Consider the following 57,457-nt stretch of genomic DNA (forward strand, 5'->3'; position numbering starts at 1 on the left):
CGACTTCGGCGTCGTCGGCGACCTGCACAAGGTCCTCCCAACCGCCACCGAAGAAATCACCAAACGCAAGTCCTGACCGCTCCAAACACCACGGTTGCGCGCCACCTTCGCTACCCCAGCCACACCGCACAGGAGACCGCGATCGCCGGCTACCCCCGCTGGAAGAACGAGCGGTCCGATCAAGTGGAGGTGGACTCCGGTAACGAATGACGTCCCACTGGGAAAGAAGCTGCCATGGGCCCAATCAACGGGCCGAGTTCGGCCGAAGGCGCTGTGGAACTTGCCCAGAACAGCGACCGGAAGCACAGCCGAGAGGAATGGCAGACTGCCGATCGAATGGCCGGCACGGAGCGCACTAGGAGTCGGCAGGGTCTCCTCGACCGCAATCGCACCGTAGACGGCCTCGGTACGGCTGGTGAGCCCTCGTAGGACCTCTGTCGCCCAGCCAGCCAACCTGTCCGCCGCCTTCCGGTCCTTCGACTTCCGAATCTCATCCGGCAAACCAAGCGCACCCGCGGACAACGAGATTGCCACCGGATGCGTCTCCCCCGCGGTCCCGAACAGGTGCTCCACGATCACCGTGCCGAGCCCCTTCGCGCGATATCCAGCCTTCAACGAGCGCGACACCGGGTCCCCGCCATGGACCACGGACTCGAAGTCCTCACGACGGAGTCGCACGATCGACCGCTCCTCCAAATCCTGGAGCATCCCGAACCGCAGTCCCCGCGGCGCAACCTCAACCACGCCCGACGGCACACACCCGACCTCACCCACTACATCACAGGCGCGTCCGAAGGCCAGCTCTTCGTCCTCGGCCACCCACACCGCAATCGTCAGATGCGGCGGCTCCGGGTAGAGGTCAATCACTTTCGAGATGGAGTTCGGTGCAAGGCTGCGTCGAGCAGTGTTCGCCGAGGTGATGGACGGCAGCCAGGAGCGCACGCTCCTGATCGTCGGTGGTGAGCTTCCGCTCCGTCTCCACCTCGTCGAGGAACTGGGGCATTTCCGCTGCGGTCAGGATCAGGTCGTCGTACGGATCGACCCGGCGCAGCATCGGGAGCTTGCTACGTTCGCAGATTCTGGCCAACACATCATCGGTGTCCGGCACAATATCCAGCTGAGCCAGCCGACGGCGCCTCGAACTCGTCCCTGGCCGGCTCACCTGTTTCAGCACGACATCTACGCCCATGATGACAACACCCTACCGAAGCTGCTCACGGTGCACCCGATGGGAACGTCGTGCGCGATCAGGTTCGCGAGCTAGGAAACCCTGCACACCTACGGCACACATCATCCCCATCACGAACGTCAGTTAGCCGAGGCGTTTGCGTACGGCGACGGCGTCGGGGTGTTGCAGGGCTTCGAGCTTGTGTACTGCGTGGATCCAGTTGTTTCTTGCTCGTTCCCGGTCGCCGTTCGAGGCGTAGGCATCGCCGACCTTGGCGATCCCCATCGCGGTGTAATACTGGTCGCCTTCGGCCTGATACAGGTCAGCAGCCCGTTGATAACAGGAGATCGCCCTCGGCGCGTCGCTCATTCGGAGATGAATGAAGCCGAGACTGTCCCAGACCGCAGCGATCTCCATCTGATCCCAAGCGCCTGCCTCCATGCGTTCGAGCGCGTAGCGGCAATGCTGTAAGGCCTCGTCGTACTGACCGAGCAGCGCATACTGGTAGCCGAGTTCGTGCGTCGCGACAACTTCGCCGAACTCGTCACCGACGAGCCGATACAGCTCAAGAGCACGCAAGCTGTAGGACTCCGCGAGGTCCTGACGGTCCCAGCTCGATGCAGCGTTGCCCAGGGTCTGACACGCAGATGCCTCGAGGTGATGATCGTTCAACTCGTGGCAGATGGCGATACACGCATTGCCGAGCTCGATGGACTTCTCGTAGTTGGTCAGGCGCCCGTGCGCACGCGCGCCGACCAGCAGCGCATTCGCCTCTGCCTCTCGGTCGTTCAGTCGTTGAGCTGCGCCAACAGCTACCGCTTGGATGTGCACCCAGTCGTGCCAGTGTTGCCATCGCCCACTACGGTTCAACGGGGTACGCAGGGCCGCGATCAGTTCCAGCGCACGGCGGTCGTGACCGGTCGCGACGGTCAGATCGACGATGCGCACCAGGACACGATGATTCTCCGCGAACCAATCGAGCGCGCGCTGCTTCTCGGTCAGAACAAGGACACGAACTCCCGCCGCTGCAGGCTCGGACAGTTCCAGAACCCGCTGCGGATTGATCACCAACGCGGCCGCGGTGCTGGTGTGTAGATGGTGGTCGACCAGTCGGACGATGGCGTCCTGTTTCTCCGCAACGGGCGTGACCTCCGCGGCGTACGCGCGGAGCAGATCATGCATGAAGAAGTGCCCAGGCCGCGAGCCCTCGATCAGGTGCGCTTCCTCGAGTTGCCGCAGAATGAGCCGGGCCCGTTGCACATCGGTGCCCAGAAGGCTCGCGGCGACGCCATGGCCGAACTCGGGGCCGGGATGCAGTGCGAGCAACCGGAACATCTTCGCAACCTCGTCAGGCATCGCACGGTACGACCACGAGAGCACCGCCCGCATGTCCGTGGCCGAGTCCGAGCCGGACAACACATCAAGTGCATGGCCGTCGTCGCGCAGCTCATCAGCAATGAGTTGCAGTCCGTACGGCGCCGATGCCGCCGCTCGGGCGGCGACAACAGCAAGCGCTAGCGGGAGCCCCGCCGTCGCCTCTGTGAGAGCCGGGACGACATCGCGCGAATCCCCGACGATGGCGTCTCCGAGGCGGCTCTCGAGGAGTTCCACCGACTGCGTCCGGGACAACCGGCTGACTACGACCGGACCGGCGCCCGCGACGATCAACGGCGTCAGCCGATCCCGGCTCGTGACGAGCGCGAACGAGTCGGTCGACCCGGGCAGCAGCGGCCGGACTTGCTGCGCGTCCCGAGCGTTGTCGAGGACGACCAGGACCTTCCGCTCCGAAAGCAGCGTTCGCAGGAGTGCCGATTGTGCCGGGACGCCGGCCGGCATCGACTGCGGTTCCACTCCGAGCGCGTCCAGCATCCATCGTGCGGCCTCGTCCGTTCCGACCGGCTCGGCGTTGGGCTCGAAACCGCGGAGGTTGACGAACATCTGTCCGCCAGGGAAGCGCGCCGCGACGCGTCGGGCCCAGGACACCGCCAGCGTTGTCTTGCCGACGCCTGCGGTGCCTGTGATCACCGCGGCACCGGTACTCGCATCCGCCAGCAGACGGTCGAGGTTCGCCAGTTCGCTCTCGCGTCCCACCACGATGCCGTGGTAGCCCGGCAACTGCTGTGGTACCGGGTGCCGCGCCCGATCTGTGTAGGTCTCCGCGCCGAGCAGGCGTTGGTAGCGCGACTGCAGTTCTGGCCCCGGGTCGACTCCGAGCTCATCGCTCAGGACAAGGCGCGCCCGCTCGTACTGTACGAGCGCCTCGGCCGGTCGGCCCGCTTCGGCCAACACATCGATCAAGCGACACCACAAGGTCTCCCGCAACGGAAAATCGCTGACGAGCCGCACCAGGGTCGGCAACTGCTGCGCACCGCGTCCCTGCTCCAGCGCAAGCTCAGTACGCAACTCGACAGCGTCGAGGTAGAGAGTGGTCAACCGTGGAGCCTCGTTGTTCCGCAGCCACTTCGAGTCCAGGTCAGCGAACGGCTCCCCTCGCCACAAGGCGAGCGCTGCATCGAGCTTGCCAGGCGCCTCGGCACGAGCTTCCAGTGCTTCGTGGGTCAGGCGCTCGAACCGGAGCGCATCAACAGCATCGAAGCCGACGGCAAGGCGATAGCCGCCAGGCTCGGTCAGCACGATCCCCTCGCCCACCCGGCTTCGCAGCCGCGACACGATGGTCTGCAGCGTCGCCAAAGGGCGCTCGGGGAGATCCCCGTCCCAGAGCGCGAACATCAACCTGTCCGTCGAGACGGTCGCACCCCCGGCCAGCGCGAGCACACACAGGACGACTCGGAGCCGTCCTGCGGGCAAGAACACCGGATGCCCCGCTGACGACATCATCATCGGACCAAGACATCCAATGGCAACCTGGCCGACCGCTGTCGCGCGTTCCTTGTCCAGAACGACCCCCTTCGACGCACCATGCGCGCCCGAAATCGAGTGATCGGCCATGCTAACTCGAACAATGCTGTCCGAGAAGCTCCTGAGTAGACCCACGGCGCCCGGTTTGAGACAGCAGTGTGAATGCGGAGTGAAAGCGCGCCTTGTGATCCTGCGGTTGTTCCTCGCCGAACCGCTCCAGCGCGACATCACCCTCGTGGAGGTCAGATGAACCTCGCAGCTCAGTTCACATTCCGCGTACTAGGGCCGCTCGAGGTACGGAATCACGCGCATCCGGTCGAGGTTGGTTCCGGGAAGCTCAGGCAACTGCTTGCGCTGTTGCTGATCGAGCCGAACCGGCCTCGTCGCCGTGATCTGCTGGTCGACCAGCTGTGGAGCGGCGCACCGCCGGCCTCGGCTGTAGCGACTCTGCAGTCATATATCTATCGGCTGCGCGGATTGCTGACGTCCGACGGCCGTTCACCGGTGGAGTCGCTGGCGGGCGGTTATCAGCTGGTAGTTCCTGCGCACAGCTTCGATCTGGCGCACTTCGAAGAGCTCGTTCGTACGGGCCGGAAAGCCCGCGAATCCGGCGCCACAGAGCGGGCGGCGGACACGTTGCGCCAGGCCCTCGATGTCTGGGCCGGCGAAGCGTTCGCCGGGGTCGACCTGGAAGTCGTCCAATCGCATGCCGCCGGCCTACAGAGCCGGCGCCTGCAGATCGTCGAGGAGTGTGTCACGGCCGAGCTGGTTTTGGGCCGGCAGAGTGACGTGATTCCTGAGCTCGAGAACCTGACCGGCGAACATCCGCTCCGAGAGAGCCTGTGGGCTCTTCTCCTACAGGCCCTGGCACGCAATGGCCGAGCAGCCGAAGCGCTGAGGCGCTACCGTGACTTGGAGCGGGTGCTCGACGACGAACTCGGGGTACGACCGGGGCCCCTGGTCAGCGGTGTTCGCGACCGCATCGTCGAAGGGGCCCCGGCGAGTGGAGATCTGCGCGAGCGACTCCGCTACCACCGATGTACACGACCTCATGAACGCCGATGATCAGCCGGCTCTGAGGAACTGCTTCGCAGTACGCACGCTCGAACTCAACGCTTCGCGATGCTGTCGCAACGCCGGACCATGATCGATCACCAGTTGGTGTTGCCGGGCGATTGTCACGGCAACCCACGTCTGCAGGAAACCCGACGTTCGTTTGCATCGGACGTCGACGAGTGCGGCGGCAACCTCGGCACGGCTGGGCTTGATGCCGGACTTCTTCTCCGCCGGCGACACAGCCTTCCGACCGAGCAGCCTCTGCTCTCCCCAATAGGCGTAAGGAGCCTCCACGGCGTTCTGATATCGGTAGCCCGCAGCATTCATGCAACGCTGCCACAACGACTCAGCCCGTTGAACCCGGGCGTCCGCTCTGGCGTTCTTCCAGGCCTCGCTGTCGAGCCTGGCTACCAGATCGTCGCCCAATGACGTGCGATCCTGCGCCAAGGCTCGACGTGCCGACCCGCCGCAACCGCCGGCCGGCAGCCCTTGCTCCTTCGCCGGCCGCCCGTCGGCAGTGGATCCGGTGACGATTGAGTGCAACCGGTTCCCCGGTGCGATCGGCGCCAGCCAGGCCGGGGCCAGCACCGATGGCTTGTCCAGGGAGTACGCCCAGGTCCGCGCCTCGACCGGGTCGGAGAGCCCGTACCGATCTCGGCGCGTCTTGTCGATCGCCTTCCCCAGCGGAGGCAGATCGAGGCCGAAGCGCAGCGTGCATCGGCGTACCAAACCATAGGTTGCTTGCTCCATCAAGCGCTGCTCCGCCGCGGTGAGGCGGTAACGATCGAGCGGGTAGGCGACCTGCCCGATATCGGCCGGTAACTGCCGCATTGTGATCGAGGGCCCGGCAGCCGCCTCCAGAGCTCGATCAGTTGACCCGGCCTCAGTCGCCGTGCAGGCAGCAGTTGCGCCGGCAAGCAGCATGACCGCAACGGCGGCCGGCCATCGATTCTCCAACCATCGCGACCTCATTCGTCTCCTTCCTGATCAGACAGCAGGCCGCAGATTTCTGCGGCCGGCCGCTGTGCTCTCCCCAGTCAGCAGACGCGGACCCACCAGGCCTTGTCATTTCCGTTCACGAGATTCACCGTGTGATGTTTGTTCTTCGTGTCGAACACCGGAGTGTTGTCGTTGTACCCCACGAGGTACGCCCCACCTGTCTGTTCATCCCAGTACGAGCTCACACCGTTGTTGTTCGGATTTCCGGGATCAAGCCACGAAGGGATGTCCGCGGGTCCGCACTTGGCGTAGTGAGCGCTCCATCCGACCGCGTTGTGGTGGGCGTAGAGACACACAGTGCCCGTTGGCGGGTTGATGTTGCAGTACCTGCCAGGCGGGGATTCCAGAACACCCGCGTCCAGGTTCGCCGGCTGATGTTGCGCCTGCTGTTCCGCCGACCGGGATTGCGTCTGCTGTCCCGCGGAAGTCGAGGTCTGTTCAGGTCCGCCGGCGTTGGCTGTGACGGGCAGTACCGTCGTAGCGGCCAGCGCGGCGAGACCGACCATCAATCTGACGAGTCGCATGTAATTCCTCCGAGTGATGCGAGTGGTTTGCGTAGACGACTCTGCAACCACGCACTGGAGAAATTCTGGCGAGACACTGGAACATTCTTGGAACGGTGGCCGCAGGCAAGGTCCCCGCCCCAGCCAGCAACTGGTAAGGCTATTTCAGCTCGGCTGACGTCTTGCCCAGTAGGCGGCGGGCGACGATTAGTTGTTGGATTTGTTGGGTGCCTTCGAAGATGTCGAGGATTTTGGTGTCTCGGGACCATTTTTCCAGGAGGTGGTGTTCGGAGTAGCCGAGGGAGCTGGTTAGTTCTACGCAGGTGAGGGTGATGGTGTTGGCGGTGCGGCCGGCTTTGGCTTTGGCGATTGAGGCTTGGAGGGAGTTGGGGTGGCCGTTGTCGGCGAGCCAGGCGGCCTGGAGGGTTAGGAGGTAGGCGGCTTCCCAGTCGGCTTCCAGGGTTTGGTACGTGGCGGCGGCTGCGGGTTGGTGGTGGAGGGGGCGGTCGTAATCGATTTCGATGCCGGCCTCGGAGAGCAGGTCGCGGGTTAGTTCGAGGGCGGCTCGGGCGCAGCCGACTGCCATTGCGGCTACCAGAGGGCGGGTGTTGTCGAAGGTTTGCATGACCCCCGCGAAGCCCATTTCGGTGTTGATTTCCGCGGAGCCGAGGAGGTTTTCGGTGGGGACTCGGCAGTTTTCCAGGCGGATGGTTGCCGTGTCGGAGGCCCGGATTCCCAGTTTGTGTTCCAGGCGTTCTACCGTCAGGCCGGGAGTGTCTTTGAGAACTACGAAGGACTTGATGGCGGCGCGGCCGAGGGTTTTGTCCAGGGTTGCCCAGACGACCACCGCGTCGGCGCGGTCGCCGGCCGTGACGAAGATCTTTTCGCCGTTCAGGACGTAGGCGTCGCCGTCGAGGCGGGCGGTGGTGCGGATGCTCGCGGAATCAGAGCCGCACTCGGGTTCGGTGATCGCCATCGCGGCCCACAGACCGTCGAAGCGGCGGAGTTGTTCGTCGGATGCGACGGACGCGATCGCCGAGTTGCCCAGGCCCTGCCGCGGCATCGACAGCAGCAGGCCGACGTCGCCCCAGCACATTTCCATGATCGACAGCACCGACGACAGGTTCGACCCGTTGACCACGCCGGCCTCGGCGGCGGCAGCACGGCGTACGCCCGAGGCCCCGGCGCCGGAACCGTTGCCGGAGGCACCCAATCCGTCGACCATCGCGGCCAGCATGTCGAGCTCGATCGGGTACTCGTGTTCGGCCAGGTCGTACCGGCGGGAGTTCGGTCGCAGCATCTCCGCCGCGACCTGATGCGCCTGGTTCACGAAAGCACGGAACTTCCGTGGAGTTTCGAGGTTGATCATCAGACCAGCACCGCGCCTTCCATCACACCGATCGCGCGCAGGTCGCGGTACCAGCGTTCGACCGGATGCTCCTTCACGAAACCGTGGCCGCCAAGGAGTTGTACGCCATCCGTACCGATCTGCATGCCCTTGTCGGTGCACAACCGTCGCGCCAGCGCCACCTCGCGCGCGAACTGCAATCCTTGGGAAGCACGCGATCCGGCCCGGTACGTGACCAGCTTCATGCCCTCGAGCTCGATCCCGATGTTCGCGACCATGAACGCCACGGATTGCCGATGACTGATCGGTTCGCCGAACGCGTGCCGCGAGTTCACGTACGGCGTCACGTAATCGAGCACCGCCCGCGACGTACCAAGTGCGAGCGCGCACCACCCGAGGCGCGACAGCCGCACGCACTCGGCATAGTCCTCGACCATACCGAGCGGTGCCGCCGGTACGTCGGTCAGAATCACCCGGCTCAGCGAAGCCGCGCGCAGCCCCATCGACGGCTCAGCCTCGATCGTCACGCCCGGATGGTCGGCCTCTATCAGGAACAGCGCCGGCCCGGCGTCGGTCTGCGCGCCGATCACGAACAGCTCCGCCTCGGCGCCACGCGGGACCAGCGACTTCACGCCGTTGAGCAGCCCGCCGGTGTAGCGCGTCTTCAGTTCGTACGGATCGAACACCGCTCGTGGTTCCACCAACGCGAGCGCGGCCGCTGGTACGGACTCGCCGGTGAACGCCGGCAGGTACGTCGCCTGCTGTGTCTCATCGCCCCACAAGGAGATCGCCGTACTGACCGCGGACGGTGCGAGACATGCGACCGCCTGGCCCATGTCGCCGTACGCAAGCGCCTCCGCAACGAGTACGCCTGTCATCGCGGACCGCTCCGTGACGATGCCGCCGAGCTCTTCTGGTACCTCCAGCAGGCTCAACCCGAGCTCGGCGGACGAATCCAGCACGGTGCGCTCGGTCGCGCAGGCCGTATCCGCGGCTGAGGCGGCCGGGCGCAGCACCTCGGTCGCGAACTCGCGGACGACGCCGACCATCAGCTCCTGGTCCTCGGTCGGGGTCAGGTCGAAGTGCCCGCTCCCCCGCGCAGCCGGCAGGCGGGACGGCGCGGCCTGTTTCGATACCGCGGTGAACCGCCGCGAAAGCGCTCCCGCCGTCCGGAATCCGGTCTTGGTCGCCTCGAAAACCATCCGTTCGGCCGGTTTTCGCAGTCCGAACCGGTCGATCGTCCGCGATCGCGCCAGCTTGTTCAGCCAGGCGACGCCGAAGCCGATCGCGTCCCGGCGGGTGCGCTGCTGAAGGCTCATACCGGCAACTGTAAACCGAAGTTACAACTCAGGTCACGCTTAGCCGTGGAAAACCCACCTGCCCCGGCGAGACGGCACAGCGGCTCAGTCCGCGATCGCGGCCGCCTTCGCCTGCAGGTAGCGCTGCTCCGGGAGGCTGGTCGTCCGGCGGGCAGCCGCGAGATAGTGCTCATGCGCCTTGGTCAGCTCGCCCGCCCGCTCGTACAGGTGCGCGCGGACGGCGTCCAGGCGGTGCGTCTCGGTGATCAACTTGTCGTCCTCGAGCGTCGCCAGCAGGTCCAGCCCGGCCTGCGGCCCCTCGACCTGCGCGAGCGCGATCGCCCGGTTCAGCGTCACCATCGGGTTCGGCGCGAGCTTGTCCAGGACCAGGTACAAGGACAGGATCTGCCGCCAGTCCGTCTCGTCCGCGCTCGGCGCCTCGGCATGTACGGCGGCGATCGCGGCCTGCAGTTGGTACGACCCGACGGTGCCTTTTTGCAGCGTACGCAGAATCAGGTCGGCGCCCTCGGTGATCTGCGCGCGATCCCACAACGATCGGTCCTGCTCATCGATCGGCACCAGCCCGCCATCCGCGGTCGTCCGCGCGGCGCGCCGCGAATCGGTCAGCAACATCAACGCCAGCAGGCCCGCGACCTCGCCGTCGTCGGGCAGCGCCGCCCGCAGCATCCGCGCCAGCCGGATCGCCTCCGCCGTCAGCTCGACCCGCTGCAACGCCTCCCCCGAGCTCGCCGTGTACCCCTCGTTGAAGATCAAATACAGCACCTGCAGTACGACCCGCAACCGCTCCGCGCGCTCGGGCTCCGGCGGCATCACGAACCGGCTTCCGGCCGCCTTGATGCTCTTCTTCGCCCGGCTGATCCGTGGCGCCATCGTTGCCTCCGGCACCATGAACGCCCGCGCGATCTCGGCCGTGGTGAGACCGCCGACTGCCCGTAACGTCAACGCCACTTGAGAGGCCGGGGTCACCGCGGGATGGCAACACAGGAAGAGCAAAGTCAACGTATCGTCCGCATCCGGCGGCTCGTCGGCATCGGCGCCCGGGGCAACCAACTCCTCCGGGCCCGCCATTGCCGCGACCGAATCCTCCCGCCGCCGGCGCGCGCTGTCGCTCCGGAACGCATCGGTCAGCCGCCGCGTCGCCACCGTGATCAGCCAGCCCCGCGGATTCGCCGGCACGCCGTCGATCGGCCACTGCGTCGCCGCCGCCAGCAGAGCCTCCTGCACGGCGTCCTCGCACAGATCGAACTGCCCGTACCGCCGCGTCAAGAATCCCAGCACCTGCGGCGCCAGTTCGCGCATCAACTCATCGACCTGCGTCACGTGACCTCCCCCTGGTACGCCCATCCCGACCACCGGTCAGCCCGGATCACAATCACCGGACCACGCGGCGGATCTGCCTCGTACTGCGGGTACTTCGCGCTCAACAACTCGATCGCCGCCGCGTCGTACGGCACCACCCGCGCGACACCGTCGACGCGTACCCACCACAGATGAGTCCAGTCCTCGTCGTACTCGTCGACCAGCACCGCGACCTGGTCGTGCGCCGAAATGTTCCGCAGCCGCTGCAGCGCGGTCGTCGTCTTCGGCTTCTGATCGATCGCGATGAACAGTTCGTCGCCGTGCACCGCGTACGTGACCGGGACGAGATGCGGGCGCAGGTCGGCGGCAACGGTCGCCAACCGCCCAACCCGGGCCGCCGCCACCCGCGCCCGGCACTCGGCCTCGTCGAGTCTCACCCTCCGACCCTAGCCGCCCGGTCCCTAAGGACAGGTAGTAGTAGCACTCCGGTGCCGCGGCTGAGCGTGGCGCCGGTCTCCCGAACGGTGTTCCGGGAGACCACCTCCTGTTCTTAGCGCGCCGATCAGCGTTGGAGGTGGCGGAGGGCCGCGGTGGGGAAGGTGCGGGTGAGCGGGCCGAGGACGGACGCGTCGCGGAGGGCGGTGCGGGCGGCGAGATGGCCGCAGGCGCCGTGGACGCCGCCGCCGGGGTGGATCGCGGAGCTGCCCAAGTACAGGCCGTTGACGAAAGTACGCGCGCTGCCGAGGCCGATCGTCGGGCGGAAGACCAGCTGCTGGTGGAGTTGCATCGTGCCACCACCGAGCGCGCCGAAGCCCAGCGCGGCGTTGCCGGACTCCAGCGCGGACGGGCGCTGCAGGTCGCGGGCGATGATCAGGTCGCCGAAGCCCGGGGCGAATCGTTCAATGGTGCGTTCCATCCGGCCGGCCAGCTTCTCCGCGGACGCGTCATCGGCGATCCCGCGCGGCAGGTGCGCGTACGCCCAGACCGCCTCGGTGCCTTCCGGCGAGCGGGACGGGTCCGACTTGGTGGTCTGGCCGATCAGCAGGAACGGCTGGGACGGTACGCGGCCGGTGTCGAGATCGGCGGAGAGGTGGACGAGGTCGTCGGCCGTTCCGCCCAGGTGTACGACGCCTGCCGAGCGTGCTTCTTCCGAAATCCACGGGATCGGGCCGCTGAGCCGGAAGTTCAGCTTGACCGTTGGATAGTCCCACTCGAAGCGCTCGTCCAGATCTCGCCGCAGGCCCGCCGGAACAAGGGCCTCGGGCAACAATTCGCCGTACAAGGCCGGTGCGGAGGTGTCGGCGATGACGGCTCGCTCGACCGCGACGGTCTCCCCCGAGGCGGTACGAACCGCCGTCGCCCGGCCGGCTGACACCTCGATGCCCGTGACCGGCATGCCCGGCACCATCAGCGCACCCGCACGTTCGGCACGGCGTACGAGCGCGCCGGAGAATGCGGACGATCCGCCGGCGGCGACCGGGTACCCGACGTCCTGGGCGAGCATCGCGAGCAGCCAGCCCATCGTGCCGCTGACACTGCCCGAGAGCGGCGCGTCGGCGTGCAGCGCGTTCCCGGCCAGGATCGCCGGTCCGTGGCGCCCGTCGAACAGCTCCAGGCCCATCCGGTGCATCGGCATCGCCATGAAGCGCGCGAACCGCAGCAGTTCACCCGCCGAGCCGAGCTTCCGCGCGAGTCGTACGCCGGGTGCGATCGGTGGCCAGGTGGTGAGCAGTGCCTTCAGCAAGGGCTCGCGGATCGACACGTACTGCTGATACAGCCGCAACCACGCTTCGCCGTCGCCGGGGTGCTCAGCGCCGAGTGACTTCGCGGTGTCCTCTGGGTCCGGGTGGATCGCGGCGGATGCGCCGTTCTCGTCCAGGAGGTGTACGAGTGGGAGTGGCGCGTTCGCCCATTTCAGCCCGAACTTCTCCAGCTCGAGCGCACGGATCACCGGTGAGGCGACCCCGAGCGGGTAGTTCGAACTGAAACGATCGCTGATCCAGCCACCGTCCTCGGTCGACCGGACCGCACCGCCGAAATCGTCGGCGGCCTCCAGAACCAGGACGTCCCAGCCGGCGTCGGCGAGCGTGCTCGCACTCACCAGCCCGTTCGGCCCGGCCCCGATCACAACGGCATCAACACTGCGCGGCAGCATGCCTACGACCTTAGCTCCGCCCCACCCGAGCACCACCCCGGCACCCCGTCAACCACCATCATTTCGGAGGTCAACCCCGCCGTTACCCGTTCACCCACCCTACGCGCGCGCCAGGCCCGACCCCGACCGCACTTTGGGAGGCCACCACCCGTCCTGAGCGCCAATTTCTACACGGTGGCTACCCAGAGCACCGTGCGAAGGGACAAGCGCAGAGGCAAACCCCAGAACTGACCGCTCCCGCGGGGCGGTGGGACGGCCGAGCCGGCGGCCGGCGGGCCATAGGCGGTACGCGGCAGGCGGCGCGCAGCGGGCAGCGCTCGGTAGGCGATGCGCGGTAGGTCGTGCACGGCGGGAGATGGGCCGTGGGCGGTGGGTGATGCGGCGGCGGGTGGGCAGCGGGCCGCGGGTAGTGCGGCGGCAGGTGTCGGGTGGTGCGGCGGCGGGCCGCCGGTGGTAGGCGGTGGGCGGTGGGTGGCGAGCGGTGGGTGGCGGGGCGACGGGCCGCGGGTGACGGGTGGTGCGGCGGCACGTGGTTGGGCTGCCCGGTGGCGGGGCGGCAGGCGGTGGGGTGACGGGCACCGGGTGGTGCGGCGGCGGGTGCTGGGCTGCAGGTGGTGGGGCCGCGGGTGGTGGCGCGGTGGGGGGTCAGTGGGGGCGGGGGGTGGTTTGGTGGTGGAGGGTGGTTATTTCTTGGGCTCGGCCGAGCATGGCGGGGTCTATCATTCGGCCGTTGGGGAGGACTATGACGCCGCCGGTGGTGACGCCGGCCTGTTCGGCGGCGGCGAGGAGGGCCTTGGCTTCGGCTGTTTCGGTGGCGGTGGGGGTGAACGCTTCGACGATGGTGCTCAGCTGGCGCGGGTGGATCGCGGTGCGGCCGACGAAACCGAGCCGGCGACCCTCGAGCGACGTACGAAGCAACCCGGGCTGATCGTCGACATGTGGGTACACCGACATCATCGGTGCACCCAGCCCGGCCGCCCGCGAAGCCGAAACCAGCCGTCCGCGCGACCACGCCAGCCCCTCCGCCCCGTCAACACCCAGCGCGCTGGACAGATCCGCCTCGCCGAGCGCGATCGCCTCCACTCGCGGATCGGCGGTCGCGATCTCGTACGCCCGCTCCACGCCCAGCGGCGACTCGAGCAGCGCGGTGATCCTTGCCGACGGCACCTTGTCCAGTACGGCCTGGACATCGGCCGCGCTTTCCACCTTCGGCACCCGGATCCGCACCGAAGGCACGGATGAGATCGCCGCCAGATCGTCCTCGATCCACGGCGAGCTCAGCGCGTTCACCCGGATCTGCACCGGACCGTGCGCGTTCGCCGCGATCCAGGCCACCGCCCAGCCGCGCGCCTCGGCCTTGTCGGCGACCGGGACCGCGTCCTCCAGGTCGAACACCACCAGATCCGGGCCCGCGGCAACAGCTTTCGCGAACCGGTCCGGCCGGTTGGCCGGAACGTACAGTGCGGTCAGCACTCACACCACCCCTTAGACGACTCCGGCAGCCCGCAGCGCCGCGAGCTGGTCCGGCGTCACGCCGATCTCGGCCAGCACCTCAGCTGTGTTCGCGCCGTGCGGCCGGCCGGCCCACTTGATCGAACCCGGCGACTCGGACAGCCGGAACAACACGTTCTGCATCTCGACCGGTCCGCCGAGCTCGTCGTCGTCCACGCTGACGATCGTCCCGAGCGCCGCGTACTGCGGATCGCTGACGATGCCGCGGATGTCATGCACCGGACCGACCGCCGCCTCGGCTTTCTCGAACTCGGCCATCACGTCGGCCAGCGGGCGCAAAGCGATCCACGAACCGACGGCCTCGTCCAGCTCGTCGGCGTGCTCGGCCCGCTCCCGCCCGGTCGCGAACCACGGCTGCGCGACCAGATCCGCCCGGCCGACCAGCGTCACCACCCGCTCGGCGATGCTCTGCGAACTCGTCGACACAGCCACCCAGCGGCCGTCCAGCGTCTTGTACACGTTCCGCGGGGCGTTGTTCGACGACCGGTTCCCGAGCCGCGGCTGCACGTACCCGGTCTGCTGGTACGCCGTGATGCCACCGCCCAGCATCATCAGGATCGGCTCGATGATCGCCATGTCGATCACCTGGCCTTCGCCGGACCGATCCCGCTCGCGCAACGCGACCAGCACGGCGTACGCGGTGGCGAGCGCGGTGATGCCATCGGCCAGCCCGAACGGAGGCAGCGTCGGCGGACCGTCCGGCTCACCGGTGACGGCTGCGAACCCGCTCATCGCCTCCGCCAGCGATCCGAACCCGGGCCGCCGCGACCACGGACCGACCTGGCCGAACGCGGTCACCCGCGCGATCACCAACCGCGGATTGGCCGCCAGCAGCACGTCCGGCCCGAGTCCCCACCGCTCCAACGTGCCCGGCCGGAAGTTCTCGACCAGCACATCGTTTTCGCGGACCAGCGAGAGGAACACGTCCCGCCCGCGAGACAGGTCCAGCGTGGCGAGCCGCTTGTTCCGGCCGAGGGTCTTGAACCACAGCCCGACGCCGTCCTTGGACGCGCCATGTGTACGCGCGGCGTCCGGACGGGACGGGTGCTCGATCTTCGTGACGTCGGCACCGAAGTCGCCGAGGAAGGTGGCTGCCAGCGGTCCCGCGAACAGCGTCGCCGCCTCCAGCACCTTCACACCGTCAAGCGCGGCAGGTCTCATCCCGCGCACCTGAAGCCGATGTTCTCCGACCGGTCCAGTCCGCCACCGGTCAGTACCAGCTTGAAGCTGACCTCCGGCTCTTGCGGTCCGCCGTCGGCGTACCAGTCGGAACCCTGTGCGACGTAGTGCGAGCCGCCCTTCAGGATGCAGAACCGGCTGCGACCGTCACGGTGCTCGCTCTCGGTCAGGTTCCACACCAGGGGTTCGAGCCGGCCGAAGCCGTCCACTCCGGCCGCGACCTGCCACTCGTCCTCGGTCGGCAGCCGCCCACCACGCCACTCCGCGTACGCACGGGCGTCCGCCAGGTCGACGTACGTCACCGGCTGATCCTCGGTCCCGGGCACCGGAGCGCCGTCGACCCAGTGCTTCAGGAACCGGTTCGCCACCAGCGGCTGGTACCCGGTCGCGCTCAGGAACTCCGCGTACTCCGCGTTGGTCACCTCCGCGACCGCCACCGAGATCGCGGGCAACGAAACCTCGCGCGTCAGCGTCTGGAGGTCGTGCAGCCGAGGCGGCAGCGGCTTCCATTCCTCCACGTACGGCGCGGTGTCGTACAGCCCGGTCTCGCGCCGCCGATGGCGAACTGTCAGCGTCCGCTCCCCCGCCGGTACGTCGACTGTCCGGCCCAGCTCAGCCGCGCCGGAAAGCGCAGGCACGGTCACCCGCTCGGCCGGCCGCATCGGGAACGCGGAATCGGCAACATGCGGCCGCGGCAGCGTGCCCAACCGGCGCGCCGTCGCCCGGCAAGACTCACCGGCCGTCGCGCCGACCCGGACGATCCCAGCCACACCACGGCCGGGCACGACCAGGTGTACGCCGTCGTCGTCCGCTGTGATCGGAACACCGGACGTCACGTCGTACCAGTCGCCGACCTGATCTTCCGAGCGCAGCACGATGCCGTCGAAATCCTCGTCCGCACGGTTCACCAGCGTCCAGAAGGTGATGTCCGCCAAGTCGAACCGGGAGGCGTACACACCGTGCTCGCGCGCCTTCTCCGGGATCTCCGGCGTCAGCTGAATCCAGTCGCCGTTGATCAGCACCGGCGCGAACGCACGTTGCGCGGTCACCATCCGGCGCAGCGTCGCGCGGTCGCGGGCGTTCCAGCCGACCCACGCCGAGAACACCGACTCCCAGACCAGCAGGCCGACGCCGTTCACCCACGCGGACTGCAGCTCGTCGCTGTGGTCGCGGTTCCAGCGGCGGGTGTGGTGCATCATGTGCCGGCGCTCGAACAGGTGCGCGCGCAGCACACCGGGCGCGCGGGTGTCGGCGAACCACTGCGCCCAGGACAGCGCGTGATCGCTGATCCTTGCCATCGGCAACCGTGATTCGCCCTCCAGCGCGATCGCCGGATTCGCCTGCCGGATCGCCCGGGTGAGTGCCGGGTCGCCCTCCTTCAGGGTGTCCAGGAACACGCCGTCGACCGCGTAGTCACTGACCAGCGCGGCGAACTCCTCGGGGTCCGAACCGGCCGCGCGACGAGTCCCGACGTCCCACGGGTTGTAGTCGAAGAACACCTTCAGGCCGAGCCGGTGCAGGTCGTCGACCAGCTCCCGCAGCCCGGGCACGTCCCGGTAGAAGTCGAACTGGTTCCGGTCGTCGATCCCGATCACCGGGTACGCGTGCCAGAGCACGATCGCGTCATGCCCACCGAACTCGGCGACACCGTGCCGGACGAACTTCTCCGGCGTGAACTTCCCGGTCTCGACGTCGTACAGCAGGTCGTCCCAGAGCCAGACCAGCGCCACCGAGTACGCGGTCTGGGTCCATTCGCGGCCCGGTTCGTCGTAGTGCGAGCCGTCGTACCGGGTCCGTTCGAAGGCGCCGTACCGCCACTCGGCGAGCCGGGCCCGCCAGCGCGGCAGCTCGGCCGGGTCCTCCGGTGCACCGAGGATCTTGGCGTCGTCCAGGACGGACAGATCTGCCCCGGGCCCAAGGTCGACCGTCGCCGGAAGGTCGATGGGCCGGGGTTCGAGCGGATTCACAGGTATACCTCCGCATAACGCGCGTCGACTGCATCCCCGTGCGGCACCGAGGGAATCGCCCCCGCCACCTGAACACTCAATGAAGCAGCAACGTTAGCGCGTCGGACCGCGTTCGTCAGGTCGGCTGCCGTGATCGAGTCGTTAGCTGACGCGTTAGCCAGAGCACCGGCCAGTGTCGCCGCCAGCACCCCGCAGAACGTATCGCCCGCAGCCGTCGTGTCGACGACGTCGACCGGCACTCCGGGCACCGCGATCTCGGCCGCGTCCCGGGTCAGGATCACCGCGCCGGCCCCGCCGAGGGTGACGACCGCGGCCGGCACCTTCGCCAGCAGCGCGGACCGGTCCGGACCAGCGATCGCCTCGGCCTCGGTCTCGTTCACCACCAGCAGATCGACCTCGGCCAGCAACTCGTCCGCGAGCTCGGCCGCCGGCGCCGCGTTCAGGATGAAGTACGTGGACGCCGCGGCCGCCGCCTGCACAACCGGGAACGGGATCTCCAACTGGGAAAGGACGACTTTCGCCGCGCCGATCGCGGTCAGCGACTCCGGCGACAACGTCAGCTCACCGTTCGCCCCGGGCGCCACGACGATCGAGTTCTCACCGCTTTCCTCGACCGTGATGATCGCCGTACCGGTCGGGGTCTTGCTCTTGGTCGCCAGCGAGAGATCGACTCCCGAACCACCAAGGGCCTCCCGCAACAAGTCGCCGCCCTCGTCGGCACCGAGCGCGACGACCATCGCCGTCCGCGCCCCGGCCCGTGCCGCCGCGACCGCCTGGTTCGCGCCCTTGCCACCCGGACCACGGCTCAGCTCCCCGGCCAGCACGGTCTCCCCCGGCCGCGGAATACGCTGCACCGGCAGCACCAGATCCACATTCGCGCTGCCGACCACCACAACCTCGATATCAGGCTCCACCCCGGGCCACCTCCACAGTCCTGCGCGCCAGCTCGTCGATCGCGATCTGGTCCATTCCCGGCAGGCTCGTGGCCATCCGGTTGTCCAGCGGTGCGGACCACTCTGCCGGAACCCCACGGGTGGCACCAAACACCGCCCCGACGGTCGCACCGGCCGAGTCCGTGTCCCAGCCGCCCATCACCGCACGGCCGACCGCACCGGCAAAATCAGGAGCAGTCAGCGCGTACGCGGTCAGTGCGCTGTTGTTCACGGAGTGCACCCAATGGAGATCGCCGTACTCGGCGTGCAACGCGTCCAGCGCCTCGTCAAGGCCGGCGTCCGCGAGGGTCAGACCGAAACGCACCGCCCGCGCGATCGCTCCTTGCGGATCGATCACGTCCAGACCGGCAATTGCGGCCTTGACCGGATCGTCGACGACCAGCGCGGCAGCGGACATCGCGGCCACCCAGAGTGCACCGTCGACACCGGCACCGGTGTGACTCAAGCGCGCGTCGACCAGCGCGATCCGCGCCGCGGCGGTGCGGTCGCCCGGATGCGCCCAGCCGTACGCATCGGTCCTGATCTGCGCGCCGATCCACTCCCGGAACGGGTTCCCGACGACCGCGGCCCGGGCCGGCTCGACGCCTTCGAGAAGGTTGCGGTAGGCAACACGCTCGGCGGTGAACACGCGCCCGGCCGGCAGATCGTTCAGCCAGGTCTGCGCCACATCCTCGGTGCTGAGCTCCGGCCCGAACCGCTCCATCATCACCAGCGCGAGGATCGCGAAGTTGAGATCGTCGTCCTCGGGCATCCCGTCGATGACCTCACGCAAGCTGGTCGGTTTCGACCGCCGGTTCCACGGCCAGCGCTGCTGCACCTCGTCCGGTACGCCGACCGCGGTGATGTACTGCGCCAACGGCCACTGCCCGGAACTGGTCAGGATCTCGCGAATGCCGGCGCGCGGAATCTTCTCCACCGGCTTGCCGAGCAAGTTGCCCGCGGCGCGACCGAGCCACGCGTTCAGCGTCCGCTGCTCTAGCTCGACGGGCGCACCGAGCGACGGCAGCTCGGGGATCTCCGGCGCATGCCACTCCGCGGTGCGTGCGTCGAGTACGTCGAGCAGCTCTCGGGCAAGTGCCCGCAACGCCGGTGCGGCCGGCTCACTGGAGGCGCCGGACACCGGAGCGTCCGTCGTACCCCCTGCCGCCAGCCAGCGAGCCTGGACGTCGGTGACGTCCACACCCTCGGACCGGGCCTGGACCAGTTGGTGCGGGAGGAGGTCCTCCGGTTGCACCCAGGTCATTCTCATCGCTGCTCTTCCTTCCCTTGTTGCGCCAGGCGAAACGCGTGCCTGGTTCGTTCTGTCAGCGCGGACCGATACTCACACTCATGGTCAACCGCCGCAGTTTTCTGACCGCAACCGGCGCCGCCGCCGCGCTCGCTCTCACCGGAAACCTCCCCGACCTCGCCAATGCAGTAGGAATACCGCATCGCACCGACAAAAGGCCGTTGTTCACTCTCGGGGTCGCATCCGGCGACCCGCTGCCGGACGCCGTGGTGATCTGGACCCGGCTCGTACCAGGTCCGCTCGAACCGTTCGGCGGCATGGACGACCGCGCTGTCGCCGTGCAGTGGGAGGTCGCAGAAGACGAGACGTTTCGCCGCGTCGTCCGTCGCGGCACCGCGCAGGCGCGCCCCGAGTACGCGCACACCGTGCACGTCGACGTCCGCGGGCTTCAACCGTGGCGGCACTACTTCTACCGTTTCCGCGCGGCCGGGCAGATCAGTCCGGTCGGGCGTACGCGCACCGCGCCGGCACTGTCCGACGAACCCGCGATGACGATGGCCGTAGCGTCTTGCCAGGCCTTCTACGACGGGTTCTACACCGCGTACCAGGATGTGGCTCGGCGCGATCACGACGTGGTGCTCTTTCTCGGCGACTACATCTACGAGGTCGGTGTCGGCCCGGCCGCGGGCGTACGCAACCAGCAGGTGCCGGTCGACTTCGCGGGCGAGATCTTCACGCTCGACGAGTACCGGGCGCGGTACGCGTTGCACAAGACCGATCCCGATTTGCAGGCAGCGCATGCGGCCGCGCCGTGGATCGTGACGCTCGACGACCATGAAGTGGAAGGCAACTGGGCCGGGTACGTGTCCGAGGACGGGCTGCCCTACGACGAGTTCCTGGTCCGCCGCGCCAACGGCTTCCGCGCGTACTGGGAGCACATGCCGCTGCGTCTCGATCAGCGCCCCGACGGTCCGTCGATCCGGTTGCATCGGCATCTCCGGTACGGGCGTACGGCTGATCTGAGCATTCTGGATACGCGACAGTTCCGCGACGATCAGACCAGTACGGGCGGGTGGTTGCCGCCGGATGAGGTATCCGCCGATCCGGCTCGCACTATCACGGGCGACGCACAGGAGCGGTGGTTGCTGGACACGCTGGGCCGGTCGACCAGTCGGTGGAACGTTGTCGCGCAACAGGTCGCGATGGCGCAACTCGATCGAAAGACCGGGCCGGAGCTCGAACTCCCGATGGACACCTGGAACGGGTATACCGCGTCCCGGGACCGGGTTTTGTCGGGCGTACGCGATCGGGGCGTACGGAACTTTGTCGTACTGACTGGTGATTTGCATCGCAGCGTGGCGTCGGATTTGCGGGTGAACTTCGCCGATCCGAGTACGCCGGTGATCGGAAGCGAGTTTGTCACCACGTCGATTTCGTCCGGGAAGGACGGGGTCAACGTCGACAGCACCGGGCGGGCCTTGCTGGCGGAGAATCCGCATGTCAAGTTCCAGAACGTGCAGCGCGGGTATTTGAGCTGCCGGCTGGATCGGACCCAGTGGACGTCGCAGTTCCGCATCGTCGACCGCGTCACCACACCCGGCGGTACGGCGTCCACGCGCGCCACCTTGGTCGTCGAGAACAACCGCCCCGGCATCGTCTGACCCCATCGCGACGTCGCTCGCCCCGATCTCATCAGAACGGATCCGATCATGCTCCGACGCTCGGCTGCTCTCCTCGCGGTGCCGCTCGCTCTCGTCGTGCCGGCTGTTTCTGTTGCCAGCAGCAACAACCAGATCGAGCTCAGCGCCACCCCACAACCCGTCGAGGTCGTCCCACTCCCCTGCTTCCCGTCCGGCAAGCTCTCCCTCGGCATGACCAACACCGGCCGCAAATCCACGGTCGCAGACATGCGCATAGCCGCCGACCCGGCCCTCACCATCTCCCGTCACCAGTTCTCCAGCTACCTCCCGGTCAACCAGCTGGTGAAGGCGCCGCTCGAGATCACCGTCCCCCGCGGCACCGCACCGGCCACTCACACGGTAACTCTGAGCGCCGACAAGAAGCAGCTGAAGGTTCCGGTCATCGTCAAACCGGTGCCGGCGCGCGACAACCTGCTCCTCGGCGAGCAGGCCGTCGCGTCCTCGACCAACGGCAACATGCGGCTCTGTGGCGGCGTCGACGGCAACGCCGATTCCGCTCAGTGGGGCGCGAGCGGCTGGCACGACAACACGAAGGGCGTGTTCCCCGACACGTACGGCGTCGGCTTCGTCCAGCCGACCACCGTCGGCCGGGTCGTCCTGCAAACCCTCGACTCGGCCAAGTATCCGGCTGCAGTGATGGGCATCCGCGACTTCGACGTTCAGGTCCGCACCGGTGCCCAACGGACGACGGTCGGCGAGGTCCGCGGCAACGAAACCGGCCGCGTGACCGTCACCTTCACGCCGGTCGCGGTGGACGCGATCCAGCTCGTCATCCACGACTCCAACGATCACGGGTACTCCCGGATCGTCGAAGTCGAGGCGTGGCACAACTGACATTCAGACCAGTGCATCCAGGGCGGCCGTACGCTCCGCCCAGCGCGCAGCGTCGGCCGTACGGATGTCCTTGGCCACCGACGCCATCACCCGGCCCGGCTGTTCCAGGTCGGTCTTGCTGGCGTCGGCGATCTCACCGGCCCACTCGTCCGGTACGCCGGCCCGGCCGCTCAACGCACCGGTGATCGCGCCGGCCATCGACGCGATCGAGTCCGCGTCGCGCCCGTAGTTCGTACCTCCCAGCACGGCCCGCCGGACATCTCCCTCGGCGACCAGTACGAACCCGAGCGCGACCGGAAGTTCCTCGATCGCCTTGGTACGGCTCGGCCGGCGCGCGTCCATGGACAGCTCCCGGTAGTTCGGGCCGACCGTGTCGTACGGCTCGATCGCCTTCCGGAGTACCGGAATGGCCTGCTCCCAGTCGGTCACGCCCTGGGCCGCTTCGGCCACCGCCTCGACGGCCCTCCGAGTGCCGTCCTTGGCCAGGCCGAGGGCCGCGCCGACCGCGGACGCGGGGGTCGCGCCCGGGATCATCGCGGCGGCGACGGCGGCCGCGAACACGCCGGCCGCCTCCCGCCCGTAGCTCGACTGGTGCGCGCCGGCGACGTCCAGCGCCTCGGCGTACGCCCCTTCGGGATCGCCCGCGTTGGCGATCCCGACCGGCGCCATGTACATCGCCGCACCGCAGTTGACGATGTTGCCGACGCCCGCCTCACGCGGATCGACGTGGCCGTAGTGCAGCCGCGCGACGAGCCACTTCTCGGCCAGGAACACCCGCTGCAGCAGCAGGGCGTCGGCCTCGAGTTCGGGCACCCAGCGAGGACCGTTCAGCATCTTCGGGACCAGCGATTCGGCCACCGCGTACGCATCCAGGTGCGCGCGCCGCTCGTCGTACACCTCGACGAGCGCGTGCGTCATCAAGGTGTCGTCGGTGATGTGGCCGTCGCCCTTGTGGTACGGCGCGATCGGGCGCGCCGTCCGCCAGTTCTCGTACCACGGGCCGACGATGCCGGTCACCCAGCCGCCGTGCCGTTCCCGGATCGCCTCCGGGGTCCAGCCCTCGACGGCCCCACCGATCGCGTCACCGACCGCGGAGCCGACGAGGACGCCGGTCGCCTTCTCTTCGAGCAAGGACGTCACTGGTTGACCTGACCCCATCCGTCGCTCAGTTTCTTGCCCAGGGCCGCGAGGTCGGTCTTGTTCGCCAGGAACTCCTGGAACGCCGGCGTCGCGATCTGGTCCTTCCACTTCGGGTAGTTCTGCACGCTCTGGAACGGCGCCTTCGTCAACTCCGTGCCGGAGGCAAGCGTCTGCTGCCAGCCGTTCTTGCCACCGGTGGCCTTCTGGATCGCGTCGCGGGCGCCCTGCGTGGTCGGGATCAGCCAGTCACCCTGCCCGACCGCGGCCAGGTTCTCGGCCTTCATGAAGTAGTCGATGAACTTCGCCGACTGCTCGATGTGCTTGCCCTCGGCCGGTACCGACAGGGTCTGCGGGTTCGCGGCCTGCTTGGTGCTGGTGCCCTTCAGCGGCGGCAGCACCTCCCACTGGAAGCCCTTCGGCGCCTCTTCGGCGATCTGCTGCGCGACATAGTTGCCGGCCACGATCATTCCGTACTTGCCCGCGTAGAACCCGGGCAGGACGTCCGAGCCGCTCTGCGTCAGCGAGGTCGGGTCGATCGACTTGTCCGTGTACGCCATCGCGTGGATGCGCTTCGGTACCTCGAGCTCGGCGTCGCCGATGACCGCCTTCGCGTCCTGACCGGTGCCGTCGAAGAACTTCGCGTCGTAGTTCAGGCCCAGGTTCAGCATCGTCGCGGTCGGGCTCTTCAGGCCCCAGCCGAGACCGTACTTGCCGCCCGCGGTCAGCTTCTTGGCGTCCGCGGCCAGGTCGTCCCAGCTGAGCGAGTCACCGGTCGCGGTGATCCCGGCCTGCTTGAGCAGGTTCGAGTTCGCGAACACCACGTACGACTGGAGCAGGGTCGGCGCGGCGTACACCTTGCCGTCCTTGGAGACCGTGTCCCAGACGCCCTGCGAGACGGCGTCCTTGGTCTCCTGGCTCAGGTACTTCGAGATGTCCGCGAGGTACCCCTGGTTGATGAACCCGGTGATGTCGGCGGACTCGTCGTGGATGATGTCCGGCGCGGTACCGCCCTGGAACTGCGTGACCAGCTGGTCGTGCACCGAGTCCCAGCTGCCCTGCACGTACTCGACCTGGATGTTCGGGTTCGCCGCGTTCCAGTCGGCGACGATCTTCTTGGTCGCCGCGACCGTGGTCTTCTGGAAGGCCAGGCTCTGGAACTTGAGCGTCACCTTCTCGTTCGACCCGGAACCCGAGCCGCTGTCGTTGCTGTTGCCCCCGCACGCCGCGAGCGTCACCAGGGCGCCCGCCGCGAGCAACGCGGTCAATACCTTCTTCATTACCTCTCCTAACCTTTGACTGCGCCACTCAGCAGACCGGACGTCAGCCGGCGCTGGAGGAAGGCGAAGAACACGAGACTGGGCACGGTCGCCAGGACTGAGGCGGCGGCGAGCGGGCCGAACTGCACTTGGCCTTCGGCACCGACGAAGCGGGCGAGGACCAACGGGAGTGTTTTGAGCTCTGGGTCCTGAAGCAGGACCAGGGCGAAGAAGAACTCGTTCCACGCCGAGATGAAGGTGAACATCGCGGTCGCGATCAGGCCGGGCCTGAGCAGCGGCATCACGATCGAGACGATGGTCCGCAACCGGCTCGCGCCATCGACCGCGGCGGCTTCTTCCAGTTCACGCGGTACGGCGGCGACGTACCCCTGCAGCATCCAGAGCGCGAACGGGAGTGACCAGACCATGTACACGATCACCACGCCGGGGATCGTGTTCGTCAGGTGCAGCGGGCGCAGGATCATGAACAGTGGGATCACGATCAGGATCACCGGAAACACCTGGCTGACCAGGATCCAGCCGTTCGTCAACGGGCGGAGCTTGCTGCGGAAGCGCGCCAACGCGTACGAGACCGGGAGCGCCACGATCAGTACCAGAATCGTGCTGTAGATGGAGATCTGCAGGCTGTTGCCGAGACCGCGGACCAGGCCCTGCTCGCTCAGCGCGTCGGTGTAGTTGGAGAAGCTGGCGTGCTTCGGGAGCAGGCTCGGCGTGATGCTGGCGAACTCCTGCGGCGACTTCAATGAGCTGGAGATCAGCCAGAGCAACGGGAAGCCGAGGAAGATCAGGTACACCACGACGGCGGCGTACTGCAGGGCGCGGGTGGCCGGACGGGTTCTCATGCTTCGCTCCGCAGGCGGTTCCGCAGGTAGAAGAACAGGAACAAGATGATGATGACCACCATCACGTCACCCATCGCGGCGGCCATCCCGAAGTTGCCGTAGCGGAAGGCCTCGTTGTACGCGAACAGCATCGGCAGCATGGTCTTTCCGCCTGGGCCGCCGGCTGTCAGCACGTACACGAGTCCGAATGAATTGAAGTTCCAGATCATGTCGAGGCTGGTGATCGCGACGATCACGGTCTTGAGCTGCGGCAGGGTGATGTTCCAGAACTGGCTCCACGCGCCGGCGCCGTCGACCGCGGCCGCTTCGTACAGGCTGCGGTCGATGCTTTGCAGTCCGGCCAGCAGGGTCACGGTGGTCATCGGCATGCCGACCCAGATTCCGACCACGATCACGGCCGGCAAGGCCGTACTGAAATCGCCGAGGAAGTTGATCGGCTGGTCGGTCAAGTGCAGCTTGAGCAGGATCTCGTTGACCGGGCCGTTCGTCGGGTGCAGCAGCAGGCGCCACATGATCGCGACGACGACCGGAGGCATCGCCCAGGGGATCAGCGCGAGCGTACGAGCGACGCCGCGGAACTTGAGGTCGGCGTTCAGCAGCAGGGCCAGACCGAGGGCGGCGACGAACTGCAGGATCGTCACCGAAAGGGTCCAGATGACGCCGATCCGGAACGAGTCCCAGAACAGGTTGTTGTGCAGCAGCTTGGAGAAGTTCTCGAAGCCGATGAAGTTGGTTTGGACGTTCAGGCCGGCGCGGGCGTCGGTGAAGCCGAGCGCGATGCCGCGGATCAGCGGGTAGACGCTGAGGATCAGCACCGGGAGCAGCGCGGGCAGGAAGAGCAGGATCGCTTCCCGGTTCTGCCTCGGTTTTCCTGAGTTGTTCCGGGAGTTCTTCGCCTTCGCCGCGGCGGTGATCGAGGCCATCATGGGGTCGATCCCCTCAGGCTCAGGGACGGCTGGACGACGATCCGCCGAGGCGTCCGGTCGTTGTCCTCAATCCTTGCCAACAGCAACTCCGCGGCCCGCCGGCCACGCTCCGCGGACCCCAGATTCACACTCGTCAACGGCGGAAAACTCTGCTCAGCCAACTCACTGTCATCCATCCCAACCACAGCAACATCATCCGGAACCCTCAACCCCACAGCCGCCAACTCATGCATCAACCCGACCGCCAACAAATCATTCGCACAAACCACCGCGTCGAACCCAACGCCCTGAGTGCGGGAAGCGTGGGTACCCCGCCCGACGCGGGTGGCGATGACGCCCCCGCCGGTGGAAGAGGCGGCGGCGTCCCCACCGGTGCGGGAGGCGGTGGCGTCCCCGCTGGTGCGGGAGGTGGTGGCGTCCCCGCCGGTGCGGGAGGTGGCGTCCCCATCGGTGCGGGAGGTGGTGCCGCCGCCGTCAGTGCGAGAGGTGGTGGCGCCCGCGTTGGTTCCGGGGGTGGGGGTTGGCTGGGCGCCACCTCGCCGCCGGGAGGACTGGCTGGAAGCCAGCCTGCCGGCGGTCAGTAGTTCGGCGGCAGCTGCACGTCCTGCACTGAAAGTGAAGTCGCTTGCTTCGGCGAGTGCGACGGGCTGGAGGTTGTGGACTTTGAGAGCCTCGGCGAAGCCTTTGGCGCGGGCGGCGCCGGGGACTGTGTCGGCGGGGCCGTTCAGGAAGGCGATGCGCTTTCGGCCGCAGTACGCCAGGTGGTCGACGGCGAGCAGCATGCCCTTCGGGGAGTTCGCGCGGACTGTGTCGACGCCGGCCTTGGCCGGGACGCTACCGGCGACAACGACCGGCACCTCGCACTCACGGATCGACTTCACCAGATCCTCGTCGACCCGGATCGGGCTGATCAGCAGCCCATCGGCGTACCCGCGCGCCATCCCCCGTACCAGCGCGACCTCGTCCACCACCTCCGGACCGGTCGTCGTGACCACCAACCGGTACCCGGCAGCGGAAACGACTTCCTCGACCGCCCGCATCATCGTCACGTACACGGGGTTACCGACATCAGCGACCGCCAGCGTCAACTGAAAGGTCCGCCCGACCTTCAAGGAGCGTGCCCGCGAGTCCGGTACGTACCCGAGCTCGGACACCGCCCGCTGCACCCGCTCGATCATCTCCTCGGTCGCCGGCAGCCCGTTCAGCACCCGCGACACCGACGCCACCGAGACCCCCGCCGCCCGGGCCACCCCAGCGATCGTCGGACGACTCACCCGCGACCTCCTGTAATCGTTCTTGTAATCGTTTACAAGCCAGACAGTAGAACCTCTCGCCGATCAGGTCAAGGCATCAGTCAGGCAGCGACGCTACGCAGCACCCAGGACGGAAGACCGAGCCACCACCTCAGCGCGGGTACGAGCGGGCGCGGTACATCCTGCGACCGCGCGATCGCATGCAACAGGTCCAGCCTGCCGGAGACCCCCGCGCTGTAGCTGAGGCCGGCCAGCACCGCCGCCGAATGCGCCGAACGGGTCGTCCGCCACTGGACGGCATGTTTTGTCACGGCCTTCCGCAGTGCGTTCACATCGGCCGACGGCGCGATGTGGCCGATCGAGTATGCGGCCGAGACCTCGACGGCAGGCGCGGCACCGCCGTACAGCACGACCTGCTCCAGGAGGCGCCGTTCCTGGTGCCGTCCGACGAGACGAAGAGCAGAGAGTAGTGACAACGCCCAGTCGAGCCGCTCCAGCAACGCCCGGGCCGACTTGAACTCCTCAGCGAGCGCTCTCGCCGCCCCGTCACGGTAAGGCGAGGCGGCGATGAAACTGGCCGCCGCGAGCCGCACGTCCCAAGCAGCGGCGTACAACATCTCTTCCACCAGCGTCGGCAGCACGGAGTCGTGGAACGATTCGTACTCCGGCCGTGTCCAGGCATTGACGATGCTCACGACGCGACCCACGACCAGTTCTCGCTCCACCGAGGAGCCGGTCAGAACCGGCCGTCGCCAGCCCGATGCCGGAGCGGAGCGCGCAACCTGTGCCGCCAAAGCGAGTAACTGATCCGCGGTCACCTTGGTCGCGCCACCCGCGGAGTCGCGGCTCAGCTCCAGCAGGACCTGAATCAGTACTCTCCGTTCGGACTCGGCGAAATGGCGAAACTGCAGCTTTCGGAAACACGCGAGCAATGCGCCTAGCTGCGCCTGACCGCTGCTCGGCTCACGCAACTCCCGAATGACTGCGGAGTTCGCGTCCCGGTGCGAGCTGAAATCAAGCGCACTGACCGTCTCGACCACGACCTGATTGGAGCGGTCCGATCCCAGCGACGTACAGGCCGCTATCGCCGCGAACTGACCGACCGGATGACCCAGCAGCCGATTGAACGCCTCATACCGCTGATGCCATCTGACGCCGTCCGAGATGATCATCTCCACGAGCAGACGCTCGGTCAGGTCGACCCAGAATCTGCTGGGTAAGAGCACGTGATCGGTGACCAGGTGCCGAGTGAGCTCGTCCCATCGCGGACCGGACATCACACCTTCGGACAGCGCCCGGTCCAACAGGCCCTGGATCCTGACCTCGTCGACCGGCGTGGGGCGATGTCCCGCGGTCCAGTTCGGCAGCGGCGTACCGCGAGCGTATCGATACATGGTTTCGATGACCGCGACCAGCTGTCCCGAGGGCAATCCGAGCAACTGCTCGTAGCGTTCCGCTCCCCACCGCGGGACTGGGGCCCTTCCCGACTCCCAGCGCGAAATGGTTCCCGGTGTCACCAACTGATGTGACTCATCGGGAAAGGCCCGCGCCAATTGCGTCTGCGAAACATGGACGTCACCGGCCGCAAACAATCGACTGACCCGCAACAACCATGCGGTACGGGCTTGCGGACTGAGCTCTCGAACCGACTGGTGCCGCGTTGTACCGGTCTCTCGCACATCCCCTCGATCCCCCACGCCGTATAGCACGGCTCCCCTGACTGCGGCAAGGAAAATTGCATCCGACTTGGCGCAGTGAATTGATGGTAGATCCACGGCGGCGGAGTGCGCATTGTTCAGGTGATGTCAATCTGAGAACGTTCGAAGGGCAATTCCATGTCTCAGTCAGCTCCGGTACCGCGGGCCGGCCGGCGGCCTATGCTCGACCTCACCGCCGTCCGGAAGGGATCTGGAGCCGTGGTCGAGCATCCTCGGTATGTGCGGTCCTCTACGGAGGACGCGATCTCGACCTGTTTGCGGCTCCGACCGAGCGTGCTGATTCTCGACGCCGAGCCCTTGCTGATCGACTGGTCGGCTCCGGATGGAGCCTGGAACTCCCGCTGGCACGAAGTACTGAGCCGCTCCGTGGATCAGGGCGTCGGCGTCGTCGTCGTGGTGACGAACTCGCGACGTGACCTGTCCGGCCTGATTCAGCCGTCCCCGGACCACGGGATGTCGGTCCGGCTCGTACGCCGCGCCAGGAAACCCTGGACCACCCGGCGCGCGCTCGGCCTGCCCGCAGTGGCCGGGCGCGGCGTGGTTTGCGGTGATGTGTCACTGACGGACGGCCTGCTCGCCACCCGCCTGGGTTTCACCTTCGTCCACGTGCAAGCCGAAGACCCGCCCCCACTGGCCAGACTTCAGAACAGCTGCGGCCGCCTGCTTGCGCTGGTCTTCGGTTCCCGGCAGTTCCCGGGATGGCGCGGATGAGCGTCTCCCCGCCACCGCCACCGCCACCGCCACCGATCGATCGGGACACCCTGCTCGCCGATTACATCGCCTCCCGAGAGGACGAACGTTCGTTTCAAGCGACCCAGGTGGCTCTCGCGTCGCTCGCCCTGACGACGCTCGGCCTGCTGGCCGGTCTCGTCGGCCGCTATGTGCTGCCGAACACCCATCAGAACGACATCCCGCCAGGCCTTCTCATCCTCGCGCCGATGGTTCCGCTCGCGCTGTTCGGGATGTTCGTTCAAGCCGGCGCGCAGGCGACCCTGCGGACGCATTATCTTCGCGACCTCGAGCAGCAGCTGGCGCAGCCGACGGCCGATCCCGCGGCCACGCCCAGCCCGTCGTTCATTCGCATCGTCGGCGCTCTGGTCGGCCTCAAGCACGGACATGGGATCTACCGGGCGATCACCGGCATGCTCATCACGATCGCGATGTCCGCGTTCATCGTCATCCTGATCCTGATCGCCATCAACGTGCCGGGGCCATGGGCTGCCCTGATGACGGTCAGTTACTCGTTCACGATCTCGCTCCTGGTTCATCTGACCTGGTCGACGACGGCAGCGGGGCTGAAGTTCTACAACAGCGCCCGCGAACGCCTGAAGGTCCACACGAGCGGCGCGACCGGCCCAGACGGGCAGCTGGTCAAGTACCTCGCGCTGCCGCGCCCGGTCGACCTGCAGAAAGGTCTCTACTACCTGGCTGGATTTCTGGTGGCGCTCACGTACGGCGCGGCCCATCGGGGGTTCGGCGTGCACCTGCTCGCGTTCGTCTGGGGGTGGGTGGTCCTCGAGTTCCTGGCTTACCAGGCCAGGTACCAGTGGAACGACATTCGCGGATTCGCGAACGAAGCCGCGCATCCGATGGCGACGGCGCGCAGGCGGCTGCCGGACTCCGGATCCAACCCCATCAGCCAGTCCGCGCAGATCGCGCTCGGTCGGGTCGGGGCGGCGCTGGTGCTGGCACTCGGCGCTCCGGCCGGGACCCGGACCGCTTTGCTGATAGGGCTGGCCGCGATCTTCATTCTGGCCTTGGCGTACGAGAAGGCACGGGCCGACGATTCAGTTGCCGGAGTCATCCTTCTCGTGGCGATCGGCTACCCGCTGCGGTTCTGTCTCGGCCTCGCCGTTGCCGGTTTCGTCTGGACCGATGGCGCTCTCGTACTGGCCGCTACGGGCGCGGCGGCGTTCGCCGCGGTCGGGTGGAGCACAGTCGGATTGACGTGGGCGCTCGAAGCCGACGCGACCCCGCCGGCAAGCAGGTCGAGGCACCTCCAGTTCCTTGGGCGCAATGCCGGTCTGAGCGGAGGTCAGACTGCCGGTGGCAGCCCTCCGCTCGCACGTCGGATGCGCCTCATAGCGGTGCCCAACCTCGCGCAGTTCGCGGCTTGTGTTCTCGGTACGCTGCTCGGAATCGAGATCGTACGGCGTGATTGGTCGTGGACGGCTACCGCGATGCTCGCCGCCGCCGCGGCAGCCACCCTGGTCCTGATCATCGTCGGCATTCGCACGACGCTCACCGGAGTGGTCTTCGGCTGCGCGCTGGTCATCCTGTCAGGCTTGTCGTACTTGTACAGCGAAGGCTGGCGTGGAGTGTGGGTTCCGCTGTTCTTCGGGGTCTTCACTGCCTTCTATCTCGGCTTCAGATCACAGACCTACGCGGGCCTGAGCACAGCACCCAAGGACATGCTTGCCACGGCCAAGTCGCTCGTCGGCGCGATGGAGACCTGGTTCAAACAAGGCAAGCCACCGAATCAACCGCCTCAGCCGAACAACCAGGCGTCTCCATGACCTCACGCTCAACGTGGATGGGCGGAGACAAGCTGTCGCCTGCCTCCGCCTACCACGAGCTGTGTACTCCTCAGCAGCGGGTGGTGAGTTGGGGGTTGGGGAGTACGGCGCTGGTCAGGGTTCCGCCGAAGCGGGCCAGGTCCGGGGTGCCGTACTGGGCGGTCTTGCCGAAGGTTTGGACTGTTTGGTGGTTGATCACGTTGCCGAAGTTCCACACGCACAGTCGCCCGAGGCCCGGCGACGCCTGCAGAGCGCGGGTCGAGCCGAGGCTCCAGAACGGGTAGAACGCGGCGCCCTTGGGTACGGCCGTGCAGCCGACTCCGGTGATCGTGTTGCAGAGGATCTCCGACGCCGCCACGTTCGTCTCGAACTGGATGTTCGGGTACGGATGCGCCCCGCCGGTGAACGGTCCTATGTACTCGAACGAGGTCGGATGACCACGTGACCCGTCCGGCCAGTCGGCCTGGTACGAGGAGCCGTCGAAGTCGAGGTCTCCGTTCTGGAAGACGTTCTCCTGGCAACCGGCAATCGGCCAGCGTTCGACCACCGCCTTGCCGTTCACCATCGTGATCCGCGGACCGGCGATCATGCAGTTCGCGCCGGAGAACTCACAGTTGACGCCACTGGCGGAATCATTGGTCGGACACGCGGCTCCGGTTTCGGTGGTCGCGTTCTGGCAGATGCCGGTGGCCGGGTTGCAGGGACCTTCACCCGGACCGTTGCCTTCGGCACCACCGTTGCAGACCTGGTAGACGTTCGGGTCGGAGAAGCTCTGCCCGTTCGGGTACGACTGGCTGACCGGCAGCCGGCTGGACACGCTGGAGCAGGCTTCGAAGTGACCGAGCTCGTCCTGCATCAGGACGCCACCCTCGAGGGCTGCCCACGGGACCTGGTTCTGCTGCTTGGCGCTGCTGAACTCGGCGTGGAAGTCGAACGGAGTTCCGCTGCAGTCGGCGATGTTCGTGTTCATGAACCCGTTCGCGGCGGACGCCACCATCGACCCGGACTGCCCGGTACTCAAATCGTCGACCCTCGCAAGTAGGCCGTGCGCGGTGTCGCGCATCACCACCCGGAGGATGTCACCCTGCCGCATTTCCAGCGTCTTCTTGTTCGGCGACAACGTCGACACATCGGTGAGCTGCGGGCTCGGCGGCCCGGCCGGTACGCCGTCGGTCTGCAGGTACGAGAAGTTCACCGGTTCGATGCAATTGTTGTTGCAGGTCGCGAAACCGAACGTACAGGCGAGACTGTCGATCGTCAGCGCCGCACACCAGCGGCCGGCGTCACAACTCGGCCCGTCCAGGAACGGCCCGAAGCCGGGTGGATAGAACTGCAGCTCCATGAACGCGGAGCCGGCCGCGTTCGGATCGTTGATGGCGGAACTGTTGCTGTCGCTGTTCGGCGTGCACGAGTTCTGTGGGTACGACTTCGGGTCGCACAACGGAAGGCCGAACCACGGCGCCGGGCTGAGTTCCGCGTACTTGCTGACCGCCGGACTGTTCACGGTCGGTTTGGCGGCCGGGTCCTTCGACAGCCGCATGAAGTACGTGATGTCGTTCGCACTGCCCGGCCGGCTGGAGATGAACTTGACCGACGGTTCATCGTGGCCGATGTAGTGCTCGTTGTCCTCGAACTTCCAGGGCACCCCGTTCTTGTCGATCTTGACCGGGTCCGTACACAGCCCGCCCAGTCCGTTCTTGACCGACTTGTACTTCGGGCTGAACCCGTTGCAGTCCATCCCCCCGATCGGGTTCGGTTTGACCGAGGCCGGAGCCGCGGCCGTGGCCTGCCATCCGAGCGCCGGCATCATCGCGATCGCGAGTGTGATGACGGCGGCCCCTATTCCCCACCGATTTCTCCACCGATAACTGGATCTGGGCATCGGCGTGCCTCCACCCCGCAGAGATGGGAGCCCCTGGGCTGGGCCGGCGACGGCTCAGGGCCCCCCTTGCGGGCCGCGGTCGGTGCAACTAGCCCCAGGCTTATGCCTCGCCATCACCCACTGTCAATAGGTGGTGACAGCTCTCAGCGGGCGCTCAGCGTCCCGCCCCGCCGTCCTCAGCCTTCCTGCTCGCCGGCGCCCAGTCCTCTTGCTCGTCGGCGCCCAGCCTTCCTGCTCGTCGGCGCTCAGTCTTCTTGCTCGTCGGCGCCGGGGCGCTCGGCCCACGGGGTTTCCTTGGCCGGCCGGACGACGATGAGTTTGTCGCCGGCGGCAAGCACCGAGACGTTCGAATCGTAGTACCGGTGGACTTTCCCGTCCCGGACCACCGACACCACCCGGTCCGGCACGGACGACGGCGGCTTGCCCACCTCGCGCCCGAGCACCGGCCGCTCGGCCACCTCGAGACCTTCGCCGTAGGTGAGCAGGTCCTCCATCACCTCGCCAAGGTTCGGGCTGACCGCGGACAGGCCGAGCAGCCGGCCGACCGCCTCCGACGAGGTGACCACCGCGTCCGCGCCACTCTGCCGGAGCAGCGGCACGTTGTCCTCCTCGCGGACCGCGACCACGATGTGGGCGTTCGCGTTGAGTTGCCGGACCGCCAGCGTGACCAGCACCGCCGAGTCGTCCCGGTCGGTGGTCACGATCACCTCGCGCGCGGTCATCACCTCGGCCCGGCGCAGCACCGTCCGGTTCGTCGCGTCGCCGTGGAAGGCGGCCATCTGATCGTTGCCCGCGTCACCGATCGCCTGCGCCCGCGGGTCGATCACCACGATGTCGGAGCGCCTGACCCCGTTGCTGATCAGCGTCTGCACGGCGGACCGGCCCTTGGTGCCGTACCCGACGACGATGGTGTGGTCCTTCATCCGTTTCCTCCAGCGCGTGTCGCGCATGATCCGGCGACCCTCGTTGGCCAGCACTTCCAGTGTCGTACCGACCAGAACCACCAGGAACGCGATCCGCAGCGGCGTCACGACGAAGGCGTTCACCAGCCGGGCCGTCGGCGACACCGGGGTGATGTCGCCGTACCCGGTCGTGGTGAGGGTGACCGTCGCGTAGTAGATGCTGTCGATCAGGTTGACCTTGCCGTCATAGCTGTCCCGGTACCCGTCCCGGTCGACCACCACGATCAGCACCATCACGGTCAGCAGCCCCAGCGCGACCAGGAATCGGCTGAAGAGCTGGAACAGTGGCGAGCGAGTGCTCGCGGGCAGATTGACCAGGAGACCGTGGGGGTTCCGGCCGGTGGGTAGGGGTGGCACGGCTAAGACGATATTGCACCGGCGGCCGATCCACCGCATGCGACAGGCTCTGGCCGGACAGCGCGACGCTCACCATCAGGCTGTCACCGTCCTGGACCACTCTGGAACGCATCCGCAACTGATGCAGTGTCCGCAGCATGGCGTGGTTCTGCGGCTGCACCAGACACACCACGCGGTCCGCACCGAGCAGCCGGGCCTCCTCCACTACCTGCCGCAGTAGCCGCAGCCCGATCCCCTGCCGCTGCCAGCCGTCCTCGACCAGTACGGCGACCTCCATCGTCGTACCGCCCAGCTCCTCCCAGGGCGCCACGGTTGCCATCCCGATCACCGCACCGTCCACACAGGCCACCACCGACACACCACCAGCGGGCGCGGACAGATGCCGTGCCGTACGGGCGGTCAACCGCGGCATCGGCACGTGATACCGCCGGGCCCGCGTCTCGTACGAACACCGCTCGTGCATGGCCACCACAGCATCCGCGTCAGCCACAGTCGCCTGACGGAACTCCGGTACGCCACTACCGGGCCGCGGCCCGTGCGGACTCTCCAGCCGTTCAGCCAGCCTGCCGGCGATCTCGACCAGTACGTCCGCCCTGGCCCACTCAGCCGGGGTGTACTCGTCGAACCCCTGCAGCTCGCCCAGCTCGTCATCCACCGACACCGGGTCGTCGATGAGCCGCAGTACGGCCCGCAGGTACCGCGTCGGCGCGTCACTCAGTACGTCCGCCTGGCACGGGCGGACCACCGTGTTCACGCATCCCGCCTCGGCCGCCAGTGCGGTCAGGTCGTCAGCGGACCAGCCCGCACCGGTGGAGACCACCAGCTCGTCGACAGCCCCGCTCTCCGCGGTAAAGACCTCCAGGCTGAGGATGTTGATGTCGTCCGCACCACACCGTGCAGCGAGCTCCGCCAGCGCGCCAGGGCGGTCGGCCAGTTCGGTCCTGATCTTCCAGAGCATGATGCTCTCCCCTCGTGAAACGTGGTTTCACTGTGGGGCCCGGCTGTTGCTCCGGTGCGTCCGCGACGTTACGTGGGCGTCAACGTTTGCGCCGGACCCGCGGCAGGTGCGGGTTGATCCGGGGCTTCCGGGCGGCCAGTACGACGGCCGGCTCGCGCTTGTCCAGGTCGGCGTGCCGGAGCAGCTCCGGGTAGGTGGCCTGCGGTACGGCGGGGTACGTGGTCACGATCGCGTCGCCCGAGAACACGAAGAAGATGGCCTGACCGTCCTTGATCACCTTCAGCAAGGACCCGTCGCGTACGGTCAGCGCGTGCTCGACGCCCTTGCGCCGGGCCGTCCGTTTCGCCCAAGCGGCCTGGACCGCTTGCTGCGCGGGCTCCCGCCCGTGGCGCACCGCTTCCACGACGAGCGGCCCGTACCGCACGCCGTACTTGACCAGATTCTTTGCCAGCTTGCTGTTCTTCCCAGCGCCCGCAGCTCCACCCGCCATACGTCGAGCGTACTGACTTGTCCGGTCAGCCGGCCGGCTTCCAGATGTACGGCACTGTGACGGACACCGGCCGCAGTCCGAGCCGGGCCAGAATTCCGCGGCTGTCCGGTGACGCGTCAACCTGCAGGTACTTGTAACCGCGCTGCGCCGCCAGATTGCGCCGGTACGCCACCTGAGCGCGGTAGATGCCCCGGCCGCGCCACTCCGGCAGCGTCGACCCACCCCACAAGGAGGCGAAGTCAGTACCGGGGTGGAACCGGATCCACGAGCCGCAGACCATCTTCGGCTCGTCCTCCGTGGTCTCAGCGACAACTACCACGGTCGGTTCGTCTCCCGCGAGGTCCTGGGACAGTGCGTCCGGGAGCCAGGCGTGGGAGAAGCCCCACACCTCCTCCTCCATCGCCTGCATCCGCTCCAGGTCCTCGCGCGAGGTGATCTCCCGCAACCGGAGGCCCTCTGGCAGCGCAACCTCAGTCGGCAGATCGGCCAGTGCACCGATCAGCAGGCACTCCTCGTCATCCGGTACGAACCCGGCCTTGGTCAACCGCTCCGGCAGGTCAGCCGGCAAGTCATGTGAGTAGTACTTCCACTCCACCTTCACGCCGAGCTCGGTGAAGTACGCGACCTGGTCAGCGATCAGCTGGTCCAATTCACTGCCGTCGGCCCCACCCTGGTACTGGAGGAAGCCATCACCTTCGAGACCGATCGTGCGGATCAGCGGCCCGATCCGGTCGGTCGTCCCGGAGCCGCCGGAACGGGTACGGATCTGCTGGTCGTACGCGTCGCGCAGCGCGAGGGCCTCAGGCGAGCTGTCCAATGGAATCACGCCCATCAGTAGAACAGCGGTCGCAACCGGTTTCCAGCGTGACAGTCGCGTCGGCATGCGGGCGTACGTCACGTCGTGCACCATGGAGGCCGTGAGCCCCTCCCCCGATCCGCGCCGTCCGATCATGCCCGGCAACAAGCTGTTCGAGTCGCTGCCCGGTGCCGCCGACCCGGCCACCGTCACCGAGGCGGCGCACCGGACGGCTGAGCTGCTGGTCCGTGGCGTGCGCGAGTCGGCCGACGAGGAGGTACACGCGCGGGTGGTCAAGCTCGCCGACGAGTACGGTCTGGACGAACTGGCGGAGCTGTGGTCGGACTCCCCCGCCGACTCGCTGCCCGGGGCACTCTGGCGGCTGTACCTGCTGCGCTCGTGGGTGCACTCCAACGCCGCGGAGGTGGCGCGTGAGTTCGCCACCGGGCGCGAGTACGCCGAGGTGCACGCGGTCGTCGCGGGCGTCGCCGAACCGCCCGGGCCGACCGAGGTACGGGACATGGTCGACGCCGTACTGCGCGGGGTGGCGACCGGCGATTTCGCCACCACGCTGGACCGGGCGGCCGCGTTCGCCCGGATCGTCGCCACCGGGCGCGCGCACCTGGCCGAGGACGGGCACGACCGGGTGCTGTCCGCGTCCAAACTGGTCGAGACCGCAGACCAGCTGCAGACCGCGGCCCGGGCCGAACGCGCCGGGCACCTCTGGTAGTTGCGAACGCTTCGATCGGGTGTTATTGGGTCTCGCGGCCCGAGATCTCAACAGGACAAGGGGTTTGAGCACCCGCTACACTGTTCGAGGTGTCGGGCCGGTGCAAGCCCCGGGTCCCAAAATTAGCCGCTACGAGCGGCCACGCGCCGTGAGGCGCTTCCCGGTCCGGCACCTCATACCTCTCCCACCGGTCTTCTCCCGGTGCGCGCGTCCCTGCGCGCCGGCCGCGACACGCGGCGGTCACCCGGCGGCCGCTTCTCGGCTACCTTCACGAGGACGGGGGTACTCCTGTGGCAGCCAGCCTCAGGGGCGTCCGCCCACAACCCCTCCGGAAGGGAATCCCTCATGCGCCGCCTTCCCCGCGCACTCCTCCCGTGCGCGCTGATCGCCGGACTGCTGCTTCCGGCCGCCCCGGCCGCCGCCGCGCGCGGCGACTTCGACATCCAGGGCCACCGCGGTGGTCTCGGGCTGACCGTGGAGAGCACGATCGCGTCGTTCTCGCACGGTCTGCAGCTCGGCGTCAGCACGCTGGAACTCGACGTCCAGATCACCCAGGACGGGTACGCCGTGGTGACCCACGACCGCAAGGTCGACGGCAAGAAGTGCCGCGACACCGCGCCGTACACGCCGAACGACCCCGAGTACCCGTACGTCGGCAAGTACATCAACACGCTCTCGCTGAAGCAGGTCAAGCAGCTCGACTGCGGGTCCCTGCCGCAGGCGAACTTCCCTGGTCAGCAGGTCGACCCGGGCGCGCGGATGCCCGAGTTGCGCGACATCTTCGCGCTCGTGCACCGCTACCACGCGTACGGCGTGAAGCTGAACGTTGAGACCAAGGTCGAGGCCGGCGCGCCGTCCGAGACCGCTCCGCGCGAGCAGTTCGTCCAGGTCGTCGCGACTGAGATCCGCAAGGCGAAGATCGCCCGGCAGGTGACGATCCAGAGCTTCGACTGGGGTTCGCTGATGCGGATGCGCCAGGTGATGCCGGAGCTGCCGCTGGTCGCGCTGACCAACTACGACTTCCTCCAGGTCGGCCAGCCGGGCAAGTCGCCGTGGCTGGGCGGGATCGACATCGACGACTTCGGCGGTGACCTGGTCAAGGCGACCAAGTCGTTCGGCGCGTCCGCGATCTCGCCCGTGCACGGCTTCCCGCAGGACGGGAAGGTGACCGACCCGGCGTACCGGCCGTACGTCACCGCCGACATGGTCAAGTCGGCGCACCAGGCCGGGATGAAGGTCATCCCGTGGACCGTCGACGACCCGGCGACCATGCAGTCGCTGATCGACAAGGGCGTCGACGGACTGATCACCGACTATCCGGACCGGTTGCGGAGCGTCGTCCACGACAACGGCTTCCGGCTCCCGAAGGCGTACGAGGCGCCTGCTGTCCGCGCCCTGTCGTCGGCGCACGCCCACAACGACTACGAGCACCGGCGGCCGCTGCAGGACGCGCTGGACCGTGGGTTCAACAGCGTCGAGGCGGACGTGTGGCTGGTGGATGGGGAGCTGCGGGTGGCCCATGACCTGGCGGATGCCAAACCGGGCCGGACGTTGGAGAGCCTCTACCTGAAGCCGTTGGCGGACCGGGTCCGTGAGAACCACGGTCAGGTGTACAAGCACGGACGGGACTTCCAGCTGCTGATCGACATCAAGAGCGACGGTCCGTCGACGTACGCGGCGGTAGACAAGGCGCTGGCGAAGTACCGTGGGATCAGCACGATCTTTGCCAGCGGACGGGTGTTCAAGGGCGCAGTCACGTCAGTGATCAGCGGTAACCGGCCGCTGGACGTGCTGAAGGCCCAGAAGGTGCGTTACGCCGGCTACGACGGCCGGCTGAGTGACCTGCCGTCCGGTATGCCGGCGTCGCTGATGCCGCTGGTGAGCGACAACTGGACGAACGCGTTCACCTGGCAGGGCCTCGGTCCGATGCCGGCCGCGGAGAAGACCAAGCTGCACGACATCGTCGTCAACGCCCACCACGCCGGGTACAAGGTGCGGTTCTGGGCCACTCCTGACGTACCTGGCGCGGCCCGTGAGGCGCTCTGGCGCGAGCTGACCGCTGCTGGTGTCGACTACCTCAACACCGATGACCTGCACGGCCTGGAGGACTTCCTCCGCGGCTAGCAGCCGACTCAGGGCTCCAGAGCCGATCCAGGGCTCCAGAGTCGACCCAGGGCTCTAGGGCTTGACTTCCGTGAGGGCGATGACGTCGTCGCCCTCACGGAACGCCCTCCGCTGTTTCATCGCGCCGTTGCCGCCCTGGAGCGCCCGCGCGATCCCGTCCCGGACCAGCTCCGTTTCACCGAGCTCCTCCAGCGCCGGCTCGATCTCCCGGCGCATCCTCTCGACCAGTTGGCTCATCGGCATGCTCTCGGCACCTAGTACGTCCACTCCGTCACCGGGCAGCCCGTCCCGTGCGGCCAGCCAGTACGCGGCGTGTAGCACTTCGCTGTCCACATCCGCGCCAACACCGCCCGCTTCGAGCGCTGTCATCACCAGTGCGCGTACCAGAGTCGCTAGTAGTACCGACTCGTCAACAGTGAGCGGTATGTCGCTGACGCGTACCTCCACAGTCGGCAAGTGTGATGAGGGCCGTACGTCCCAATAGATCATTTGCTCATCCATCAGCGTTCCAGCTGCCAGGTGTAGAGCTACTAGCTGGTCGTAGTGCTCTGCTGACTTCAGGTACGGCGGGGCGCCCGCGCACGGCCAGCGCGACGCCATCAGCCACCGCCAGCTGGCAAAGCCGGTGTCCTGGCCCAGATAGACCGGCGAGTTCGCAGTCAGCGCGAGTAGCACCGGTAACCACGGCCGCAGGTAGTTGGAGACGCAGACGGCCGCCTCCCGGTCCGGTACGTCTACATGTACGTGGCAACCGCATACACCCTGCTCGCGCGCCAGCTGGCCGTACCGAGCTGCCAGCTGTTGGTAGCGGCGCTTCTTGGTCACCAGCTGCGCAGGACGTCCGTGTGGAGGTACCGCGATCGCCAGCAGCCGCCCACCTTCGTCGGCGGCCGCACTGGCCAGCGCAGAGCGCATGCTGGTCAACGCCGTGTGCAGCTCGTCGGCTGTCGAGCAGACCGGACTGTTGATCTCCACTTGCGCCCTGGTCAGCTCGAGCGTCACATCCAGGTCGTCACCCAGCTCGTCCACCACCGCCTTGCTACGCGGTAGCGGATCGCCGGTACTGGACACAAGGAGTAGCTCTTCCTCTACTCCGATCAATGGGAACCTCACCCTGCACTAGTACCCGGACGCTAACCGGTTAGGCTCTGCGGCGTGAGTCTGCCGGTGGTTACCGCTACCCGTTACGTGTTGCCGTTGCGGGAGGGTGGGTCGTTGCCTGGTGTTGTCGAGGGCAACGACCTGGGTACGTACGTGATCAAGTTCCACGGTGCCGGTCAGGGGCCGAAGGCGCTGGTCGCGGAGGTGATCGTCGGGGAGCTGTTCCGGCGGCTCGGGATGCGGGTGCCGGAGCTGACGCTCATCGAGCTGGACCCGGCGATCGGCAAGTCCGAGCCGGACTTCGAGATCCAGGAGCTGCTGATCCGCAGCGCCGGCCTGAACCTCGCGGTCGACTTCCTGCCGGGCTCGTTCGGGTACGACGGCTCCGCCGGCAACCCAGGTGACGACGGGATGGCGCGGGTGCTTTGGCTGGATGCGTTCGTCGCCAACGTGGACAGGTCCTGGCGCAACACCAATCTGCTGGTGTGGCACAAGAACTTGTGGCTGATCGACCACGGTGCCGCGCTGTACTTCCACCACTCGTGGATGCCCGCCGAGAAGTTCGCCGGCCTGCCGTACGACGCGTCGGACCATGTGTTCTCGGTAGCGGCCCCGGGCGTACCGAAAGTGGATGCTGAGCTGGCTGCTGCGATCACTCCGGAGCTGCTGACTGAAGTGATCGCGCTCGTACCGGATGAGTGGTTGGGCGAAGGAGATCGGGACAGGTACTTGGGGCACTTGCTGGCGCGGCTGGCGAACCGGGCCGCCTGGCTGCCGGGAGGTGCGCAGTGAGTCTGGTGCCGTTCGATTACGTGATCCTGCGCGCTGCTCCGCGTATCCAGCGCGGTGAGTTCATCAACGTGGGTGCAGTGCTCTACTGCCGGGCGCTGGACTTCCTCGGCGCGGAGTGGGACGTGCAGCCGGAGCGGTTGAAGGCACTGGACCCAGCAGTCGATGTTGACGTCGTCTGCGCATCACTGGACCAGATCCGCGCTATCTGCACAGGTGACCCTGCTGGTGGTCCGGCAGCGGCTACAACCATCAGTGAGCGGTTCCGGTGGCTCGCCGCACCGCGCAGTACCGTCGTACACCCCGGACCGATCCACAGCGGGATCACCAGCGACCCTGCTGCGGACCTGGACCGGTTGCTCGACTCTTTCGTCCGTTAGGCGAGTGCGGCGGACACGACCTCGCGGGCCTGCTCGAAGACCTGCTCCAGGTGCTCCGCGCCCTTGAACGACTCGCCGTAGATCTTGTACAGGTCTTCGGTGCCGGACGGCCGGGCGGCGAACCACGCCGACTCAGTAGTGACCTTCAGGCCACCGATCGCGGCACCGTTGCCCGGTGCGGTGGTCAGCCGGTCCACGATCGGCTCCCCGGCCAGCTCGGTAGCGGTGACCGCATCCGCGGACAGCGCCGACAGCTTGGCCTTCTGTTCGCGAGTGGCAGGCGCATCCACTCGTGAGTACGCAGACGCGCCGAATCGCTCCACCAGCTTGGCGTGCGCCTGCGACGGCGTCTCCCCCGTCACTGCGGTGATCTCGCTCGCCAGCAACGCCAGCAGGATGCCGTCCTTGTCAGTCGTCCACACGGTGCCGTCGAAGCGCAGGAAGCTCGCACCAGCCGACTCCTCACCTCCGAACCCGACAGAACCATCCACCAGACCAGGTACGAACCACTTGAACCCGACCGGCACCTCCCAGAGCCGACGCCCCAGGTCGGCCACCACCCGGTCGATCAGCGACGACGAGACCAGTGTCTTGCCGACAGCCACGTCAGCACCCCACTGACGGTTGCTGAACAAGTAGGAGATCGCTACCGCCAAGTAGTGATTCGGATTCATCAGTCCGGCGTCCGGAGTGACGATGCCGTGCCGGTCCGAGTCGGCATCGTTTCCGGTCGCCACGTCGTACTTGTCCCGCTGCGCGACCAGCGACGCCATCGCGTACGGCGACGAGCAGTCCATCCGGATCTTGCCGTCGTGGTCGAGCGTCATGAACGACCAGGCCGGATCGATCCGTGGGTTCACCACGGTCAGGTCCAGACCGTGCCGCTCGGCGATCGCCGCCCAGTAGTCGACGCTCGCACCGCCCAGCGGGTCCGCACCGATCTTCACACCGGCGTCGCGGATCGCGGCCAGGTTCAGCACCGAGGGCAGGTCGTCGACGTAGTGGCCGACGAAGTCGTAGCCCTCCGCGGTCCGGCGGGCCTGCTCGAACGGGGTCCGGCGCACGTCGCGGTTGCCGGCCGCGATCAGCTCGTTGGCGCGGTTCGCGATCCAGCTGGTCGCATCCGAGTCGGCGGGACCACCATGCGGCGGGTTGTACTTGATGCCGCCGTCCCGCGGCGGGTTGTGCGACGGCGTGATCACGATGCCGTCCGCATCCGCACCGGCGCCGCGGTTCAGCCGCAGGATCGCGTGCGACACCGCCGGAGTCGGGGTGAGCCGGTCAGCGCTGTCCACCAGGGTTTCGACGCCGTTGCCCGCAAGCACCTCCAGCACCGTACGCCAGGCCGGCTCCGACAGGCCGTGGCTGTCCCGGCCGACCAGGAGCGGCCCGGAAGTACCCTGACCGGCGCGGTACTCGCAGATCGCCTGTGTGATGCCCAGGATGTGCGCCTCGTTGAACGCGGCGTCGAGACTCGAACCGCGATGACCGGACGTACCGAACACGACCTTCTGGGCCGGGTTCGTGACATCGGGCGTGAGGTCGTCGTACGCCTTCAGCAGCGCGTCGACGTCGACGAGGTCCTCGGGCTGTGCGGGCTGGCCTGCGCGTGGGTGCATGACCACATGCAACCACAAGTGCGTCAGTCGCTGTACGGCGTCAGCAGCTGGTCAACCGGGGCGTAGTCATCGGTCAGGATCGGTGCGTCGCCGACGAAGCCGGCCAGCTGGTCCTGGAGCGCCATCTTCGGCTCCAGCAGGGCAGAGATCCCAGGCACCTTGATCGGCTGGTCGGACGCCAGGACGACGAAGTTGCCGCCGGTCTGACCGGACAGCTCGTCCTTCCGCGCGATCACCGCAACGTACGGGAAGACGGCCTGTACGGTCTTGATCTCCGCCTTCGCGAAGGCAGCCTGGCCATGGTCGATCACGTTGATCAGGTAGAGACCATCCGGCCGGAGTACGCGCCGTACGTCACTGACCAGCTCGCGGGTCGTCAGGTGCCACGGCACGGACAGGCCGCTGAACGCGTCCATGATGACCAGGTCGCTGCTGTCCGTCGCCTCGGAGCGTACGCCGAGCCGCCCGTCCTGCACTGTGACCGTCAGGTCCGGACCGGTCTTCACACCGAGCTCACGCTTGTCGATGTCGACCACAGCGCGGTCGATCTCGTACACCTGGTTCTTGGTGCCCGGCCGGGTCGCGGTCAGGTACCGCGGCATGGTCAGACCGCCGCCACCGACATGCAGCGCGTCCAGCCGCCGTCCCTTCGGCCAGCTGCCGTTGATCGCCGCGGCAAAGCTCTTGATGTACTCGAACTCCAGATGGGTCGGGTCGTTCAAGTCAACGTACGAGTGGCGTGCCTGGTCGAGGTACAGCGTCCGGCCACCGTCCCGGTTCGGGTCAGCTACTACCCGAGCGCAGTGGTACGCCGTCTCCACTTCGCACGGTCGCGGCGCCACGAGGGTCAGCGTCGCACCGATGACGGCGAGGGCGACCGGTTTGACCGCTGCCTGCACACCGCGCAACAGGAACGTCAGTGCGGCGCCTACTACGACCAGTACAGCGCCCAGGGTGAGGACGATCGTGCTGATCGGCACAGTGGCAACGAACAGGAAGCCGGTGAGCACAGTGCCGACGATGCCGCCGACAGTGGCGTACGCGGACAGTCTGCCGACCACTGTGCCGGTCTTGGCGAGTGATGCCAGCCGTAGCTTCGTCACCATGGGTGTGACCGCAGCGAGCAGTGCGGCGGGTGCGAACAGGGTGATTGCGAGTACGAGGAAGATGAGCTCGTTAGCGCCGCCGCGGAACGCCTCACCGCTCCAGCGGACCACTGGGAGGATGACCATCACCAATGCACCGCTGAACAGCATCAGCGGGCCGAGCGACCGCTCCGGCGGCATGACGTCCGCGAACTTCCCACCGAGCGCCGCACCCGTCGCGATCGCCGCCAGAGCGACACCGATGACCGCGGTGTTCGTCTCCAGCGTCAGACCGATGTACGGCGCCACCAACCGGAGCGACACGAGCTCCAGCACCATGACAGCGGCCGAACTCCCGAATGCCAGCGCGATCGCCAGCCGCTGACCGACCGGTCCACCTTCACCCTTGCCCACTGCGTCACCCTATAAGGGCTTGCCCAACCACTCGTCAGGGCTGGTCCAACCAATTGTCAGGACTGGTCCAGCTGGGCGATCAGGGTCTTGGGGGCGATCTGGCGGTAGGCGCCTTCGACCAGGTCCTCGAAGTGCCCCCAGTCCACGTCGACGTCCAGGTACACGCCGAGCCAGCCGCGGTGACCGACGTACGGCGGCCGGTAGAAGTGCTCCGGGTCCTCGGCCACCAGCGACTCCTGCAGGCCCGGAAGCGCAGCCATCCACACACCGAGACGGTCGTCGTGGTGGTGGTTGGCGTACATCACGAACGTCTTCTTGTCCCGAATGAACCAGGTGGGCTCACCGTGACTCAGCCGTTCGGTCACCTCGGGCAGGGCGAGACACAGTCCGCGTACGCGTTCCAGGACGTCCATCCGCCTACTGTGTCAGTGCTTCGTGTCATTGTCTCGTGGCAATGTCTCGTGTCATTGTCTCGGTCCGGGCACCACTACACCGGCCTCGTACGCGTACACGACTGCCTGTGCGCGGTCACGGAGGTCCAGCTTGGTGAGGATGTTGCTGACATGCGTCTTCACGGTCTGCTCCGCCAGTACGAGCTCCGCCGCGATCTGCTTGTTGGACAGTCCACGGGCGACGAGCCGCAGTACATCGGTCTCCCGCGGCGTCAGCTGCGCCGGAGTGATCGGTACGACCGGCTGCGACCGGGCAAGATCCTCCACCAGCCGGCGGGTGACTGACGGTGCGAGTAGTGCATCTCCGGCCGCAACGACCCGTACCGCAGCGGCCAGTTCGTCTGGGGTGGAGTGCTTCAGGAGGAAGCCGCTCGCACCGGCGCGGAGCGCGGCGTACACGTAGTCGTCCAGATCGAAGGTCGTCAGCATCACGATCCGCGGCGGCTCACCTGGTTGCGTACCGGAGAGGATGCGTTTGGTCGCGGCCAGTCCGTCCAGTACGGGCATCCGTACGTCCATCAAGATCACGTCCGGTTTGACCACGGCCGCCAGCTCGACCGCCTGCGCACCGTCACCGGCCTGTCCGACCACCTTTAGGTCCGGCTGCGCGTCGAGCAGTGCACTGAAGCCGGCGCGGACCATCTCCTGGTCGTCAACCACCATGACCGTGATCGCCACTCGCCACCTCCTCCGTGACCGGTAGGTATACCTGAACCAAGTAGCCGCCCTCTGAGGTCGGTCCGGTGCTGACTGTGCCGTCGACCAGCGCTACTCGCTCGCGCATCCCGGTCAGACCGTGCCCGCTCCCTGGCGCCGGCGCGACGGGCCGCGGTGGCTTGCCGTTCCGCACTCTCACCTCCAGCTGATCACCTATCCGCTCGACCGACACGTCGATGGTTGAGTGCAGTGCATGGCGTACGGCGTTGCTGAGTCCTTCCTGAACCACCCGGTACGCGGTCAGCTCGATGGACTGGTTGACGCCACTCGGTACGTCACCTACTAGCCGTACGTCTGCTCCGGCGCGTCGAGTGCCCTCCACTAGCTCGACCAGCTGGTCCAGCCCCGGTTGTGGTCCCAGCGTCGGTTGCTGGACTGGCTCGCGTAGCAGTCGCAGTACGCGCCGCATCTCCGTGAGCGAGGCCCTGGCCTCATCGGCGATGCCACTGAACTCCGCACTGACTTCATCGGGTACAGCCGGCAGCCGGTGTGGTGCGCTGTCTGCACGGACCACTACGACAGACAGGTGGTGTGCGACGACGTCGTGCAGTTCACGCGCGATGCGGGCTCGCTCTTGTAGCCGCTCCCGCTCCGCACGCTCGGCCTGGCTGATCGTCTCCTGTTCGGCCAGCCGCTTGTTCGTCTCGGCCCGGGAGTGGATCAGCGCACCCAGCACCACCGCAACGGCGGACAGCACCGCCATGGTCAGTAGACTGCGCCAGTCGCCCTTGTCAGGTGCTGCTGCGGTCGCGACTACGCCCAGCGCCTGCGTGGCGATCCACCAGCCGATGAGCTCACGGCGTCCCACTCCGCGGGCAGCCGCGATTGCGACGACGATGGAGTGGCCGAACGCTGCCGTCGTACCCCAGGGCCAGGGTTCGCTCGTACTGACTGGTGTTGTGACTGCTGCGGTGACTGCAGTGGTGATCAGGGAGACGACAACGGCGGTCCGCGGCTGCAGCCAGGCCAGTGACAGCGCCAGCGCCCGTGCGATCGCGAGCGCCAGTACGGCTCCTAGCTGTACTTCGTAGTGCTGAGCTAGATCCAGCACAGTCAGTACCAGTAGTGCCGCGACACCTAGTCCGGCGATCCACGCCCAGCGGCCGTGCGGCCAGGTGTGTGGTGCTGGCTGTTCAGTGGTCACAAGTGGACCCTAGTCGTCACAGCTGTTGTAGCCAGGCCCAGAAGAACAGTGCGCTGCCGGCGGCCAGCAGAATCGTTGCCGGGAGCACCCACCAGCGCGCCGGCTGTCCGTACAGGGGGCGGACCAGCATCCGCTGCAGTGCGGTGAGTCCGCGGAGCAAGAGCAGGAAGAGCAGGACGGCCGGTACGGCAACCGCGCCATGTACTGCCCAGGCTCCAGCGCGCGATGGTCCGCCCCAAGTGCCTGGTTCGACCGCTCCGTGCTCCACGAAGCCCCAGAACGGTCCGCGTACCACTGCCAGGCCGCTGAGGAACAGCAGGAACCAGCTGGTGAGGCCGAGTAGGGCGCTGATGACGCCGTACCCGTACACCTTGGCTGGGCTGGCCAGTGTGCCCGCGCCGGCGGGTCTGGTGCGTGCCAGGTGTTGCCAGCGGCGGCCGGCGTCGGCTGGGTTGCCGAGCATGGTCTGCAGGCTCACCGGGGTCAGCAACGCGGCGTACGCCAGGGATCGACGCCAGCCCTCTTTGGCTTCCGCCTGGTGGCGGGTGAGCGTGTCCGTCATCGTGGTCTCCTCCGAGTCTCAAGTCCTGAGATCGAGACTAGGAATCGGCGGCCGGCGTCGCCTCCAGCCAGGGAGCGAACCTCGATCCAGTACCCCGGTAGGGGGTGGCTGTGATTCAGGTCACAGTGACCACGATGCGTTGGCTGACGTTACACGGTCAGTGCCGGACGGTGTGCACGGCTCGCGGAAACATCCTGTGGGTGCCGTCGGCGCAAGCGGCACGGCCGCGTCAACAGGAGGCTCAGACACCATGCGCATGCGGAACCTGGCGCTGACCGCCACGCTCCTCCCGATCACGCTGCTGACCGGCTGCGGCACCGACGGCGTCGCCGCCGCGGCACCCGCCGCCCACCGGGCCGCCAAGCCCACCACACTCGCCGAAGAAGCCGGCTCCGACGACCCGGTGGTGAACGCGTACTACACGTACCGGGTCGCGCTGGACGTGATGATGCGCAGCGGCGGCAGCCGTACGAAGCAGCTGGAGCCGGTGATGACGCCGAAGATGTACCAGGCGATCAGCGTGCAGGCCAGGTACTTCCGTACCAAGAAACTGCACAACACCGGCACCACCAAGGTGCTCTGGGCGAAGCGCACGCTCGCGTCGAACGGCGTCCTCGTCAGCGCCTGCTACGACACCACCGCCGCCCGCACCGTGAACAGCCGCGGCCACGCCGTCCTCCCCAACACCACCCCGACCCGCTGGCTGGACCAGATGCGCGTCCTCCCCCAGCAATCCCACTGGATCGTCGACGGCGGCACCACCACCCCAGCCGACTGCTGACCCGCAGCCGCCCGCCCCTCGCACACACGCCGCCCGCCTACCCACCCCAACACCCACAACCGCGCATTCCCCGGCGCCGAGTTGTCGAGCTGGGTGCTGTCTGTTTTCAGGTTTGTGGCGGTGGGATCACGATTGCGGGGTTGGCGGGTTTCAGCTCCTCGGCGCGGGGACACTCTCGATGAGTGCCGGCTAGGTCGAGGGGTCCGACGAATGATCGACACGGATATCCGCCGCTGGTTGCCGACCTGGATCGGTGGCCGGCGGACGCCGCAACCGTTCCGCGCGACCAGCTCGCGCGTCAGCAGACTGGCCGCGCAGTACGACGCCGAGGTCGACGCCGCACTGCAACGACTGTGGCCCAAAGCGCGGATCTACCACGATCGCGAATTCACCCGCGACCGCGCCGACTTCCTGCTCGTCGTCCGCGGCCGCGGCGTGATGATCGAGACGAAGGTGAAGAGCGATCCCGGCCTGTTCCGCGGCTCGACTCTCCCGCCGCTCCTGGACCGGCTGCAACGAGACGGCCGCCGCCTGCTCGTACTCGTCAACCAAGGCGACCCGTCGCCGGCCCGCGACCTGATCACCACCAAGCTGGGCGACCGCGGCCGCATCGTGGTCTGGTCCGGCCCCCACCACGACGAAGAACTCCACCAAGCAGTAGAAGCCCTCCTCCACCAAACCACCCGCCACGCCTGACCACGCACCACCACCCCACGCCCAACACCATCATTCGGCAGCTCGACAGTACGTATGCGGCCACTGCCAGCTCCCGGAGCGCGACTCCAGGCGGGGTGGGTGTGCCGGTGGGCGTATACGTACTGTCGAGCTGCAGGTCTTGCAGCTAAGCGTTCAGACGGACTTGATCGCGGAGACCTCGAGCTCCAGCGTGACCTTCTCGCTGACGAGAACGCCGCCGCCCTCCAGCGCCGCGTTCCAGCTGACGCCGAAGTCCTTGCGATTGATCACCACCGAGCCCTCCAGCCCCAGCCGCTGGTTACCGAACGGGTCAGTCGCCGTGCCCGTGTACTCGAACCCGACCTCGACCGCCTTCGTCACCCCACGAATCGTCAGGTCCCCACTCACCACGAACTCCGCGTCACCGGTCTGCTTGACCGCGGTCGACACGAAAGTGATCTCCGGGTGCTCGTCCATCGACAGGAAGTCGTTGCTGCGCAGGTGGTCGTCGCGCTGGCTGTTGCGGGTGTTGATGCTCTTCGCCTGGATCGTCACCCGGCCGGACGAGTTCGCCGGGTTCTCCCCGTCGACGTGGAACGACCCCTCGAACTCGTCGAACGCGCCCCGCACCTTCGTCACCATCGCGTGCCGCGCGACGAACCCGACCCGGGTGTGCGCCGGGTCGAGCGTGTAGTCGCCGGACAGTGCGGCGTACTCGTTGGCCATCGCGGATTCCTCCAGCTGATTAGTTGAACTTTTCACAGTACAGATTTCACCTTCCTGCCCCGGATGTCCACCCCACCACCGGCGTTTTCCAACGATGAACCTCTGCAGCCCGGAGAATGGTCTAGACCTTGCGGTTCTCAGGAGGGTGGGGGTTGTGCAGCGAAAGGTGTTCTGCGCGTCGGCGCCGAGTGACGTGTACCGGGCGGTGAGTACGGCGAACGGGCGCGAGCGGTTCTGGGCCGACGCGGCGCCCGAGGCCGACGGGGTGATCGCCTTCCGGCTCGCGGACGGGCGGACCGACAACAGCCGGATCGACGACGCCGTCCAGGACCGGCGGTACCGGCTCCGGTACTTCGGCCGCACGCTCACCTTCACCCTCACCCCTGCCGAAGGCGGCGGCACCGACCTCACCCTGGAGTCCGACGACCCGGCCGACTGCGTCGAGGTGGTCGCGCTGCTGCTCCGGCTGAAGGCGCTGGTCGACTTCGGCGTCGATCTGCGCAACCATGACGGCACCCGCACACACCCGTACGCCGACAGCTGACCGTTGCCCACAGCTGACTGTTGCCGACAGCAACCGAGTTAATCGGTTGCGCGGACGGTACGGCAGCAGGTGTGATGGTCGTCGAAGAATCGGAGGACCGTCGTGGAACCGCTCAGCGCTGACGAGATCAGGCGCTCGATCGTCAACTCGTCCAAGAGCCAGGTCAAGGCGCTGACGCTGCCGCTGGGGTACGCGGAACTGCCCTGGGAGTCGCTGGACTTCCTCGGCTGGCGCGACCCGAAGGCGCCGAACCGCGGTTACCTGGTGGTGCGCCGCGAGGACAGCGTGACCGGGATCGCGGTCAGCACCCAGTCCACCGGCGCGGCCCGCCGGTTCGCCGGGCTGTGCGACCTGTGCAACACCGCGCATCACGTCAGCGACATCGCGCTGTTCGTCGCGCGCCGCGCGGGCAAGGCCGGCCGGGAGGGCAACACGGTCGGTACGTACATCTGCGCCGATCTTGCCTGCTCGCTGTACATCCGCGGCCTGAAGGACCTCGACGTACCGCAGGGCGACACCGCGACCCCCGAGGTGCGCGCCGAACGGCTCGCGACCCGCCTGGAAACCTTCGTGCAGCGCGTACTCAACTGACCCATGGGTACCCAATAGGCTGATGCCATCCACCGGCCCGCGGAGGACAAGGGAGAGCGAGTCGCGATGACCGAGTTCCAGATCACGCATGAGATCCACCAGGCCCACCCGGACATCCGCGAGAAGCTGACCGCGACCACGATCGAGGCGATCAACCAGTCCAGCGCCCGCTCCGCCGAAGACGCGGCCCGCATCCTCCGGCACAAACTCGGCGAGATCGGCGTCCAGATGAGCGAGCCGGCCTGCCTGGCCGCGATCGAACGAATCCGCTCCGGCAAACAACTCCGCTTCGAGGTGGAACCCGCCCCGGACGAAGACAACTAACCCGGCGTACCCAGCCGCCCGGTCGGCGGGTGTGGATAGGGTGCTGGGTGTGGAGCTTGCGGAGTTGGGGCGGCGGATTTACGCGACGGCATATCTGACTGGGGAGTTCGTACTTCGCTCCGGGCAGACGACCTCGCACTACTTCGACAAGTACCGCTTTGAGGCCGACCCAGTACTCCTGGACGAAGTCGCCGCCGCGATGGTCCCGTTGGTACCGGCCGGCACCGAGGTGCTGGCCGGACTGGAGATGGGCGGCATCCCGGTGGTGACCGCGCTCAGCCGCCACACCGGTCTCCCCTGCGCGTTCGTGCGCAAGCAGGCCAAGCCGTACGGCACCGCCCGCCTGGCCGAAGGCGCCGAAACCTCAGGCCGCCGAGTCACGATCGTCGAAGACGTCATCACCACCGGCGGCCAAGTCGTCCTGTCCACCACGGACCTCCGCGCCCTGGGTGCCACCATCACCGACGCCCTCTGCGTCATCAACCGCAACCCCACCACCCCAGCCCCACTAATTGAAGCCGGCCTCACTCTTCACTCCCTGCTCACTCCTGCCGACCTCCAACCCCCGGCGGTCTGACCCGGTCCCGCCGGGATGACACCTGAGTCGAGCGTTTGGTTGCAGTGAGTACCAACACACGGTGACCGCTCAACCCGGAACGGGTGAGGCGGCGTCTCAACAGGCGCCAAACGGTTACACGGGCCGGCGCGAGGCTGACACACAAGCCGGCCGTTCACCAGCGGTCGTTGGTGGCATTCGGTAACCGGGGCGGCGTCGGGATGAGGCCGACGCATTCACACGTTCTCAGGGGGATTCGTCATGGGTGGGTTACGCACGCGTGCGCCGGTTCGGCGCGACAGGGGTAAGAACAAGGACAGCAAGGCGGAGTGCCGTACCGGACGGCGGCTGGACCCTACTGGTCGACCGATCGCACGGACGCAGCAACGGGAACCCCTCGGACGTACCAGGCTCCGGGGACCCGGCGTGCTGCCGGACAGCTTGCGGACACCCGCAGCGTCACCGCACGAGGCACGCCGTCCGCCGGGTGACCCCGGCGCGCCAGCGCCACTCGGGCAGGCCGCGTCGCTCGGCCCGGTAGCGCCGCTGCCATCTGCGGTCCTGCCGTCTGCCGTCGGGTTGCCGGCTGGCGGGTTGCCGGAGAGGCTGCCGAGGTGGCGGCGGGCCTGGAAGCACCCTCGGCTGATGCAGAGCAACCGGCTGATCCTGACGGTTCTGCTGGTCAACTCGGTGGTGTTCGGCTACGGCCTCGCACAGCACTGGTGGGCCACGGTCGGGCATGTCGCCCTGGTAGCTCAGCTGAACTTCGCCCTGGGAGTTCTCATTCGCCAGCAGTTCTTCGTGAACGCGCTCTCGCGGCTGGTGATGACCGTACCCAAGTCCTGGCCGCTGCGGCTGCGCTGGGCGCTGGCCAAGGGCTACCACCTGGGTGGCTTGCATGTCGGCGGCGCAATCTGCGGGACTCTGTGGTTCGTAGGCCTGACTGTCGTCGCCACCGGGCGGGTGGGCTTGCCGGTACTGGTGATCTACTACGCGCAGGCGCTCCTGCTGCTGGCGATCGTGTTCACCTCGCGACCGAAGTTCCGGGCCAAGCGGCACGACCTGTTCGAGCGCATGCACCGGTTCGGCGGGTGGACCTTGTCGACGCTGTTCTGGAGCGGGGCGGTGCTGCTCGCCGACGAGACCGCCGACGGCGACTCGTTGCCGGAGGCAATCATCAGTACGCCGACTATCTGGGTGCTCGTGGTGACGACCGCCAGCTCGCTGCTGCCGTGGCTGCTGCTGCGCCGGATTCCGGTCGAGATCACCCGTCCGTCGTCGCACGTGGCGCTGGTCCAGGCTGCCGGGCGGCGGCCGATGGCCGGAACAACCCGCTCGATCTCGCGGCATGCGCTGCGGCAATGGCACAGCTTCGCGGTGGTCCCGACCCCGAATGCGCCGGGGTTCCGGATGGCAGTGTCCCGGGCCGGCGACTGGACCGGGGAGTTCATCGACAACCCACCTTCGCACCTGTGGGTCCGGGGCGTCCCGACCGCCGGGATGGCGAACTACGGCACGGTCTTCCGGAAGGTGGTCTACATCGTGACCGGGAGCGGCATCGGCCCCGTGCTGGCGCATGTCCTGGCCGACCGGGTACCGCACCAGCTGGTCTGGGTGACCCGTGATCCGGTCAAGACCTACGGCCAAGAACTGGTCGACGAGATCCTGACGGCCGCACCCGGCACCCTGATCTGGGACACCGACGCCAACGGCAAGCCGGACATGGTGGAACTCGCCTACTCGGCCTACCGGTCGTCGGGTTCCGAAGCCGTGATCTGCGTGTCGAACAAGAAGGTGACCTGGTCGGTCGTGCACGGCCTGGAGAGCCGGGGAATTCCGGCACTGGGCCCGATCTGGGACTCCTGATCGCACAGCACCACTCACCCACCCAGCTGGGTGAGTGGTGCCCTGCGCGGCTGCACCGACGGAAACTCAGCCCGCTTTGCGTTCGGGGGCAGGCAATAGACGGCGGAAGTCGTCGGTGGAGATGATCGGGACACCGAGCTCCCGCGCCGCTCGGGCCTTGACCGAGAGACTGTCGACGTCCGCGGCAACCACAAACGTGGTCTCGGGTCGCACCGCCTCCTGCGGTACGAAACCCGCCGCCACCGCACGGTCCCACCAAACCTCGCGGGCCTCGACCATGTCCCCGGTGAACACCAACGTGCTCCCCGCCGGAAACCCCCGCGCCCCCGGACGATCCGGTACGACATACGCCCCGCCACTCACCCGCACCAGCGCATCGTCAACATCCGCCGCACCACGCCCCAACATCACAGCGACCTGGTCAAGATCCTTGCGCTGATCCGCCGTCACAGTCCCATCCGCATACGAAGCAGTCGCCAACGCGGCCACGTACCACCGGTGCAAACTCTCCACCTGCGATCGCGTCAACCCAAGCTCGGTCGCGACCTGCACCAACTGGTCGGCGTCAGCGGCGGTGATCTCCCGGTTCGCCAGGATCGTGTCGAGCAACACCAAGTACGAGTCGGCTTGCGGCGGCTCCGGCACGCGGGGCAACTGGTCGACGAGTCGACTCATCCATCCGTGCCGCCCACCCGCATGCACCGGGCGCACGGTCGGCGCGACGCCCGTACGCGGCAACACCGGCCAGGGCAGTTGCCGAACCTCCTCGTACGCCCATTGCCAGGGTGGCGGCGACGGAAACGCCTGTAGATACGAGCCGAACAGCTCCGCCGTGGCGCGGGTGTCCGCGAGCGCGGAGTGCCAACCCTCGATCGAGATCCCGGCCGCCGCGCAGCACGCGCCCAACGTCCGCTTTGCCCCGGGATACAAATAGCCGGCCAGCGCCATCGTGCACATCGACCGCTCGGTGATCAGCGGCACCACCACTCCGAGCCGCGCGAACTCCGCCCGCAGGAACCCGAGATCGAACTCGACGTTGTGCCCGACAACCATCCGCCCGGCCAGCAGCTCCGCCAGCTGCGCCGCGATGTCGCCGAACTCCGGCGCCGCCAGCACGTCGGCGGTCAGGATGCCGTGGATGTGCTGCGGCCCCAGATCACGTTGCGGATTCAGCAGCGTGACCCACTCACGCTCGACCTGTCCGCGCGCATCCAGCAGCACGACCGCGATCTCGATGACCCGGTGCCGATGGCTCGGCGACAGACCAGTCGTCTCGGTGTCGATGACGGCGTACATCCGGGCCTCCTCCGGCTTGCTGACCGACTGGAACAACCCAATCACACGCCGCCGACACTTTCCGTGCCGTCAGCTGTCCGGCCGCTCCATTGCCTGCTCAGCTCCGGAGTCGGCCGGCGACTCGATCGGCAGGTCCACGGCGATTTCCGCGCCCAGTTTCGCGCCGTGCTCCAGCTGAAGCTCATCACCGCTCCAGAACCGGCCCGGGTCGTACCAGTTCGGCCGCCGCCCGTGCAGCAGCCCCATCGCCTCGTACGTCACCGCGACCACCTCAGCGCAGTACGCCGACTCGAGCTCCAGTTCGCGGTTGCCCTTCCGGAACGCCGGCACCCGGCCGCGTACCCAGCGCGAAGCGAGCCGTGCGGTCGAGGGGAAGGGCGTACCGTCGAGGCGCGCCACCGTCTGCAGAACCGCGTCCTCCATCGCCCGCGTGACCGTGTGATCGAGCTGCCGAAGCCACGCGTGCTGACCGTACTTGCGGCCCCAGACAAGCACCGCATCGCGCAGGTCGTGGAGTTGCACGCCGCGATGATGAGTCCCTGTCCACATATCCGGCAGCGATCGGCCCAGCTCGGCGTGCCACATCAGCGGCGGCAGGTCCTCGACGACGATCGCCATCCCGACGTGGTTGACCGGGCTGTTGGTGGTCAGCTGGATCGCGCGATCCGCCGCGCTACCGCCGCGGAACAGCCAAATGTCACCTGTTCGTGTCAGTTCCGTAGCGTCATCCAGTGAAATCCGGGTGTTCACGTCGCTAGGTTAGTCGTCATGAAGGTATGGAAGGTGGTAGGGCTTGCGGGGCTCGTCGGCGTGGCCGCTACGGGCGTTGTGGTCGCGCGGGGCGAGCGGAAGCGCCGGGCGTACACACCGGAAGAGGTCCGCGATCGCCTCAAGACCCGGGTCAAGGAAGCAGCGAACGCCTGACCCACAGCGCTGATCGGTTCGGGTGAGCGGGGCACGCCGTAACTCGGTGGTACGGCATTGGTCCTGCTCGCCCGGCCGGATCAGTTGTTGCAAGACGCAACGACCGTCTACAGGTTGTGCAAGGCAACTTGTTCGAGACGGCCGGCGGTGATCGTCGCGGTCTGGTAGGTGCAGTACGGCTGCCGGCGGCGGTCCGTCGGTGATCCAGGGTTCAGCAACCGCAGTCCGCCCGGGCTGGTGGTGTCCCACGGGATGTGGCTGTGCCCGAACACCAGTACATCGACACCCGGGTACGCCCGCTCGCAGCGTTCTTCGCGGCCTTTCGCCGTACCGGTCTCATGCACCACGGCAACCGACAGCCCCTCGAGCGTCACCCGCGCCACCTCAGGCAGGCGTGATCGCAGCTCGGGACCATCGTTGTTGCCCCAGCAGCCGATCAGCCGCCGCGACCGCGCTTCCAGCTCGTCCAGCAGCGCGACGCTCACCCAGTCCCCAGTATGGATGACAACGTCGGCCAGCTCGACCGCAGCCCAAACCGGCTCCGGCAACCTCTTCGCCCACACAGGCAGATGAGTGTCCGGGAGGGTATCTGGGGACTCTGGGCCGTAGCGAGGAGGTGCTCGGTGCGGTAGCTCGGTGCGCGGGAGGGGAGGCCTCGATGTGGTTTCATCGTGGCCTTTCCTCCCGTGCGGCGAGGTGCCGTGCCGAGTGCCCCGCAGTAGGCGCAGGGTCCCCAGATGCCCTCACATCAATACCAGGCGCATGCGCCCACTCTTCTACGCCTTCAGTGACTCGATCAACTCCTTCTCCTTCGCCGCGCTCAGCCCGGCGCGGCGCTCGCGGTCCAGGCCGAGCTCCCGC

Annotated in this window: 55 protein-coding genes (1 of these 55 cut by a window edge); 17 read left to right on the forward strand and 38 right to left on the reverse strand. The window is 67.4% G+C overall.

Going from position 1 to position 57,457, the window contains the following annotated elements:
- The 3 genes from ABD260_RS04865 to ABD260_RS04875 all read right to left on the reverse strand — a co-directional run.
- On the reverse strand, positions 1-819 hold an 819-nt coding region (locus ABD260_RS04865), incomplete at its 3' end, for a hypothetical protein (RefSeq protein WP_344232102.1).
- Positions 820-859: 40 nt separating this feature from the next.
- Complete coding sequence (locus ABD260_RS04870; RefSeq protein ID WP_344232103.1) at positions 860-1,189, reverse strand: hypothetical protein; 330 nt, start codon at positions 1,187-1,189, stop codon at positions 860-862.
- A 123-nt stretch (positions 1,190-1,312) separates the two neighbouring features.
- On the reverse strand, positions 1,313-4,255 hold the full coding sequence (locus ABD260_RS04875) for an AfsR/SARP family transcriptional regulator (protein ID WP_344232104.1): 2,943 nt from the start codon (positions 4,253-4,255) through the stop codon (positions 1,313-1,315).
- 18 nt (positions 4,256-4,273) lie between these two features.
- Between ABD260_RS04875 and ABD260_RS04880 the strand changes: the two genes are divergently transcribed.
- Positions 4,274-5,092, forward strand: coding sequence for an AfsR/SARP family transcriptional regulator (locus ABD260_RS04880; protein WP_344232105.1), 819 nt, complete (start codon positions 4,274-4,276; stop codon positions 5,090-5,092).
- Here the strand turns inward: ABD260_RS04880 and ABD260_RS04885 are convergent, their stop codons facing one another.
- From ABD260_RS04885 to ABD260_RS04940, 12 genes are all read right to left on the reverse strand, one after another.
- On the reverse strand, positions 5,093-6,040 hold the full coding sequence (locus ABD260_RS04885) for a hypothetical protein (protein ID WP_344232106.1): 948 nt from the start codon (positions 6,038-6,040) through the stop codon (positions 5,093-5,095).
- A gap of 80 nt (positions 6,041-6,120) precedes the next feature.
- Positions 6,121-6,606, reverse strand: a complete 486-nt coding sequence (locus tag ABD260_RS04890; protein ID WP_344232107.1) for a hypothetical protein — start codon at positions 6,604-6,606, stop codon at positions 6,121-6,123.
- 139 nt (positions 6,607-6,745) lie between these two features.
- Entirely contained in the window at positions 6,746-7,954 is a 1,209-nt protein-coding gene (locus ABD260_RS04895) for an acyl-CoA dehydrogenase family protein (RefSeq protein WP_344232108.1), read from the reverse strand.
- Positions 7,954-9,252: an acyl-CoA dehydrogenase family protein gene (locus ABD260_RS04900; RefSeq protein WP_344232109.1), complete on the reverse strand. Its 1,299-nt coding sequence runs from the start codon at positions 9,250-9,252 to the stop codon at positions 7,954-7,956. Before ABD260_RS04900 ends, ABD260_RS04895 begins: the two co-directional genes overlap by 1 nt.
- An 84-nt stretch (positions 9,253-9,336) precedes the next feature.
- A complete protein-coding gene (locus ABD260_RS04905; protein ID WP_425553290.1) occupies positions 9,337-10,596 on the reverse strand; it encodes an RNA polymerase sigma factor in 1,260 nt (419 codons plus the stop codon).
- Positions 10,569-10,988, reverse strand: coding sequence for a TIGR03668 family PPOX class F420-dependent oxidoreductase (locus ABD260_RS04910; protein ID WP_344232110.1), 420 nt, complete (start codon positions 10,986-10,988; stop codon positions 10,569-10,571). Before ABD260_RS04910 ends, ABD260_RS04905 begins: the two co-directional genes overlap by 28 nt.
- A 125-nt stretch (positions 10,989-11,113) precedes the next feature.
- Positions 11,114-12,706 carry a phytoene desaturase family protein gene (locus ABD260_RS04915; protein WP_344232111.1) on the reverse strand — a complete coding sequence of 531 codons (1,593 nt, stop codon included), beginning with the start codon at positions 12,704-12,706 and terminating at the stop codon, positions 11,114-11,116.
- Between the two features lie 645 nt (positions 12,707-13,351).
- Positions 13,352-14,179 (reverse strand): HpcH/HpaI aldolase/citrate lyase family protein, encoded by an 828-nt coding sequence (locus ABD260_RS04920; RefSeq protein ID WP_344232112.1) that lies wholly within the window; start codon positions 14,177-14,179, stop codon positions 13,352-13,354.
- Positions 14,180-14,191: 12 nt separating this feature from the next.
- Positions 14,192-15,379: a CaiB/BaiF CoA transferase family protein gene (locus tag ABD260_RS04925; RefSeq protein WP_344232113.1), complete on the reverse strand. Its 1,188-nt coding sequence runs from the start codon at positions 15,377-15,379 to the stop codon at positions 14,192-14,194.
- Positions 15,376-17,364 (reverse strand): SUMF1/EgtB/PvdO family nonheme iron enzyme, encoded by a 1,989-nt coding sequence (locus tag ABD260_RS04930; RefSeq protein ID WP_344232114.1) that lies wholly within the window; start codon positions 17,362-17,364, stop codon positions 15,376-15,378. The genes ABD260_RS04925 and ABD260_RS04930 overlap by 4 nt, the downstream gene beginning before the upstream one ends.
- Positions 17,361-18,278, reverse strand: coding sequence for a ribokinase (locus tag ABD260_RS04935; RefSeq protein ID WP_344232115.1), 918 nt, complete (start codon positions 18,276-18,278; stop codon positions 17,361-17,363). Before ABD260_RS04935 ends, ABD260_RS04930 begins: the two co-directional genes overlap by 4 nt.
- Entirely contained in the window at positions 18,268-19,566 is a 1,299-nt protein-coding gene (locus tag ABD260_RS04940) for an ADP-ribosylglycohydrolase family protein (protein WP_344232116.1), read from the reverse strand. The genes ABD260_RS04935 and ABD260_RS04940 overlap by 11 nt, the downstream gene beginning before the upstream one ends.
- 80 nt (positions 19,567-19,646) lie before the next feature.
- Between ABD260_RS04940 and ABD260_RS04945 the strand changes: the two genes are divergently transcribed.
- Together ABD260_RS04945 and ABD260_RS04950 are read left to right on the forward strand one after the other, a co-directional pair.
- Positions 19,647-21,206: an alkaline phosphatase D family protein gene (locus ABD260_RS04945; RefSeq protein WP_344232117.1), complete on the forward strand. Its 1,560-nt coding sequence runs from the start codon at positions 19,647-19,649 to the stop codon at positions 21,204-21,206.
- 48 nt (positions 21,207-21,254) lie between these two features.
- On the forward strand, positions 21,255-22,079 hold the full coding sequence (locus ABD260_RS04950) for a hypothetical protein (protein ID WP_344232118.1): 825 nt from the start codon (positions 21,255-21,257) through the stop codon (positions 22,077-22,079).
- 3 nt (positions 22,080-22,082) lie between these two features.
- Here the strand turns inward: ABD260_RS04950 and ABD260_RS04955 are convergent, their stop codons facing one another.
- The 6 genes from ABD260_RS04955 to ABD260_RS04980 form a co-directional block, all read right to left on the reverse strand.
- Positions 22,083-23,219, reverse strand: coding sequence for an ADP-ribosylglycohydrolase family protein (locus tag ABD260_RS04955; protein ID WP_344232119.1), 1,137 nt, complete (start codon positions 23,217-23,219; stop codon positions 22,083-22,085).
- Positions 23,216-24,496, reverse strand: a complete 1,281-nt coding sequence (locus ABD260_RS04960; RefSeq protein WP_344232120.1) for an ABC transporter substrate-binding protein — start codon at positions 24,494-24,496, stop codon at positions 23,216-23,218. The genes ABD260_RS04955 and ABD260_RS04960 overlap by 4 nt, the downstream gene beginning before the upstream one ends.
- A gap of 8 nt (positions 24,497-24,504) precedes the next feature.
- Complete coding sequence (locus ABD260_RS04965) at positions 24,505-25,338, reverse strand: carbohydrate ABC transporter permease (protein WP_344232121.1); 834 nt, start codon at positions 25,336-25,338, stop codon at positions 24,505-24,507.
- Positions 25,335-26,264: a carbohydrate ABC transporter permease gene (locus tag ABD260_RS04970; protein WP_344232122.1), complete on the reverse strand. Its 930-nt coding sequence runs from the start codon at positions 26,262-26,264 to the stop codon at positions 25,335-25,337. The genes ABD260_RS04965 and ABD260_RS04970 overlap by 4 nt, the downstream gene beginning before the upstream one ends.
- On the reverse strand, positions 26,261-27,538 hold the full coding sequence (locus tag ABD260_RS04975; protein WP_344232123.1) for a LacI family DNA-binding transcriptional regulator: 1,278 nt from the start codon (positions 27,536-27,538) through the stop codon (positions 26,261-26,263). Before ABD260_RS04975 ends, ABD260_RS04970 begins: the two co-directional genes overlap by 4 nt.
- 80 nt (positions 27,539-27,618) lie before the next feature.
- On the reverse strand, positions 27,619-28,911 hold the full coding sequence (locus ABD260_RS04980; protein ID WP_344232124.1) for a hypothetical protein: 1,293 nt from the start codon (positions 28,909-28,911) through the stop codon (positions 27,619-27,621).
- A 543-nt stretch (positions 28,912-29,454) separates the two neighbouring features.
- On the opposite strand from ABD260_RS04980, the gene ABD260_RS04985 reads away from it, so the two are divergent.
- On the forward strand, positions 29,455-29,946 hold the full coding sequence (locus ABD260_RS04985; protein ID WP_344232125.1) for a hypothetical protein: 492 nt from the start codon (positions 29,455-29,457) through the stop codon (positions 29,944-29,946).
- Positions 29,943-31,751: a hypothetical protein gene (locus ABD260_RS04990; RefSeq protein ID WP_344232126.1), complete on the forward strand. Its 1,809-nt coding sequence runs from the start codon at positions 29,943-29,945 to the stop codon at positions 31,749-31,751. Before ABD260_RS04985 ends, ABD260_RS04990 begins: the two co-directional genes overlap by 4 nt.
- 70 nt (positions 31,752-31,821) lie before the next feature.
- On the opposite strand, the gene ABD260_RS04995 is transcribed toward ABD260_RS04990, so the two are convergent.
- From ABD260_RS04995 to ABD260_RS05015, 5 genes are all read right to left on the reverse strand, one after another.
- The gene (locus tag ABD260_RS04995; protein ID WP_344232128.1) at positions 31,822-33,561 is read right to left on the reverse strand and encodes a hypothetical protein; all 1,740 of its coding nucleotides are present in this window, start codon (positions 33,559-33,561) and stop codon (positions 31,822-31,824) included.
- Between the two features lie 317 nt (positions 33,562-33,878).
- On the reverse strand, positions 33,879-34,829 hold the full coding sequence (locus tag ABD260_RS05000) for a potassium channel family protein (RefSeq protein ID WP_344232129.1): 951 nt from the start codon (positions 34,827-34,829) through the stop codon (positions 33,879-33,881).
- Positions 34,780-35,910 carry a GNAT family N-acetyltransferase gene (locus ABD260_RS05005; RefSeq protein WP_344232130.1) on the reverse strand — a complete coding sequence of 377 codons (1,131 nt, stop codon included), beginning with the start codon at positions 35,908-35,910 and terminating at the stop codon, positions 34,780-34,782. Before ABD260_RS05005 ends, ABD260_RS05000 begins: the two co-directional genes overlap by 50 nt.
- A 79-nt stretch (positions 35,911-35,989) precedes the next feature.
- The gene (locus ABD260_RS05010) at positions 35,990-36,400 is read right to left on the reverse strand and encodes a hypothetical protein (RefSeq protein WP_344232131.1); all 411 of its coding nucleotides are present in this window, start codon (positions 36,398-36,400) and stop codon (positions 35,990-35,992) included.
- Between the two features lie 25 nt (positions 36,401-36,425).
- Positions 36,426-37,298, reverse strand: a complete 873-nt coding sequence (locus ABD260_RS05015; RefSeq protein WP_344232132.1) for a GNAT family N-acetyltransferase — start codon at positions 37,296-37,298, stop codon at positions 36,426-36,428.
- Positions 37,299-37,317: 19 nt separating this feature from the next.
- On the opposite strand from ABD260_RS05015, the gene ABD260_RS05020 reads away from it, so the two are divergent.
- Together ABD260_RS05020 and ABD260_RS05025 are read left to right on the forward strand one after the other, a co-directional pair.
- Entirely contained in the window at positions 37,318-37,926 is a 609-nt protein-coding gene (locus ABD260_RS05020; RefSeq protein WP_344232133.1) for a hypothetical protein, read from the forward strand.
- A 345-nt stretch (positions 37,927-38,271) separates the two neighbouring features.
- Positions 38,272-40,050 carry a glycerophosphodiester phosphodiesterase family protein gene (locus ABD260_RS05025; RefSeq protein WP_344232134.1) on the forward strand — a complete coding sequence of 593 codons (1,779 nt, stop codon included), beginning with the start codon at positions 38,272-38,274 and terminating at the stop codon, positions 40,048-40,050.
- A gap of 54 nt (positions 40,051-40,104) precedes the next feature.
- Here the strand turns inward: ABD260_RS05025 and ABD260_RS05030 are convergent, their stop codons facing one another.
- On the reverse strand, positions 40,105-41,163 hold the full coding sequence (locus ABD260_RS05030; RefSeq protein WP_344232135.1) for a carboxylate-amine ligase: 1,059 nt from the start codon (positions 41,161-41,163) through the stop codon (positions 40,105-40,107).
- Positions 41,164-41,205: 42 nt separating this feature from the next.
- On the opposite strand from ABD260_RS05030, the gene ABD260_RS05035 reads away from it, so the two are divergent.
- Together ABD260_RS05035 and ABD260_RS05040 are read left to right on the forward strand one after the other, a co-directional pair.
- On the forward strand, positions 41,206-41,943 hold the full coding sequence (locus tag ABD260_RS05035) for a HipA family kinase (RefSeq protein ID WP_344232136.1): 738 nt from the start codon (positions 41,206-41,208) through the stop codon (positions 41,941-41,943).
- Positions 41,940-42,320, forward strand: a complete 381-nt coding sequence (locus ABD260_RS05040; protein ID WP_319037204.1) for a DUF3037 domain-containing protein — start codon at positions 41,940-41,942, stop codon at positions 42,318-42,320. The genes ABD260_RS05035 and ABD260_RS05040 overlap by 4 nt, the downstream gene beginning before the upstream one ends.
- On the opposite strand, the gene pgm is transcribed toward ABD260_RS05040, so the two are convergent.
- From pgm to ABD260_RS05070, 6 genes are read right to left on the reverse strand one after another with little or no spacing between them, the layout of a single operon-like run.
- The gene (pgm, locus tag ABD260_RS05045; RefSeq protein WP_344232137.1) at positions 42,317-43,939 is read right to left on the reverse strand and encodes a phosphoglucomutase (alpha-D-glucose-1,6-bisphosphate-dependent); all 1,623 of its coding nucleotides are present in this window, start codon (positions 43,937-43,939) and stop codon (positions 42,317-42,319) included. The genes ABD260_RS05040 and pgm overlap by 4 nt on opposite strands.
- Before the next feature lie 23 nt (positions 43,940-43,962).
- Positions 43,963-45,438, reverse strand: coding sequence for a fused MFS/spermidine synthase (locus tag ABD260_RS05050; protein WP_344232138.1), 1,476 nt, complete (start codon positions 45,436-45,438; stop codon positions 43,963-43,965).
- 56 nt (positions 45,439-45,494) lie between these two features.
- Complete coding sequence (locus ABD260_RS05055) at positions 45,495-45,851, reverse strand: MmcQ/YjbR family DNA-binding protein (protein WP_344232139.1); 357 nt, start codon at positions 45,849-45,851, stop codon at positions 45,495-45,497.
- Positions 45,852-45,902: 51 nt separating this feature from the next.
- Entirely contained in the window at positions 45,903-46,553 is a 651-nt protein-coding gene (locus ABD260_RS05060; protein ID WP_486327064.1) for a response regulator, read from the reverse strand.
- Positions 46,543-47,751 carry a sensor histidine kinase gene (locus ABD260_RS05065; protein WP_344232141.1) on the reverse strand — a complete coding sequence of 403 codons (1,209 nt, stop codon included), beginning with the start codon at positions 47,749-47,751 and terminating at the stop codon, positions 46,543-46,545. The genes ABD260_RS05060 and ABD260_RS05065 overlap by 11 nt, the downstream gene beginning before the upstream one ends.
- A gap of 16 nt (positions 47,752-47,767) precedes the next feature.
- Entirely contained in the window at positions 47,768-48,313 is a 546-nt protein-coding gene (locus tag ABD260_RS05070; protein WP_344232142.1) for a hypothetical protein, read from the reverse strand.
- A 250-nt stretch (positions 48,314-48,563) separates the two neighbouring features.
- On the opposite strand from ABD260_RS05070, the gene ABD260_RS05075 reads away from it, so the two are divergent.
- On the forward strand, positions 48,564-49,094 hold the full coding sequence (locus ABD260_RS05075; protein WP_344232143.1) for a hypothetical protein: 531 nt from the start codon (positions 48,564-48,566) through the stop codon (positions 49,092-49,094).
- Positions 49,095-49,304: 210 nt separating this feature from the next.
- Positions 49,305-49,790 carry a hypothetical protein gene (locus ABD260_RS05080; protein ID WP_344232144.1) on the forward strand — a complete coding sequence of 162 codons (486 nt, stop codon included), beginning with the start codon at positions 49,305-49,307 and terminating at the stop codon, positions 49,788-49,790.
- 153 nt (positions 49,791-49,943) lie between these two features.
- Here the strand turns inward: ABD260_RS05080 and ABD260_RS05085 are convergent, their stop codons facing one another.
- Positions 49,944-50,495, reverse strand: a complete 552-nt coding sequence (locus ABD260_RS05085) for a YceI family protein (RefSeq protein WP_344232497.1) — start codon at positions 50,493-50,495, stop codon at positions 49,944-49,946.
- Positions 50,496-50,649: 154 nt separating this feature from the next.
- Here ABD260_RS05085 and ABD260_RS05090 point away from each other — a divergent pair, with 154 nt between their 5' ends.
- The 5 genes from ABD260_RS05090 to ABD260_RS05110 all read left to right on the forward strand — a co-directional run bounded on the left by ABD260_RS05090 (position 50,650) and on the right by ABD260_RS05110 (position 54,376).
- Positions 50,650-51,039: an SRPBCC family protein gene (locus ABD260_RS05090; RefSeq protein WP_344232145.1), complete on the forward strand. Its 390-nt coding sequence runs from the start codon at positions 50,650-50,652 to the stop codon at positions 51,037-51,039.
- A 102-nt stretch (positions 51,040-51,141) separates the two neighbouring features.
- Positions 51,142-51,630 (forward strand): FBP domain-containing protein, encoded by a 489-nt coding sequence (locus ABD260_RS05095; protein ID WP_344232146.1) that lies wholly within the window; start codon positions 51,142-51,144, stop codon positions 51,628-51,630.
- Positions 51,631-51,696: 66 nt separating this feature from the next.
- The gene (locus ABD260_RS05100) at positions 51,697-51,954 is read left to right on the forward strand and encodes a hypothetical protein (RefSeq protein WP_344232147.1); all 258 of its coding nucleotides are present in this window, start codon (positions 51,697-51,699) and stop codon (positions 51,952-51,954) included.
- Positions 51,955-52,003: 49 nt separating this feature from the next.
- Positions 52,004-52,531: an orotate phosphoribosyltransferase gene (locus ABD260_RS05105; protein ID WP_344232148.1), complete on the forward strand. Its 528-nt coding sequence runs from the start codon at positions 52,004-52,006 to the stop codon at positions 52,529-52,531.
- A gap of 624 nt (positions 52,532-53,155) precedes the next feature.
- The gene (locus ABD260_RS05110; RefSeq protein WP_344232149.1) at positions 53,156-54,376 is read left to right on the forward strand and encodes a ferredoxin reductase domain-containing protein; all 1,221 of its coding nucleotides are present in this window, start codon (positions 53,156-53,158) and stop codon (positions 54,374-54,376) included.
- A 66-nt stretch (positions 54,377-54,442) separates the two neighbouring features.
- Here the strand turns inward: ABD260_RS05110 and ABD260_RS05115 are convergent, their stop codons facing one another.
- Together ABD260_RS05115 and ABD260_RS05120 are read right to left on the reverse strand one after the other, a co-directional pair.
- A complete protein-coding gene (locus tag ABD260_RS05115) occupies positions 54,443-55,717 on the reverse strand; it encodes an exonuclease domain-containing protein (protein ID WP_344232150.1) in 1,275 nt (424 codons plus the stop codon).
- 24 nt (positions 55,718-55,741) lie between these two features.
- A complete protein-coding gene (locus ABD260_RS05120; protein ID WP_344232151.1) occupies positions 55,742-56,422 on the reverse strand; it encodes a hypothetical protein in 681 nt (226 codons plus the stop codon).
- An 18-nt stretch (positions 56,423-56,440) separates the two neighbouring features.
- Between ABD260_RS05120 and ABD260_RS05125 the strand changes: the two genes are divergently transcribed.
- Positions 56,441-56,596, forward strand: coding sequence for a hypothetical protein (locus ABD260_RS05125; protein WP_166677970.1), 156 nt, complete (start codon positions 56,441-56,443; stop codon positions 56,594-56,596).
- 107 nt (positions 56,597-56,703) lie between these two features.
- Here ABD260_RS05125 and ABD260_RS05130 read toward each other — a convergent pair whose 3' ends face one another.
- Positions 56,704-57,333, reverse strand: a complete 630-nt coding sequence (locus ABD260_RS05130) for a metallophosphoesterase family protein (RefSeq protein WP_344232498.1) — start codon at positions 57,331-57,333, stop codon at positions 56,704-56,706.
- A gap of 39 nt (positions 57,334-57,372) precedes the next feature.
- On the reverse strand, positions 57,373-57,457 hold the end of the coding sequence (locus ABD260_RS05135; protein WP_344232152.1) for an NAD-dependent epimerase/dehydratase family protein. 905 nt of this gene lie beyond the right edge of the window; only the last 85 of its 990 coding nucleotides appear in the window; the start codon falls outside the window, past its right edge; it ends in the stop codon at positions 57,373-57,375.

The organism is Kribbella hippodromi (assembly GCF_039531045.1).
Classification (GTDB): domain Bacteria; phylum Actinomycetota; class Actinomycetes; order Propionibacteriales; family Kribbellaceae; genus Kribbella; species Kribbella hippodromi.

Excerpts from the sequence above, each read along its gene's own strand:
- ABD260_RS05125 (WP_166677970.1), top strand. The coding sequence starts at position 56,441 with ATGAAGGTATGGAAGGTGGTAGGGCTTGCGGGGCTCGTCGGCGTGGCC.
- ABD260_RS05085 (WP_344232497.1), bottom strand. The coding sequence starts at position 50,495 with ATGGCCAACGAGTACGCCGCACTGTCCGGCGACTACACGCTCGACCCG.
- ABD260_RS04980 (WP_344232124.1), bottom strand. The coding sequence starts at position 28,911 with ATGTATCGATACGCTCGCGGTACGCCGCTGCCGAACTGGACCGCGGGA.
- ABD260_RS04900 (WP_344232109.1), bottom strand. The coding sequence starts at position 9,252 with ATGAGCCTTCAGCAGCGCACCCGCCGGGACGCGATCGGCTTCGGCGTC.
- ABD260_RS05080 (WP_344232144.1), top strand. The coding sequence starts at position 49,305 with ATGATCGACACGGATATCCGCCGCTGGTTGCCGACCTGGATCGGTGGC.
- ABD260_RS05025 (WP_344232134.1), top strand. The coding sequence starts at position 38,272 with ATGCGCCGCCTTCCCCGCGCACTCCTCCCGTGCGCGCTGATCGCCGGA.
- ABD260_RS05110 (WP_344232149.1), top strand. The coding sequence starts at position 53,156 with ATGCAGAGCAACCGGCTGATCCTGACGGTTCTGCTGGTCAACTCGGTG.
- ABD260_RS04915 (WP_344232111.1), bottom strand. The coding sequence starts at position 12,706 with ATGCTGCCGCGCAGTGTTGATGCCGTTGTGATCGGGGCCGGGCCGAAC.
- ABD260_RS05005 (WP_344232130.1), bottom strand. The coding sequence starts at position 35,910 with ATGCTCTGGAAGATCAGGACCGAACTGGCCGACCGCCCTGGCGCGCTG.
- pgm (WP_344232137.1), bottom strand. The coding sequence starts at position 43,939 with ATGCACCCACGCGCAGGCCAGCCCGCACAGCCCGAGGACCTCGTCGAC.
- ABD260_RS04895 (WP_344232108.1), bottom strand. The coding sequence starts at position 7,954 with ATGATCAACCTCGAAACTCCACGGAAGTTCCGTGCTTTCGTGAACCAG.
- ABD260_RS04990 (WP_344232126.1), top strand. The coding sequence starts at position 29,943 with ATGAGCGTCTCCCCGCCACCGCCACCGCCACCGCCACCGATCGATCGG.
- ABD260_RS04965 (WP_344232121.1), bottom strand. The coding sequence starts at position 25,338 with ATGAGAACCCGTCCGGCCACCCGCGCCCTGCAGTACGCCGCCGTCGTG.
- ABD260_RS05055 (WP_344232139.1), bottom strand. The coding sequence starts at position 45,851 with ATGGACGTCCTGGAACGCGTACGCGGACTGTGTCTCGCCCTGCCCGAG.
- ABD260_RS04925 (WP_344232113.1), bottom strand. The coding sequence starts at position 15,379 with ATGAGACCTGCCGCGCTTGACGGTGTGAAGGTGCTGGAGGCGGCGACG.
- ABD260_RS04995 (WP_344232128.1), bottom strand. The coding sequence starts at position 33,561 with ATGATGCCGGCGCTCGGATGGCAGGCCACGGCCGCGGCTCCGGCCTCG.
- ABD260_RS04890 (WP_344232107.1), bottom strand. The coding sequence starts at position 6,606 with ATGCGACTCGTCAGATTGATGGTCGGTCTCGCCGCGCTGGCCGCTACG.
- ABD260_RS05010 (WP_344232131.1), bottom strand. The coding sequence starts at position 36,400 with ATGGCGGGTGGAGCTGCGGGCGCTGGGAAGAACAGCAAGCTGGCAAAG.
- ABD260_RS04950 (WP_344232118.1), top strand. The coding sequence starts at position 21,255 with ATGCTCCGACGCTCGGCTGCTCTCCTCGCGGTGCCGCTCGCTCTCGTC.
- ABD260_RS04870 (WP_344232103.1), bottom strand. The coding sequence starts at position 1,189 with ATGGGCGTAGATGTCGTGCTGAAACAGGTGAGCCGGCCAGGGACGAGT.
- ABD260_RS05060 (WP_486327064.1), bottom strand. The coding sequence starts at position 46,553 with ATGGTGGTTGACGACCAGGAGATGGTCCGCGCCGGCTTCAGTGCACTG.
- ABD260_RS04905 (WP_425553290.1), bottom strand. The coding sequence starts at position 10,596 with ATGGGCGTACCAGGGGGAGGTCACGTGACGCAGGTCGATGAGTTGATG.
- ABD260_RS04875 (WP_344232104.1), bottom strand. The coding sequence starts at position 4,255 with ATGTCGCGCTGGAGCGGTTCGGCGAGGAACAACCGCAGGATCACAAGG.
- ABD260_RS04880 (WP_344232105.1), top strand. The coding sequence starts at position 4,274 with ATGAACCTCGCAGCTCAGTTCACATTCCGCGTACTAGGGCCGCTCGAG.
- ABD260_RS04945 (WP_344232117.1), top strand. The coding sequence starts at position 19,647 with ATGGTCAACCGCCGCAGTTTTCTGACCGCAACCGGCGCCGCCGCCGCG.
- ABD260_RS05100 (WP_344232147.1), top strand. The coding sequence starts at position 51,697 with ATGACCGAGTTCCAGATCACGCATGAGATCCACCAGGCCCACCCGGAC.
- ABD260_RS05070 (WP_344232142.1), bottom strand. The coding sequence starts at position 48,313 with ATGACGGACACGCTCACCCGCCACCAGGCGGAAGCCAAAGAGGGCTGG.
- ABD260_RS04960 (WP_344232120.1), bottom strand. The coding sequence starts at position 24,496 with ATGAAGAAGGTATTGACCGCGTTGCTCGCGGCGGGCGCCCTGGTGACG.
- ABD260_RS05075 (WP_344232143.1), top strand. The coding sequence starts at position 48,564 with ATGCGCATGCGGAACCTGGCGCTGACCGCCACGCTCCTCCCGATCACG.
- ABD260_RS04970 (WP_344232122.1), bottom strand. The coding sequence starts at position 26,264 with ATGATGGCCTCGATCACCGCCGCGGCGAAGGCGAAGAACTCCCGGAAC.
- ABD260_RS04940 (WP_344232116.1), bottom strand. The coding sequence starts at position 19,566 with ATGAGAATGACCTGGGTGCAACCGGAGGACCTCCTCCCGCACCAACTG.
- ABD260_RS05000 (WP_344232129.1), bottom strand. The coding sequence starts at position 34,829 with ATGGTGCTGATCGTGGTGGTCGACCGGGACGGGTACCGGGACAGCTAT.